We start from the raw sequence: 50,330 nt of genomic DNA, 5'->3' as shown, positions 1-50,330 counted from the left end.
CTCCAGTGCGTACCACATCGCCCAGCCGATCTGTCCGAGCTGGCGGAACATCTTGGGGTTCACGATGATATTGGCGTAGCTCATGTCCAGATACCATTGCCAGGGAATGGTGATGTTCTGAAAATCATTGCGCCCGACATAGCTGGCGCATTGCTTGGCCAGGTCGCGGCGCAGAATGATAACGGTGCTGCGGTCGGCGATGTCGCTGTTGGCCAGCGCCTCGATCAGCCCGCATTTGCCCAGCGTGTGATTGGATTCCGCATAGGGCGCCCTTAGTCCGGCCAGCTTGTTCTGCCAGAAGGCCTGCATCTTGCCGTCCATGCCCAGCATGTTGAACCGCCGCATGTGGCTGATTTCCGGCATCTTGGTGCCGAAGTCCAGAACCCCCAGCGGTTCATGCACCGAATTCACCGACAGGTTGTCGCCCAAAAACTGCGCCAGCCAGGCGGTACCGGTGCGCCCGGCGGACAGGGTAAATATGAAATCGCTTTGCCCCCTGCCGGACACGGCCGCTTTTGCCGGTGTGATTTCCGGCTTCTGGTAGCCGAACTTCCGGATTTCCGCGGCGCAATGTTTGGCCACGATCTCCGCAGCGGCGGGAAAACGGGAGTAGAGCGTTTCCGGATCGGCACCCTCACGCGGGCGCAGCGCACCCTTGGCCCGCAAGCTGGAGAACCGTTCCCACAGCCCCTCGATCCCGAGTGCCGCGACGTCCTCTTCCAGATGTTCGTAGCGCAGGTAGACATCCAGTGCGGCATCCCCCTCCAGCGGGGCGATGCCGCAGTTTTCCATGAGCAGATTGGGGTATTTCTGCACAAATTGGCCAAAGCTGGTTTTTGCGGCAATCGCCTTCTCCCAGAAATAGCGCGAGATGGCGGCATCAAAGGGATCGCGCCAGATCGTGACCTTGGTGTAGCTGTCCCAAATCTCCTGCGGGATCAGGCCTTTGGCCTGTTTTGCCGGGATATGGTTGAAAAACTGCGACTCGGTCTCTGTACCGTCGGGCCAGACCTGCATTTGATGGTTCTGCGCACCGGGATAGCCCAGGTCAGCGCGGGTTTGCTCGTCCTCGCCGGAAATCGGAGTGATGACGCTGCTGTCATCGCAGAAGCTGGACAGGGCAATTTCGAAAGACGTGCCGCCGACCTTCTTGGTCTTGATGAAGATCAGCTTCAACGGGTGGCAAATAATCATTGGGTTCTCCAAACCGGCCGTGTTTGGGGAACTATCTCAAAAACACCTGATGGATTGGTTAACTAAGGCCGCAACAGAAAACCCCGGCCGCTGGGGCCGGGGCGATAGGGTCTGGGTCATTCCCACTCGATTGTGCCAGGAGGCTTCGAGGTGATATCATAGGTGCAACGGTTGATGCCTTTAACCTCATTGATGATCCGGGTGGCGGTCTCCCCCAGGAATTCATGGCTGAATGGGTAATAGTCGGCGGTCATGCCATCGACCGAGGTCACCGCGCGCAGGGCACAGGCATAGTCATATGTCCGCCCATCCCCCATCACGCCAACGGTGCGGACCGGCAGAATCGCGACAAATGCCTGCCAGATATCATCGTACAGACCATGCTTGCGGATCTGGTCGATATAGACCGCATCCGCTTCGCGCAGGATCTCCAGCTTTTCGCGGGTGATCTCGCCGGGGCAGCGGATCGCCAGGCCCGGTCCGGGGAAGGGGTGGCGGCCGATGAACGACTGCGGCAGGCCCAGTTCGCGGCCCAATGCGCGGACTTCGTCCTTGAACAGCTCGCGCAGGGGTTCGACCAGTTTCAGCCCCATCTTCTCCGGCAGGCCGCCGACGTTGTGGTGCGACTTGATGGTGACTGAAGGCCCGCCTGAGAAGGACACCGATTCAATCACATCCGGGTACAGCGTGCCCTGCGCCAGGAACTCGGCGCCGTCGATGGTGTCGGCATGTTTCTGGAACACATCGATGAACAGCTTGCCGATGATCTTGCGTTTGGTTTCCGGGTCGGACTGGCCGTCCAGTTCGCCCAGGAACAGATCGCTCTCGTCCGCGTGGATCAGCTTGATGTTATAATTGTCGCGGAACATTGCGACAACTTCTTCCGCCTCGTTCTTGCGCAACAGCCCGTGGTCGACAAAGACGCAGGTCAGCTGATCGCCGATCGCCTCATGGATCAGGATCGCCGCGACCGAGCTGTCGACACCGCCGGACAAGCCGCAGATCACCTGCTTGTCGCCAACTTGTTCGCGGATTTTCTCGATCATCTGCTCGCGGTAGGCCCCCATGGTCCAGTCGCCGGAGAAACCTGCCAGCTTGACAAAGTTCTCATACAGTTTGGCGCCATTGGGAGTGTGATGCACCTCCGGGTGGAATTGCACCGCATAGAAATTGCGGCTGACATCGGCGGTGATGGCAAAGGGCGCATTGGGGGAAGTGCCGTAGACCTCGAACCCCGGGGCGATCTTGCTCACGTGGTCGCCGTGCGACATCCAGACCTGTTCGCGGTCGCTGTCATTGGCAAACCAGCCTTCCAGCAGCGGCGGTGTCTCCACAGTGGGGGTGACAAAGGCGCGGCCGAATTCGGCGGTGCCATGGCCGCTTACGACGGAGCCGCCCAGCTGGTGCATCATGACCTGCTGGCCATAGCAGATGCCCAGGATCGGCACGCCATAGTCGAAAATCTCCTGCGGCGCACGCGGGCTGCCCTCGCGGGTCACGCTGTCCGGCCCGCCAGAGAAGATCACCGCTTTGGGCGCCAGCTCGCGCACAAACTCCATCGTGACTTTCTGATAAGGGTGGATTTCGCAATAGACGTTCAGCTCGCGCAGGCGGCGAGCAATCAGCTGCGTGACCTGGCTGCCAAAGTCGATGATGAGAAGGCGGTCATGGGATGTCTCTGTCATGCACGCGCCATAGGGCAGGAACAGGATTTCCGCAAGAGGGTTTGAGCTTGCGCCCGCCTGCAGGCCTGATTTTCACGGCAGAACGGTCCTGAACCCGGTAAAGGTATGCAAAAGTTCACAGCCGCGGTGGAAAATGCCCTGCCAATGTCGCTTTTCAACTTGAATGGCCGCAATCCTGCGGCGGCGCGGTGTGAGGGGGCTATAATACCCATCGCAATGAAATGCCTGTGGTGAGGATAAACCATGACAGAAGCAGCACCGCGCCGTCGCGCACGGGGTGGCGGCGGCGCCGCCCGCCGCGCCGAACGCACCAGCGTCAAGATCGAGACCGCGAAGTACATCGAGCGCAACATTCCGAACTTCGAGATCCTGAACCAAGAAGCGCTGGAGATCATCGAATACAACGCCGACACGATCCTGGAAGAGGTCGGTGTCAACTTCGTTGACAATCCGGCGGCGCTGCAGCGCTGGCGCGAAGCCGGTGCAGATGTCAACGGAGAGCGCGTGCGCATCCCCCGCGGCCTGGCCCGCAAACTGTGCGAAACCGCTCCGTCCGAGTTTACCCAGCACGCCCGCAACCCGGAGAAATCCGTTGTCGTCGGCGGCCGCAACATGGTGCTGGCACCCGTCTACGGCCCGCCCTTCGTGCGTGACCGCAACGGCGGCCGCCGCTATGCAACCATGGACGACTTCAATAAATTCGTGAAGCTCGCCTATATGTCCAAGTGGCTGCACCACTCCGGCGGCACCGTCTGCGAGCCGACCGACATCCCCGTGAACAAGCGCCATCTGGACATGCTGATGGCCCACATGACTCTCAGCGACAAGCCGTTCATGGGATCGGTCACCGAACCCAGCCGGGCTCAGGACTCGGTCGACATGGCCGGCATCCTGTTCGGCCAGGAGTTCGTGCAGAACAACACCGTGATGACCTCGCTGACCAACATCAACTCGCCGATGACCTTCGACGATGTGATGATGGGCTCGCTGGAAGTCTATGCTCAGAACATGCAGGCCTGCATCATCTCGCCGTTCATCGTCGGCGGCGCCATGGCGCCGGTTTCGGTTGCAGGCACCCTGACGCAGGTTCTGGCCGAAGTTCTGGCCGGCATCGCCTACCGCCAGCTGTGCCGCGCCGGCGCGCCGGCGATCTTCGGCGCCTTCGTGTCCTCGATCGACATGAACTCCGGCGCGCCGACCTTCGGCACCCCCGAGGCGTCTCTGGTCACCTATGGCGCAGGCCAGCTGGCCCGCCGCCTGGGCGTGCCGTTCCGTTCGGCCGGGTCGTTCTGCGGCTCCAAACTGCCCGACGCGCAGGCCGCTTATGAAACCGCCAACTCGCTCAACATGGGCCTGATGTCCGGCGTCAACTTCATGCTGCACTCCTGCGGCTGGCTCGAAGGCGGCCTGGTTGCCGATTTCGAGAAGTTCGTGATGGACGCCGACCAGCTGGGCGTGCTGCACGGCCTTGCCAAGGGCATCTCGGTCGACGAAAACGGCCAGGCGATGGAAGCCATCCGCGAGGTTGGCCCCGGCGGCCACTACCTGGGTTGCGCCCACACACAAGCGAACTTCAAATCCGCCTTCTGGAAGTCCGAGCTGCTGGACTACAAGCCGTTTGAGACCTGGGAAGAAGAAGGCGCGCGCGATACCTATGCGCTGGCGACCAACCGTGTCGAGAAACTGCTGGCCACTTACGAGCAGCCGGCCATGGATCCGGCCATCAAGCAGGCGCTTGAGGAATACGTGGCCGAGAAAAAGGCCTCGATGCCCGACGCGTTCATGTAATCGCAAAGCTCTAGCTCTAGCTCAGGGGCAGGGGGCAGCAGCCTCTGCTGCAGCAGAACGGCGGTCCTGAAGGGCCGCCGTTTCCGTTCTCGGAGGGGCGGCAGTATTGCGCAGGAAGGCGGATTCGCCTGCCAGCGCAATCAGCACATCAACATGCCGGATCAGCGAATATCCCGCTTCACCCGCCTTGCGTGCGGTGTCCTGCGTGCTTTCCAGCTCCAAGAGCTGCATTACGGCAGCGGCCGGTTTGGGCAGGGTCCCGTACCCCAGAATCCGGTGCAGATCCCGCTGCCGGCAATAGGTCTGTGCCCCTAGCCGGGCAGCACGTGCCAAAACCCGGGGGCGCCGCAGCAGCGTCAGGCGGGTGTATACGTCCTGCATGGTCCTCTCCTTTCAAATCTCTGTACCGGACGTTCTATAACACAACCTATTGTGGTGTTGCGGGGAGAGGGCTACCGGCGAACGGTGTGTTTTGTGATGATTATGGTTTCTTTGGAAACAATGGGGCCTGATCCGCGCATTTGTTCAACTACAGTCAGGCGTACGTGGAAAAGCTTCAGGCGCTATTGATCGCGGCTGGCAGGCTGGCCTGGCTAACGACCGGGGCTTGATATATGCAAAACACACCGCGCACTTCTCTGCCTGGCTGGGTGCCGCTTGAGACATGCCGTTACCTTCTGCACACAGAAGCAGGCCGCCCGATCCGGCAGTTGGCCCGCAAGGCGGGGTGCCATCCCTCGACCATTTTGCGGCAGGTCAGGCGGGTGGAGACCTTGCGGGACGATCCGCTGATCGATGAAGTTCTGACATACCTGGCCGGGTGTTACCAATCTGCCTCCGGAAAAAGCTGCAACGCTGGCACTGGCCCGGACAAACCTGCTGGACGTGCATTGACCGCCGGGTTTGAACAGGAGGCGGCCAGTGTTCTGACCCTGCTCAGCCGCGGCGGTGCGGTTTTGGCTGCAGCCGAGGGCATGGAAATGGCAGTGGTCGTGCGCGAAGGTGCCGAGGCGGACGGGCAGAAAGTTGCGGTCTCCCGTCCCCTTGCCGGTGCGTTGGCCTTGTCCGGCTGGATTTCCTGTGCCCGCCGGGGCCGGATCAGCCGCTATACCATCACACCTGCCGGGCGCAGTGCGTTGAACCGGATCATTGCCGATCAGGAAAACCGGGCGCGGGCCCGTCTGGAGGGCGGCTTTGCCGAGGCCCAGACGCCGTTTCTGGCACCCGCAGACAGCGATAATTCCGGCTATGGCCGCAAGACGCGCTACAGCGGTTCGGAAACGCCGCTGGAGATGCTGGCCCGGCTGTCCGACAAGGACGGGAATTCCTTTTTGACCCCGGGCATGATCAGCGCCGGCAAGCGCCTGCGGGAAGATTTCGAGCTGGCCCAGATCAGCAGCCATCTGATGCAAGAGAAGCTGTATTTCAGCCAAGGCAGCCAAGGCAGCCAAGCGCTGCGCAGCAGCAGCCTGGAGGCCGGTGCCGCTGCCCGCAAACGCATGACCGAGGCGCTGCAGGCGCTGGGCATGGGGCTGAGCGATATCGCATTGCGCTGCTGCTGCCATCTGGAAGGGCTGGAAACAGCGGAGCGCAATCTGGGCTGGCCGGCCCGGTCTGGCAAAGTTGTTCTGCGCATCGCCCTTCAGCATCTGACGGACTATTACGGAGAGGCCAGTGCGCAGGAGTCTGAGATGATCGGCTGACCGACGGCAAGACCTCAAAACGAAAACGGGCCCGCGCTTGGCGGACCCGTAGATTTCGCAGAAGCGGCGGCGCCTTAGGCGGCGACTTCAGCCTTGGCTTCTTTCAGGTGCTTCAGCACGGTTTCCGGGGAGGACACGCCATAGGGGTCTTCGCCGTGGTTGTCGGACAGGCCCGGCTCTTCGAACCATGCTTCAACAACACCATCGTTGATGATGGCGGCATAACGCCAGGAGCGGTTGCCGAAGCCCAGGTTGTCCTTGGCGACCAGCATGCCCATCTTGCGGGTGAACTCGCCGGAGCCGTCCGGGATTACGCCGACGTTTTTCAGGTTCTGCGCTTCGGCCCATTTGTTCATCACAAAGCTGTCGTTTACCGACATGCAGTAGATCGCATCGATGCCTTCGGCCTGGAAATCGGCAAAGCCGTTTTCAAAGCCCGGCAACTGGTAGGTGGAGCAGGTGGGAGTGAAGGCGCCGGGCAGCGAGAACAGCACAACACGCTTGCCTGCAAAGTAGTCAGCGGTGGTTTTGTCTTCCCAGCGGAAGGGGTTCGGGCCTTCGACCGCTTCGTCACGGACGCGGGTGTGGAAGGTCACGTCGGGCAGCTTAACGCCAGCTTTCATTTCGGATGCTCCTGAAGGTGGGTGTTCGTTCGGCGGGCAGACTTAAAATGATTCTAAGCCGGTATCAATAAGGCCATGAGCAAGATATGAAGGTTCCGGACAAGACGCCGCAGTTGTACGATCCGGAAGCCGAATGGCGGCAAACCGGGTGCGGGTTTCGCGACCTTCGGAAGAAAGTCTGCCGGTCAGACTGCCGCCTTCTTGATTGTCACCCTGGTGCCGCGCAATTTACGCTCGGCTGCCGTGGTGATGTCATTGAATTTCTTCAATGTGGCCAGAAGCTTCTTCTTGTCCTTGGAATCGTTGATTTTGCCGGGAAACTTCTTTTTCACCGTCTGGTACTGGTCGTTGATTTTCTTCAGATCCTTGTACTTTGCCTCCGCCGCCTTCAGATCTGGCGCTGCTGCCTTCAGGTCCTGCCCGGATTTTTCGATCGCCGACACGCAATGCGCATTGATCGCCTTTGCCAGCACCCCGACCCGGTTGGTGTATTTCTTCAGTTTCCGGTCCACCAGCAGCTGCGGCAGCTCGGTGGCATCCAGATTCTTATCCTGGGACTCATCGCTTTCCTTCAGAATTCTGGCCACGGTTTTCTGGAAATTCGCAGCATAGAATTTCTGTGCTGCGTTCAGCTTGCCCTCATACTGCGCCGCTTTCTTCACTTCGGCGGTTTCCTTGGCCAGCTTGTCTTGCAGCGCCTCGATATCCTTTTTTGAGGCAGACGTTTTGGATCGCTTTTTCAGATCCTTGCCGATGTCCGCCAGCAGTTTGTCCATCTTGGCCAGATGCGCCTTGGCATTGCTGCAAAAGCCCAGCATCGCATCAAGCTCTTTCTGATGAATATCCACCGCCTTGTTCCAGGTGGTCAGCCCGTCCTTGAAGTTCTTGTTCTTTTGAAGGTCCGCCAGTTTCTTGGACACAACACCGTCCTTGCGCGCCTTGGCCAGGCTTTCCCGGAAGTAATCTTCGCCCTCCCAGGCGTTGCCCAACGAAATCCCGACCCGTTTTTTGAGCTTGCCGCCCTCGTCTGCGGTGTATGTCTTGGTGCCTGCTGCCAGTTTCTTATGCTCTGCTTTGAATTTCTCCAGCTCCTTGGCCATGGGCTCCTCCCTGAACGTTTTAACGGCGCATCCTTTTTTTGACAGCTGAATTATGTGGGCCTGGGCGGCGCTTTGGCAAAAGAAAACGGCATTTGCGCCTGTGTTTGGCCAGTCGTAGAGCCATGACAAGACAGCAAGGCAGGGTTGAAGATATGACCGTGCCAAGGCTGATCAGCTATGTTAAACCCGCTATGAAGCCAGAGGCCGGAAGGGAAACCCACGTGAGAGACCTAAAGATCCCGGAGCAGCGCCACCCTGAAAAGGCGCATCGTCCCGATAATGCTCAGCCAAAAAAGCCAAGCTGGATCCGGGTCAAGGCGCCGGGCGGCAAGGGCTATGCCGAAACGCATAAGATCATGCGCGACAACAAGCTGACCACCGTTTGCGAGGAAGCGGGCTGCCCCAATGTCGGCGAATGCTGGAGCCAGGGCCACGCCACCATGATGATCATGGGGGAGGTCTGCACCCGGGCCTGTTCGTTCTGCAACATCGCCACCGGCAAGCCGCCGGAGGCGCTGGATGTGTTTGAACCGGGCCGGGTGGCGGATGCGGTGCAGAAGCTGGGGCTGAACCACGTGGTGATCACCTCGGTCGACCGCGATGATATCAAGGATGGCGGCGCCGAGCATTTTGCCCAGACCATCCGCGCCGTGCGTCACCGCTCGCCGAATACAACCATCGAAATCCTTACCCCGGATTTCCTGAAGTGCGATCCGTCGGTGCTGGAAACCGTGGTCGAGGCCCGCCCCGATGTGTTCAACCACAATCTGGAAACCGTCCCCGGCCTGTACCCCGAAGTCCGCGCCGGTGCGCGCTATTTCCACTCCCTGCGCCTGCTGCAGCGGGTCAAGGAACTGGACCCGTCCATGTTCACCAAATCCGGCATCATGGTCGGCCTGGGTGAGGATGCCCAGGCGGTGAAACAGGTGATGGACGACATGCGCGCGGCCGATGTCGATTTCCTGACCATTGGCCAGTATCTGCAGCCGACGCCCAAACACCATGCGGTGGACCGGTTTGTGACGCCCGAAGAATTCAAGACTTATGAGAAAGCCGCCTATGGCAAGGGATTCCTGATGGTCTCGGCGACGCCGCTGACGCGCTCCTCCTACCACGCGGGCGATGACTTTGCGCGGCTGCGCGAGGCCCGCAACAAGAAACTGGGCCTTGCATGACGCCCGAGCGTTTGGCGCGGCTGACAAGGCTGCGCCATGCCCTGCATCGAATCCCCGAGGTTTCAGGCGCCGAGGAGAAAACCGCTGCCATGGTGGCGGACTATCTGCGCCGTTACGAACCGGATCAGCTGCTGACGGGACTGGGAGGGCATGGAATTGCAGCGGTCTATGAGGGCCGGTCAGATGGCCCCACAGTCCTGATCCGCAGCGAGCTGGACGGGCTGCCGATCGAAGAGCTGTCGGATCAGCCCTATCGTTCCATCCATGCGGGCCGCGGCCATCTTTGTGGTCATGACGGTCATATGGCGATGGTTGCCGCACTGGCGGAGGATCTCTCAGCCAACCGTCCCGCAAGGGGCCGTGCCGTGCTGCTGTTCCAGCCGGCCGAGGAAACCGGCCGGGGCGCCGCAGCAGTGATTGCCGATCCCGCTTTTGCGCAGATCGCGCCCGACTATGCGTTTTCGCTGCACAACCTTCCGGGGCTGCCGGTGGGGCAGGTGGCGTTGTGTTCCGGTCCTGCCAATTGCGCGTCGCGCGGGATGCGGATCAAGCTGAACGGCAAGACATCACATGCCGCCGCGCCGCAGGACGGGGTGTCGCCGGCCGGCGCCATCGCGCAGCTTTTGCCCGCCCTTGCAGGTTTGAGCAGCAGCGCTGAGCTGGGGGCGGAGTTTGCCCTGGTCACCGTGACACATGCCCGGCTGGGCGAGGCCACGTTCGGCATCGCGCCGGGATACGGTGAAGTTTGGGCCACATTGCGCACAGTCACGGATGCCCGCATGGAGCGGCTGATATCTGATGCCTCGGCGCTAGTGGCACTGGCCTGCGCTGCAGAAGGGCTGGCATTCTCAACCGGGTTCGATGACGTATTTGACGCCTGTGCCAACCATCCCGACGCGGTCGCCGTTCTGCGCGCTGCTGCCACAGCGGCGGGGTGTCCGGCACAAATGCAGGACGTGCCCCGGCGCTGGTCCGAAGATTTCGGCAAGTTTGCCAAGCAGGCAAAAACCGCGATGTTCTGGCTCGGCTCCGGCACGGATCAGCCGCAGTTGCACAATCCGGATTACAACTTCCCGGATGCGGCGATCCCGGCTGGGGCCGGGATCTTTCTTCAAACAGTCAGAAACCTGCTGGGCTGAGGGCTACTTCAGCAGCGCGTCGACAACGGCAACCGCACCGATGATCGCGAGGGTGTCCTTGACGACTTCGAAGATTTGGTTGTCCTTTCGCACATAGCGGTGCCCCTCGCGCGGTGGCTCCAGCCCCCAGCGGCTGTAGTCGTCAACATAGACCCAATCGTCACCGCGGATGCGGCCGCCATACCGGTCATGATCATGATCATCGTCATGGTCGTGGCCGTGCTTGGCGTGATGGCGTTTCTTCACCTGGCCGGGGGCATAGTGAGCGGCGCTGTTCTTGTGGCCCGGTGCCCATTTCGGCGGCCCGGCATGGGAGGCGGCGGGGGCAAAGGCGAGGCTCGTGGCCGCCGCAGCGGCTGCCATCAGAAACTTCTGCATTGCGGATCTCCTGTGATCTCTGCGTTTGGAGTCCAGATGAGCGAGCCGGCCGGAAAAGGCAAATCGGCTGCGCCGGAATGCGCCGGCTCCGGGTAAAAACCGGCGGACCAGCGCCGGCTCCCGGTCGCGCGCAGGTTCCTGCAATCTGTGGCTTTTTCGCACGAAACCCGCAGCAGGCTGCAGGGACGGTGTACAGGGGGTGCACAGGCGGTGCACGCAGGGTGCTGCCCCTTTCAGACGGGATCAGCCCTCGTCTGTGAACCGCACCTTGCCAATGTGCGGCAGGTTCCGGTTGCGCTGCGCGTAGTCGATCCCGTAGCCCACGACAAATTCGTCCGGGATTTCAAACCCCACCCAATCCGAGCGGAAATCCACCTCGCGCCGGGATGGCTTGTCCAACAGCGCAATGGATTTCAGCCGCGCAGGATTGCGGCTTTGCAGCAGATGGGTCACGTGGTTCAGCGTGTGGCCGGTGTCGACGATATCCTCGACCACTAGCACATCGCGCCCTTCAATGGCGCCGCGCAAGTCTTTGAGAATGCGCACTTCCCGGCTGCTTTCCAACGCGTCGCCGTAGGAAGACGCCTCCAGGAAATCAACCTCGATCGGCAGGTCCAGCTCACGCACCAGATCGGCGATGAACACAAAGCTGCCGCGCAGCAGGCCAACCACGACCAGCTTGTCGGTATCGCCGAATTCGGCCTGAATTTCTCCGCAAAGCTCTTCGATCCGTGCTGCAATGGCCTTGGCCGAGATCATCACATCAATGACATATGGACGCTGTGACATGGCTGCCCCCTTGAATTTTCCGCGCGTACATAGGACATGACGCGGCACAATTGTAGCAGAAAAACAGCAGGCCGATGCCCACACACTCGGAAACCCGCCAGATGCCGTATTCCGCGCAGCAGATGTACAATCTGGTGGCCGATGTCGCGCAATACCCGAATTTCCTGCCCTGGTGCGCTGCAGCCCGTATCCGCAGCCGCGCACCGCTGGGGGAGGCCGAGGTGATGGAGGCGGATCTGGTGATCTCCTTCAAAGTGTTCCGTGAACGCTTCGGCAGCCGGGTGACGCTGTATCCGGGCGAGCGCAGGATCGATACCGAGTATCTGGACGGCCCGTTCCGCTATATGAAATCCCACTGGATATTCGCGCCGCGGGAAGACGGCACCTGCGATGTGTCCTTCTATGTCGATTTCGAGTTCAAAAACGCGGTGCTGCAGGGGATCATAGGCGTAGTGTTCAATGAGGCGATGCAGCGGATCGTGCGCGCCTTTGAGCGCCGCGCGGCGGAACTGTACAGGTAAGGCCGGGCAGGCCGGCCCCCTATTGACCTAAAGCCGGCTTCAAGCTGTATCACCGCAGGACATGCAACTATCCAACGGAAGGAACGGCTCGTAATGGATCAGGATTTCTGGCAGGCACGGTGGCGCGATAACCGCATCGGTTTTCATGAAGCGGCACCTAACTCCCTTTTGGCACGACATTTTACCCGGCTTGGTCTGCAGGCCGGGCAGTCGGTCTTTGTGCCGCTTTGCGGCAAGGCACTGGATCTGGACTGGCTGGTTGGCACAGGTTTGCGCGTGACAGGCGTCGAGTTCAATCAGGGAGCGGTGGAAGAGGTGTTTGAGCGCCAGGGGCTGGTACCGCAGGTGGCGAAGACGGGCGCCCTCACACGGTATCAGGCCGGACCGCTGACCCTGTACGCCGGGGACTTTTTTACTCTGACAGGGGAGCATCTTGCGCCGGTGGATGCAGTTTACGACAGGGCGGCGCTGGTTGCGGTTAAACCTGAAGATCGAAAGACATATGCGGCGCATCTCAACCGGATTTCAGGCACAGAAAAACAGCTGTTGATCGGGTTCGATTATGACCAGTCCCTGATGGAAGGGCCGCCGTTTTCGGTGCCGGGGCCAACCGTGCAGGCGCTTTATCAGGGCAGCCATGACATCACCCTGATCGAGGAACGTGCCGCGGACGGCCATATCGGCGAACGCTGCAACGCGCTGGAGCAAGCCTGGCTGCTGAAACCCCGGCGCTGAAGCCGCCGATTGAAACAGAAAACGGGCCCCCCAAGGGACCCGTCTGGTGCCAATATTGCACCGTCTGCCGTGAGTGGTGGCATTCGTCATCGCCGGGGTCAGCTGTTCATGTCATATGCGCGCTCACCGTGAACTGAAAGATCGAGGCCATTGGTCTCACTTTCAAGATCGACGCGCAGGGATGTGATCGCAGCGGAGACTTTCACCAGCACGATGGTCACAACAATCGTGAAAATACCGACAATCACCAGCCCGCCCAGCTGCGCAGCCCAGCTGCCGGCGCCGAAGACCGCAATCATCAGGGTGCCGAAGATGCCGCCGACGCCATGCACGGCAAACACATCCAGCGTGTCGTCGATCTGCATCTTGTTGCGCACCAAGTTGACCATCTCTTGGCACAGCACGCCGGCAATGGCCCCGATGATCAGTGCTTCCACCGGGCCGACAAAGCCGGAAGCCGGGGTGATCGAGGCAAGGCCGGCAATGGTGCCGGTGACCAGACCCACCAGCGACGCCTTGCCGTATTTGATCTTTTCCCACAGCGCCCAGCTGAGCGAGGCGGTGGCGGCTGAAAGATGTGTTGCGGTCAGTGCCATCGCAGCACCTCCGTCCGCGGCCAGTTGCGAGCCGCCATTGAAGCCGAACCAGCCGACCCAGAGCATCGCGGCGCCGATCATCACATAGCCGGGGTTGTGCGGCGGAATGCTGCGGTTTTTGCGCGGGCCAAGGTAAAAGGCGATGATCAGTGCCGCGATACCTGCGGTCTCATGCACTACGATGCCGCCGGCAAAGTCCTTGACGCCGATCGCGCCGAAAATGCCGCCATCCGCCAGGAAGCCGCCGCCCCAGATCCAATGCACCACAGGCGCGTAGCACAGCAGCATCCAAAGGCCCGAGAAGACGAGGATAAAACCAAAGCCCACGCGTTCCACATAGGCGCCTACAATCAGCGCGGGCGTGATAATGGCAAATGTCATCTGAAAGGCAAAGAACAGAACCTCGGGCAAAGTGTCGGACAGGCTGTCGGCGGTCACGCCGTTCAGGAACAGCTTGTCCAGCCCGCCCCAGAGGCCCGATGTGCCGCTGCCAAAGGCAATTGTATAGCCGAATGCGAGCCACAGGACGCTCATCAAACAGGCAATGGCATAGCAGTGCATGAACACGCTGAGCACATTGCGGGCACGCACCAGCCCGCCGTAAAACAGGGCCAGCCCTGGCAATGTCATGAAGAGGACCAGGGCCGTGGCCACAATGATCCATGCGGTATCCGCTCCGTTCATCCGAGTGTTCCTTCCCCTCAAAAACCGTTGGCCACAGGAGAAAGCCGTTCAAATGCGCAGAAAAAAGAAGCAGAGGTGCGGAAGCCGCCCAAATCGGGGGCTTTTTTGCAAGTGCTGATTTTTTGGGCGGGCATTTGCCGCTGCTGCCCGGAATGCGGCCGGTTTACGAAATCGCCTGGCGTAGCAGAGCCAGCGCATGTTCGCGCGTGGCGCTGCGCACATTGGCGCGACCGATGGCGCCGAACTCCAGCGTTTCGGTGACTGGTGGCTGGCCTGCTCGGCACAGGCCAAAGCATACGCGGCCTTCGGGTTTGAACTCGGAACCGCCGGGGCCGGCAATGCCGGTGACGGACACCGCCAGGGTAACCCCAGCATGTGCCAGCGCGCCTGCCGCCATTTCGGCCGCGACCTGTTCGCTGACTGCGCCATGCGCCTCGAGCGTTTCTGCGCGCACCCCCAGCATCCGCATTTTTGCGGTATTGGAGTAGGTGACAAAGCCGCAGTCCACCACGGCAGAGGACCCCGGCACCTCGGTCAGGGCGGCGGCAATCATGCCGCCTGTGCAGCTTTCGGCGGTGGCTATGGTGATGCCTGCGGCGCTGGCGTGGGCGATCAGTTCTGCGGTGTCGATGGTCATAGTCCAAGCACCCCATGCGAAATTCCGGCCAGCAGGGCCACACCGATGGCGGCCATGATACCGGCAATGACATCATCCATCATGACACCAAACGGCCCCTCCTGACGGTCGGCCCAACCAACCGGGCCGGGTTTAAGAATGTCGAACAGGCGAAACAGCAGGAAGGCGGCAACCCAGCCGGGCCAGAGAGCGGTGACAGGCAACCCGTGCAGCCAGGCGGGCAGCGAAACTGCCCAGATTGCGATCCATTGGCCTGCAACTTCATCCACTACAATTTCCGAGGGGTCATGATCGGTGCTTCCCTTGGTCATACAGGCGGTGGCCCAGATGCCTGCCGGGTTGCAGACCAGTGTTGCCAGTGCCAGCAGGGGAAAGCCGCCCAGCTGGTGCAGCCCATAGGCCAGCGGCAGCGCCGCCAGCGAACCCCAGGTGCCGGGCGCGGGCCGCAAATAGCCCACACCGCAGACCGTGCCGATCAGCTGCGCCGCGGTCATGGTTTCACCAGCGCTGCGGTGGCCAGTGCGGCGATGCCCTCACCCCGGCCGGTGAAGCCCAGCCGTTCGGAGGTGGTGGCCTTGATCGACACGCGGTCTGGGGTGACGCCCAAAATCCCGGCCATCACCGCCTGCATTCTATCGGCACGCGGGCCTATCTTGGGGTATTCGCAGACCAGGGTGCAGTCGACATTGGAGAGCGTATATCCCATTTTGCGGGCCAGATTGACCGCATGGCGCAGGAAAATATCGCTGGCGGCACCTTTCCATTGCGGGTCCGAAGGTGGGAAGTGTCGCCCAATGTCACCCTGCGCAAGAGCGCCATAGATAGCATCCGTCACCGCGTGCATGCCCACATCGGCGTCGGAGCGGCCCTGCAGAGTCTTCTCGTGCGGGATCTCTACCCCGCAGAGGATCACACCGTCGCCGGGGCCGAACCGGTGCACGTCGTAGCCGTTGCCAAGCCTGATATCCATCTGTGCCCCCAGAATGCGTTCCGCCCGGGCAAAATCCTCGGGGCGGGTGATTTTGATATTGTCCGGCTCGCCTGGAATGATGCGGACGTCAAGCCCTGCCGCGCGCGCGACCTCAACGTCATCCGCAGCGCCGCCGGGGTGGGCGTCGTGGGCAGCGAGGATCGCGCCGTACCGGAACCCTTGCGGGGTCTGCGCCGCAAACAAGCCGCTGCGGTCCTGGCTGCCGGTCACGCTGCCCTCTGCGCCGGTCCACAGCGCGTCAGTCACCGGAAGGGCCGGAGCTGCGGCCGGGCATTTATCCAAGGCGCTGATAATGCTGTGGATCAGGTCGCTGCTGACACAAGGGCGGGCAGCGTCGTGGATCAGCACCTTGTCTACGCTGTTCTGTTGCAGCGCCCTTAGCCCGTTGACCACCGACGCCGCACGTTCGGTCCCGCCTTCGGCAAGGATCAGGCCGGGTTTTTGCGAAAACTCATCCCAAGCCTGATGATCGTCTGCCGAAAGCACAAGCACGGTGAGATCCACACCTGCTTTTTCGAAGGCGTCCAGTGTCCAATCGATCACCCGCCGGGTTTTCAGCGGACGCCATTGTTTCGGCGTGCCGCCGCCTGCACGGGTGCCGCGGCCGGCGGCGACGATCAGGGCTGCTGTGGTCATGCGGGCCTCTTGATAAGTTCGGCATTTGTTTATGAGGTGGCGCCGGGATAGGCAATCACCCCGCGGAATGCGCCTAAAAAATAGGCAAATGATGATTTGCTGTGTCTTGCAAGGGGCAGTTTCATTGCTGCATAGCAAAAGCTTCGGGTAAATACCTCTCAATTGCACAAGGATTAGGCAGTTGTCCTTCACGCTTGGAACCACTTCCATGTCGCCGCCGATCGCCCTGGCACCGATGGCTGGAATCACCGACCGGCCGTTCAGGGATCTGGTCCGCTCTTTCGGGGCCGGGCTGATGGTGAGCGAGATGGTGGCAAGTCAGGAGATGGTGCAGGCCAAGCCAGGTGTGCGCGAGCGGGCGGAACTGAGCGCGGATGTGGAAAACACAGCGGTGCAGCTTGCAGGGCGCGATGAATACTGGATCGCCGAGGCCGCCCGGCAGGTCGCAGGGCAGGGCGCGCGGATCATCGACATCAACATGGGCTGCCCGGCGAAAAAGGTGACCAATGGCTATTCCGGGTCAGCCCTGTTGAAGACGCCGGACCATGCACTGCGGCTGATCGAGGCTGTTGTTGGAGCCGTGGATGTGCCGGTGACGCTGAAGACCCGGCTGGGTTGGGACGGCAATTGCTTGAATGCGCCGGATGTGGCGCGCCGGGCCTGCGCGGCAGGCGTGCAGATGGTCACGATCCATGGCCGGACCCGCTGCCAGTTCTACAAGGGGGCGGCGGATTGGACGGCGATCCGGGCGGTGAAGGATGCAGTCAGCGTTCCGCTGCTGGCCAACGGGGATATTGTGGACACGGCATCCGCACGCCGGGCGCTGGAACTGTCCGGCGCTGACGGTGTGATGATCGGGCGCGGTGCGGGAGGCAAGCCCTGGCTGCTGGCCGAAGTGGCGCATGAACTGTGGGGAACGCCGGCGCCGAAAGTGCCGGAAGGCGATGCGCTGATCGCAATGGTTTCAGAGCATTATCGGGCGATGCTCGATTTTTACGGGCTGGATCTGGGCATACGCGTCGCGCGCAAGCATCTGGGCTGGTACATGGATGAGGCCGGAACCGGTCCTGCAATGCGCCGTGCTGTGCTGACAGAAAAGGACCCGGAACACGTGCTTGCGCTGCTTCCCGAGGCGCTGACCGCGCAACAGCCGGAGGCCGCCGCATGATGGACAGCGCTGCCCTTTGGGCCTCTTTGCCGGTGCCTGCGTTTCTGATCGATGCCCGGGACAAGATCGCCGATGTGAATGCGGCTGGCGAGGGGTTCCTGAATACCTCGCGCAAGGCGCTGGTAGGGCAACCGGTTTGGGATGCGCTGGCCATTGATGCACCCATTGAGGTGGCCTTTGCCCGTGCGCGGATGCAGGGCACGCCGCTGTTCGTGAATGACATCGACGTCGGATCTGGCAGCCGGGCGCCGCTGCAATGCGGGGTTCAGATTGCGCCGCTGCATGGGCAGGAGGGGGTGATGCTGCTGATGGTCACTCCGCGGGAGCTGGCCGGGCGGATGATCCAGACCCATTCCGCCAAATCCGCTGCCGCCTCGGCCATTGGCATGGCAGAGATGCTGGCGCATGAGATCAAAAACCCGTTGGCCGGCATCACCGGGGCGGCGCAGCTTTTGAGCATGAACCTGAGTTCTGATGATTTGGAGCTGACCGAACTGATTGTCAGCGAAAGCCGCCGGATTGTGAAATTGCTGGATCAGGTTGAGCAATTCGGCAACCTGACCGGGCCGGCGTTCAAGCCGGTGAACCTGCACGATGTGCTGGACCGGGCGCGGCGCTCGGCGCTGCTGGGGTTCGGCGCCCGCATGACCATTTCGGAAAACTATGATCCCTCGCTGCCATTGGCCTGGGGGGATGCGGACCAACTGCTGCAAGTGGTGCTGAATTTACTCAAGAACGCCTCGGAAGCCGCTGGTTTGAAGGGGGGAAGTATTTCTATTCGCACTTTCTATGAACATTCCTTCCGGCTGCGCCGAAGTGATGGAACCGGCAAGCTGCTGCCGTTGCAGATTGAAATTTGCGATGATGGGCCGGGGTTGCCGGAGAAGATCAAGGATGACATTTTCGACCCGTTTGTGTCGGGCCGGGAGAATGGCACCGGGCTGGGCCTTGCATTGGTGAGCAAGATCATTTCGGAGCATAATGGCTGGATATCCGTAAGCTCGGTTCCCGGGCGCACGGTGTTCCGGCTGTCGCTGTCGCGCGTTCCGCGTGACAGAAAACCGCAGGAGAGCTGATCCATGGACGGCACCGTACTGGTCGCAGATGACGACCGCACCATCCGCACCGTTCTGACCCAGGCGCTGACGCGCGCGGGCTGCAAGGTGCATGCGACCTCTTCGCTTACCACGCTGATGCGATGGGTGGCAGAGGGCAAGGGTGATGCAGTTATTTCGGATGTCATGATGCCGGACGGGAACGGGTTGGAAATGCTGCCCAAAATCCGGGCGGACCGGCCGGGTCTGCCGGTGATTGTGATTTCGGCGCAGAATACCATCATGACTGCGATCAAGGCGGAGGAGGCCGATGCCTACGACTATCTTCCGAAACCGTTTGATCTTCCGGAGCTGATGAAGCGCACGGCCAAAGCATTGGCGTCCAGGCGGGTGGCGCCTGTAGCGGCAAAGGCCGAGTCGCAAGATCATCCGGAAGAGCTGCCGCTGATTGGCCGCAGCGAGGTGATGCAGACGCTGTACCGGCTGATCGCGCGGGTGATGAATACGGAACTGCCGCTGTTGATCACTGGTGAAAGCGGCACTGGTAAATCACTGATCGCGCAGGCCATTCACGACTTTTCCGACAGACGGACTTTGCCCTTCGTTCATGCTGATGCCGCGGCATTGATCGAGCTGGAAGGGCCGGCGCGGCTGCTGGCTCAGGCCAAGGGCGGCTCGCTGGTGATAGATGAACTGGCCGACCTGCCGGAAGAGGCCCAGGCGCGACTGGTGCGGATGATGGACACACCGGGCGACCACGCGCCGCGGTTCATCGCCTCCAGTCAGAAAGATCTGGCCGCGGCGATGGAGGCCGGGGAGCTGCGCCAGGATCTCTACTACAGGATTTGCGGCACTGCGCTGCATGTGCCCGCGCTGCGCGAGCGGGTGGAAGACATACCGCTGCTGGCGGAGCATTTTTTGATCCGGGCCGAAAACGAAGGCGCGCCGCACCGCGAGCTGAGTGAAGGCGCGCGGGACGTGCTGCGCCATTTCGGCTGGCCTGGCAACGTGCGCCAGCTGGAAAACACCGTCAGGCGGCTGGCGCTGACAGCCCGCGGCGAGGAAATCAGCCAGGCAGATGCGGCAGCGGTGCTGGGGCCGCAGAACGGGCCGGAGCCTGCGACGGCGGGGCTTGCCAATGAAAAACTGTCGGAGTCGGTGGCCCGCCACCTGCAGCGCTATTTCGATCTGCATGGCGATTTGCTGCCGCCGCCGGGGCTCTACATGCGGCTGCTGCGCGAGGTGGAAACGCCGCTTATCGAAATCGCGCTGGCGGCGACCGGCGGCAATCAGGCGAAATGCGCCGAATTGCTGGGGATCAACCGGAATACTTTGCGAAAGAAGATCACGGATCTGGATATTGAGGTGACACGCCGCCGTAAGCTGATGTAATATCGCCACAGAAATGTGGCCTTGCTGTGAATTTCCTAGGCAGGGCCACGAGATATGGCGGTGACTCGCAAAGAGTCACACATCAGGATGAGGGCAGTCAGTGGCGCATAAGTCACATCTGAGGGCGGCATACGGGCCTTTTGCGGCCTTGGACCGGTGGCGGAGAACCCGCCGGGCGCGCAATATCGGTACCATTGGCCTGGTTCTGCTGGGACCGGTGCTGGCCTTGGCGACTTTTTTCATCATCGGCCCGTTGGGGCAGGGGGCATCCTCCAGACCGCTGCGGCTGATTCTGTTGGCAGATCTGGTTTACATCCTGACCATTGCGGCGTTGGTGATGGCGCAGATCGTCCGGCTGTTTGCGGCCCGGCGCTCCAAATCGGCGGGTTCCCGGCTGCACTTGCGGCTGATCGGGGCCTTTGGATTTCTGGCGCTGATCCCCACCGTCATCGTTGCCGTATTCGCCGTGCTGACGGTAAATGTCGGGCTTGAGGGCTGGTTTTCCCAGCGGGTGCGGCAGGTGATCGGCAGTTCACTGGCTGCGGCGGAAGCGTATCAGGCGCAGCAGAAAAACGACCTGACCGAAGATGCCCGCGCGCTGGCGCGCTACTTGGACAACAGCCGTGCCCGGAGTTTTTTCATCAATGACGCTGAGCTGCGTCTGGTGCTGTCACAAGGCCAGCTGCAGATCCAGCGCGGGCTGCGCGAGGCGTATATCGTCGACAGTGCTGGCCTGATCCGGGCGCGCGGCGAGCGGTCTTACGAGTTCGACTTTGAGAAGCCGAACGACCGCCAGATCAGTGCCGCCCGCGAGGATGGCTTCCTGCTAATCGAGGACTGGAGAGATAGTGAGTTCCGCGCGCTGGTGCGGCTGGAGGCGTTTGTCGACCGGTTTCTCTACATCAGCCGTGATGTGGACGGGGAGCTTCTGAATCTTCTGGATGACACCCAGGAAACCGCGCATCTGTATCAGCAGCTGGAAAGTGAGCGCGGAAGGGTGCTGTTTGAATTTGCGCTGCTCTATATCGGTTTTGCTGTGATCCTGATCCTCGCGGCGATGTGGCTGGGCATGTGGTTTGCCGAGCGTTTGTCGCGCCCGGTCGGGCGTCTGACAGTGGCGGCGCAACGGGTTGGATCCGGCAACCTGGATGTGCAGGTGCCGATTGATGACGGTGGCGATGAAATCTCGCAATTAGGCCAGTATTTCAATCAGATGACGCGCGAACTTAAGGCGCAGCACGGCCGCCTTCTCGACAATACCCGGCAAATCGAACGCCGCCGCCGCCTGTTTGATTCCGTGTTGTCATCGGTGACGTCCGGAGTTGTTGGGCTGGACGCCGCCGGGCGTGTCACCTTTGTGAACCGGTCGGCTGAGCGGCTTTTGGACTGGCAGGAGGATCAGCAATCCCTGGCCTTGTCGGTGGCGGTGCCGGAGTTCGGGCCGCTGTTTGTCGAATTGGTGGAAACCAGCGCCGAGGTGGTACAGGAGGAAATCAAAGTCTCCCGTCAGGGCCGGCTGGAAAACCTGCTGGTGCGGATGTCGCTGCGCCGGTCGGAACAGGGGCGGCTGGAAGGCTATGTGGTGGCGTTTGACGATGTGACCGATCTTGTCAGCGCTCAGCGGATGGCGGCCTGGGGCGATGTGGCGCGCCGGATTGCCCACGAGATCAAAAACCCGCTGACTCCGATCCAGCTGAGCGCGGAGCGGATCAAACGCAAATTTGCGCCCAAGCTGGGAGAAGAAAACAGCGACCAGCTGCAATCAATGACCGATGTGATTGTGCGCCAGACCAATGATCTGCGCAGGATCGTTGATGAATTCTCGAAATTCGCCCGCATGCCGGAACCGGAGCGGCGCGAAGAAGATCTGGTTCAGTTGCTGCGGGATGCGGTCATCCTGCAGCAGCAGGGCCAGCCAGGTGTCCGGATCAAGGCAGAACTGCCAGCAGCAGCCATGCCTTCCGATCTGGATGCCACCATGATTGGCCAAGCGTTGACCAATCTAATCAAAAACGCAGGCGAAGCCATTGAAAGCCTGAAGATAAAGAAAAAACCGCAAGGGCTGGTGCCGGAGATCCGGGTGATGGCAGCCAAGGCGGGCAATTTCTACGAAATCCGTATTGCCGACAACGGCATCGGCTTGCCCGAAGACCGGGCCCGGCTGTTCGAGCCTTATGTGACTACGCGGGATGCGGGCACCGGGCTGGGGCTGTCGATCGTTAAGAAAATCATCGAAGAGCACGGGGGCACGCTGACGCTGGAAGATGCCCCGGTATTCGAGGGGCACGCGCATTACGGCGCCATGGCGGTAATCCGCCTGCCTGCCGTGAACCGGACGGCGGCGCCAAACAAGAGCACAGTGAAAGCAGGTCTGACATGAGTGACATTCTGATTGTAGACGACGAGCGCGACATCCGCGAACTGGTCTCGGACATTCTGGAGGATGAAGGCTACGCCACCCGCAAGGCGGCCAATTCCGACGAATGCATGGCCCGTTTGGACGAATCCGAGCCGGCCCTGATGATTTTGGACATCTGGCTGAAGGACAGCCAGATGGACGGTATCGATATCCTAAAGGCGGTTAAACGCGACAACCCGGAGATCCCGGTGGTGATCATTTCCGGCCATGGCAACATCGAAATTGCTGTCGCGGCGATCAAGCAGGGGGCCTATGACTTTATCGAGAAGCCCTTTAACATCGACCAGCTGATGGTGGTGATCCGCCGTGCGATGGAAACCTCGCGCCTGCGCCGGGAGAATTCGGATCTCAAGCGCAGGGATACCGGTCCGGCGGAAATGATCGGAACCTCTGCGTCGTTCCGGACACTGATAAGCCAGCTGGACAAGGTGACCAAGTCAAACGGCCGGGTGATGCTTACAGGCCCGGCCGGCTGCGGCAAGGAAATTGCCGCGCGCTACATCCATGCCAATTCAAACCGGGCCTCCGCCCCCTTTATCACGGTGAATTGTGCCAGTATCGAACCCGACCGGATGGAAGAGGTTCTGTTCGGCCGCGAGTCGTCCGAGCGCGGGGTGGAACCCGGGCTGCTGGAACAGGCCCATGGCGGTGTGGTGTTCTTTGACGAAGTTGCCGATATGCCGCTCGGCACCCAATCCAAGATTCTTCGGGTGCTGGTGGATCAGCAATTCCAACGGGTCGGCGGCTCGGACAAGGTCCGGGTCGATCTGCGGGTGGTGTCGGCAACCAACATGAACCTCGATGCTGAAATTGAGGACGGCCGCTTCCGTCAGGAGCTGTATCACCGGCTGAATGTGGTGCCGGTTGCGGTGCCCTCGCTGGCGGATCGGCGCGAGGATATTCCGCTGCTGGCCGGCTATTTTATCGCCCAGTTCAACGAGGCCCAGGGGCTGCCGCTGCGGGAGCTGACTGAAGAGGCAGTGGCGCTGATGCAGACCATGCTGTGGCCTGGCAATGTTCGCCAGCTCAAGAACCTGGTGGAGCGGGTGCTGATTCTCGGCGATGGCAGCGGTCCGATCGAGGCCAAGGATTTGCCGCGCGAAGAAGACAAGCCGCAGGAAGAAGGCCGGGTGGTCCTGTCCGGGGCGCTGGCGACATTGCCACTGCGCGAGGCGCGGGAGGCGTTTGAACGTGAATACCTGCTGACCCAGATCAACCGTTTTGGCGGCAATATCAGCCGCACGGCGTCTTTTGTCGGCATGGAGCGTTCAGCACTGCACCGTAAGTTGAAGTCGCTGGGGGTTGTGACCTCCAACAAGGCGGGCGCCCGTGTGGCGCATGTGGAGGCCGAGGAGGAGCAGGCTTGACCAAGCCGCCATTGCGCCCGGAACTTCCGGGCGCGGGCGGTTTTGCATCGCCGGTTTAGAACAGGTCCTGGCGGACCGGATTCAGCGCGAAATGGACCTGTGCGGCCAGTTGCAACTGGCTGATGGCATCACTGGGAACAGTTGCGGGCAGACCTGATTGGCGCGCCCAATTCGCCAGCTGCTTGCGCGATGCCGGACCGAACTGGCCGTCAATGGCGATTCCCGACCCCAGCTGGCGCAGGATGTATTGGGTGCCTGCGGCGACGTCTGTTTCGGCCATGCCGGACAACAGCTCCCGCGCTGCGGCGCTTGCATCGGGGTTATTCAACGCCATCGCCTTGCCCGCCCGCGCGGCGGCGGCATGGGCGGGGATCCGGTCCGGCAGGCTGTTGAGGGCAACCCAGGCACCATTGGCGCCGCCCCAGGCGTCGCCACGCGACAGCCCCATGTCATACCATTCCAGCGCTTCGGCTGCGTCGCTGCCTGGCAGGTCGCCGTTCATGATCATCCGGCCGATTTCAGCCGGCGCATGGGGGTGGCCCAGCTGTGCTGCTTCGGCAAACAGCGCGCGCGCCTGTTCCTTGTCTACTGTCTGGCCCGCGCCGCCATCGCGGTACACATAGCCAAGGTTGGCAGTGCCATAGATATCGCCGCGCCCGGCAGAGGCCTGCAGGTAGGAAAAGCCGCGTTCCGGCTGCGCCAGTTCATCCCCGCTCCACAGAAAGAAAACCCCCAGCTCATTCATTGAATAAGTATGGCCCAGCTCCACTGCCCGGCTGAGCAGGTCAAAGCCGCGCTGCTTTTCTTCCGGCGTGCCGCTTTTGCGCAAAAGCCGCTTGCCGCGGGCGTGCATCGAGAAGGGGTCGCCCGCCTCGATCCCCTTTTCCCACAAAGCAAAGGCCTTGTCCGGGTTATAGGGAATGGGCACAGTTTCGCGGTCGACATTCGGGGTGACATGCAGATAAGCGACCGCGTTGTAGGCGCGGACATGGTTCAGTTCCGCTGCCTTTTCAAAGGCCTCATAGGCTTCGATCAAGCGCCCTTGGCCCTGCAGAGCGCGGCCAAGCTGATAGTGCAGTCGGCCGATTTCCGGCGCGGCCCCGACGGCGTCACGGCAGGCAGCCTCGGCCTCCTTGAGGTTGATTTCATTGGGGTAACGGTACAGGCCAACCCCCTGCAAATCCAGTAAATCACCGGCTTCTAGGTCGCATTGCCGGGCGATCATTTCCAGATTCACGGTCACGTCGCGCACCGCGCCGGCTTGGGCCAGGCGCAGCACCATCCGGTCTTTACGGACCTGACCGCCGTCTTTGCGGGCAGGAAGTTCGGTCAGTTTCGGCGCGTAGCTGAGGCTGAGACCGGTACTGTCCCCGGTTTGCAGCGACGTCACCCCGGAGGAGGGCGATTCAACAATCGACACCGTGGTTCCGGCGCGGACATAGGGGCTGATTTCCGGCGCCAATTCCAGCGCGCGGCCCAAGGGGATTTTCACCGACAGTTCGGCGGGCATCCGGTCAAGGCTGGCCACTTCGGTTTCGGATTCAGCCTTGGCAATGTTCAATGACCGCTCTGCCGGGCGCAGGTAGACCTTCTGCATCAGCGTCGAGCTTTCCCAAGGCACCTGGGTGTTGCCGGTCGCCGCATAGACGTCGCCGCGTATTGCGGAAAGAACGGTCATCGCATCTTCGTCAGGCCGGTCCGGAAAATGCCGCACGACTGAGGCGGTATAGGGGCTGTTGCCGCCAGGCTCGCCATCCAGCGCCGTGGCGCCGGGCGACGTGGAAAATGCCACCAAAGTGTTGAGCGGCGGGCGGAACACGTCGAACCCTTCGCGCGCTTCATAAAGCTGGGCGCCGACCTCGGCGTTGAGCTTGGCGTCTGGCACCGGGTTGTCGCGGCAGGAATCCAGCATCAGGATCTGGCTGCCCGCCTTGCCGCCGAGAATGGCAGAGACACGGTCAAGGGTGACCGACTGAAAGGGCAGATCGTGAATGCCTGTAAGCTCCGCATCGCTGGTCAGCAGGTAATTGCGCCGCCCCAGCTGGATACCGTGGCCTGCATAATAGAAGAACACCTGGCTGCCGTCGCGGATGTTCAGAGCGGCCTGGCGCAGCAGCGCTTCAAACCCGCGCTTGTCCAGGTCATAGCCCTCGTAAACCGTGTAGCCGAAGGAGCTGAGCATTTCTGCCATTGCCTTGGCGTCCTGGCGGGTGTTGGTCAGGTCGGTGACGTGGTCATAATCCTGAATGCCGATCACGATGGCGGTTTCTGAAGCCTTGCCCCGTTCGCTGGTTTCATAGGCCGCCTGGGCAGCCGAGGACAGCAGCAGTGCTGTACCGGTCAAAAGGGCTGCTGCAAGGGAGGGGAATCTAGACAGATGGGGGATCATGGCAGCGCCCGGGATTAACCCCAGCCTCCGCCGCCGCCGGACCCGCCGCCGCCGCCGCCGGAGCCACCACCGCCGGAGCCACCACCGCCGCCAGCTCCGCTGCCCGACCCGGGGTCACTGCCTCGATAGGCGGGTTCAGGCGCTTCTTCTGCCGGGATGACCGGGGCCCTGGTGGCCGCCGCAGGTGCCGGCCGCGCTGACGGTGTGATATAAGTTGCAGGTGCAGACGCCGGGGCTGCCGTTGGAGGCGGGGCAATCGGAGCCACTGGCTCACAGGCTGCTGTCACAGCTGCAAGAGGGAGCGCGGCAAACAGGAAATGTATCCGCATCGGGTACCTTTCTCTATGAAATACTGGTCACAAACAATCCGGGACCAGCTTAGGTGATCTGGTGGCGCAAATCAAAGTTAGCCTGCCGCGCACCGCCGGCAAGGGAGTGAGCCTAACCGTCTGTGCGGATGCTGGTGCTGCCATCCTTGTTGCGCTGCGCGCAGGATGCGTCGCTCAGCGGGGCCAGCTGCGGTCCGGCCACCGCGGCCGGGCTATGGCGGGTGCAGCGTTTCAGCGCGATCTGCTGGTAGCCCTTGGTTGCCATGCAGGATTTCTCCAGACGCTGGCGCAGGGGCTTGTTCACATCCACCGAGTAGATGCCGGCGTCCGCCCAATAACCGGGCCGGTAATAGCAGCTGCCGCCGGAACAGACTGTGCGGCCAGGGTAGAAAACCGGGGGATGCTGGCGGATTTCATTTGCAACGGGCGCCTCCCGCAGTGCCTGTGCCGCACAGCCAAGCTCATCACTTTGCAGGCGGGATACATCCGCCCCCTGCCTGTAGTAAACGGGAACCGGGCCGCAAGCCGCTGTGCCAAGCAGCAGAACCAGGGCCGCCATGATCGACCGATCGTTGCACATACGCAAAGAATGGCTGCAATCAGAGCAAGTTACAATTAAATTGACCGTGAAAGCGGCTTCTGTCATTCACATCGGGCGAAACTCCGCCCGAAATTCCGCCAAGGGACACGCAAATGAAGGTCATTATATGCGGTGCGGGCCAGGTCGGCTGGCAGATCGCCCGCCATCTGTCCGGCGAGCACAATGATGTGACAGTTGTCGACAACAACCCGGACCTGGTGCGGCGGGCGACAGATACATTGGACGTGCAGGGCATTCATGGTTTTGCCTCTTATCCGGATGTGCTGGACCGGGCCGGGGCGCGGGATGCCGACATGATCATCGCGGCCACCCATTCGGACGAGGTCAACATGGTGACCTGCCAGGTGGCGCATTCGGTCTTCAAGGTCCAGCGCAAGATCGCGCGTCTGCGGGCCAAAAGCTATCTGACGGCTATCTATTCCGACCTTTACCAGCGCGAGCATCTGCCGATCGACGTGGTAATCAGCCCCGAGCGGGAGGTGGCGGCAGCGGCAATGCAGCGGCTGTCGGCTCCGGCGGCGTTTGACACCGAGACCTTCATGGGCGGCAAGGCGCAGCTTTTGGGGATTCATATCGACGCCGATTGCCCGGTTGTGAATACGCCGTTGCGGCAGCTGACCGATTTGTTTTCGACGCTGCGCGCGATCGTGGTCGGGGTGCGGCGCGACGGCACTTTGTTTGCGCCGGAACCTGGCGACCAGCTGTTTGTGGGCGACAGCTGCTATGTGTTCAGCCACGCCGATGACGTGCCCCGCACCATCGAAGTGTTCGGCAAGCACGAAAAGCGCCAGGACCGGGTGGTTGTGGTCGGCGGCGGCAACGTCGGCCTGGAAGTGGCCAAGGCGCTGGAGGCCAGCACAACACGGATCCGGGCCAAGATGATCGAACGCGACCGCGCCTGTGCCGAGCGGGCGGCGGAAACCCTGGAGCGCACCATCGTGCTGAACGGCGACGGGCTGGACCGGGCGCTGATGATCGAAGCGGGCATCGAAAAGGCGGACGCGATGCTGGCGGTAACTGATGACGACAAGACCAACATGCTGGCCGCTGTGCGTGCCAAGGCCGAGGGCTGCCCGCTGGCGATTGCGCTGATCAACGACCCGACGCTGGTGCCGCTGCTGCCGCATCTGGGTATCGATGCCTATATCAACCCGCGCTCCACCACCGTCAGTTCAATCCTGCGCCATATCCGCTATGGCCGGGTGCGCCAGGTCTACTCATTGGGCGATGCCGAGGCAGAGATGATCGAAGCCGAGGTGCTGTCGACCTCGCCGATTGCAGGTCAGATGATCCGGGAAACGGATTTCCCCGAAGGCGTGCTGGTCGGCGGGGTGCTGAAAAACGGCGAGATGCTGCGACCCTCGGGACAGATGCGGATCGAGGAGGGCGATGTGATTGCACTCTTTGCGGTGGCGGCCGATGTGCCCGAGGTCGAGCGCCTGCTGCAGGTTTCGATCGACTATTTCTAAGATGCGCCGCCCTGTCAAAGCTCCCATTGGCGTGCTGCGCCTGCCTCTGTTTCTGCTGATCTGGGGCATTGCCTCGCTGGCGATGTGGCTGCCGGCCGTTCATGCGCTGGTGCTGGACGACCATCATACTTCGCGCAGTTTTTTCTATGCCGGTATTGCCGGGCTTATTCTGGTGGTGCTGATCGGCCTGTCGATGGGCAACCGGGTCCCGCGCTACGGGATGCCTGGGCAATTGCTTTCGCTGCTGGCAACCTTCACCGTGCTGCCGTTGTTTCTGGCGGTGCCGGTTCAGGATGCGCTGGTCAGCACCAGGTTTTTGAACGCCTATTTCGATATGGTCAGCGCCATCACCACCACCGGCGCCGACGTTTGGGGCGACCCGGGGCGGCTGCCGCCCAGCGTGCATCTGTGGCGGGCGCTTGTCGGCTGGCTTGGCGGGCTTTTGATGTGGGTGGCCGCGTCAGCGGTGCTGGCGCCAATGTCATTGGGCGGGTTTGAAGTCACGGCCAAAGGGGAACCCGGCGGCGGCATGGCCGGTCCATTGCATATGGAACGGGCAGACCCCCGCCGTCAGCTGGTACTGGTCACCCGCACCTTGGCGCCGGTTTATGCCGGTTTGACGCTTGTACTGTGGCTTTTGCTGATGATCACCGGCGAGCAGGCACTGGCCGGTCTCAGCCATGCGATGTCTGTCATGGCGACCTCGGGGATATCTGCGACTGGTGGCGTCGAGAACGCCGCCAGCGGTCTGGCGGGCGAAATGGTGATGTTCCTGTTCATGCTGTTCGCGTTGTCGCGGCTGACCTTTTCCAGTGACACAGTCACCGCAGGGGAGGGGCGGCTGGACAAAGACCCTGAGTTCCGAACCGGGCTGTTGATCGTCTTTGGAGTGCCGCTGCTGCTGTTCCTGCGCCACTGGGTGGCCGCCTACGAAGTGGACGCCGGTCAAGATCTGCTGCAAGCCTTGCGGGCGCTATGGGGCACCGTGTTTACGGTGCTGTCGTTCCTGTCGACAACCGGTTTTGAAAGCGCTCATTGGGAAGCCGCCCAGGCCTGGTCGGGGCTGGAAACGCCGGGGATGATCCTTCTGGGGCTGGCGGTGTTCGGCGGCGGCGTCGCCACCACTGCGGGCGGGGTCAAACTGCTGCGGGTCTATGCGCTTTACCTCAACGGGCTGCGCGAAATGGAGCGTCTGGTGCATCCCAGCTCGGTGAGCGGTGAAGGCAACCGCACGAAACGGCTGCAAAAGAACGGGGCGTTTGTGGCTTGGGTGTTTTTCATGCTTTTTGCCCTGTCGCTGGCCGTGGTCAGCACTGCACTGGCCGCGGTCGGCTCGGATTTTGAGCAATCTCTGGTGCTTGCGGTTGCCGCGCTGTCGACCACCGGCCCGCTGGCCGAAGCGGCCGGCAGCACGCCGATTGTTCTGAACCTGCTGACAGCGCCGGCCAAGCTAATCTTGTGCATTGCGATGGTGCTGGGACGTCTGGAGACGCTGGCGTTCATCGCGCTGTTGTCGCCCAACCTCTGGCGCAGCTGATCGCTGTTCAGGGGGAATGGTGTTTTTCGGGTGGAAACTTGCAATTTCTCCGTTCATAGTGAACTTAATGTGCGCGCTGGTCCGCGGCGCGCGGCAAGAACAAAGGCGAGATAATAAAAATGGCTTCGGACAGACAGAATCTTCAGGATGCCTTCCTGAATCACGTTCGCAAAACCAAGGTTCCGGTTACAATCTTTCTGATCAACGGGGTCAAACTGCAGGGTGTGATCACCTGGTTCGACAATTTCTGCGTGCTGCTGCGCCGCGACGGACAGTCGCAGCTGGTCTACAAACACGCGATTTCGACTATCATGCCTGCCCAGCCGATCAGTCTCTATGAGGGTGAAGACTCCAATTGATGGAGCATGAATGGACGCGCACCCGTGCCTGGGTGCTGCATCCGGAAATCAAATCCGACAGCGGGCGCCGCGAGGCGGCTCCTGCGCTTGAGGAGGCCATTGCGCTGGCAGCGGCCTTGCCCGATCTTGATGTGATCGGTTCCAATGTGGTGCGCCTGCCCAAGGCGCACGCGGGGATGCTGTTCGGCTCTGGCAAGATCGAAGAGCTGGCAGGAATCCTGAAGGCGAATGAGGTGGAACTGGTCCTGATTGACGGGTCGGTGTCGCCGGTGCAGCAGCGCAATCTGGAGAAAGCCTGGAAGGTCAAGATCCTCGACCGGACCGGGTTGATCCTCGAGATATTCTCGGACCGTGCGGCCACCCGAGAAGGTGTATTGCAGGTCGAAATGGCGGCGCTCAGCTATCAGCGGACCCGGCTGGTGCGGGCCTGGACCCACCTGGAGCGCCAGCGCGGCGGATTGGGATTTGTCGGCGGACCCGGCGAAACCCAGATCGAGGCCGACCGCCGTGCCATCGACGACCAGTTGGTGCGCCTGCGGCGGCAGCTCGATAAGGTGGTGAAGACCCGGACGCTGCACCGTGCCTCGCGGGCCAAGGTGCCCTATCCGATTGTGGCTTTGGTGGGCTATACCAACGCTGGAAAATCGACGCTCTTCAACCGTCTGACCGGGGCCGAAGTGATGGCCAAGGACATGCTCTTTGCCACGCTTGATCCGACCATGCGACGGGTGCAGATCCCGGACGGACCCGAAGTGATCCTGTCCGATACAGTGGGGTTTATCTCGGACCTGCCGACCGAACTGGTGGCTGCCTTCCGTGCGACGCTGGAGGAGGTTCTGGCTGCGGATGTGATTCTGCATGTGCGCGACATCAGCCATGATGAAAGCAAGCAGCAGGCTGCGGATGTCGAGGCAATCCTGGCCTCATTGGGGGTGGATGAGAACCGCGCCCGGATCGAGGTCTGGAACAAGCTGGACCAGTTGCCCGCAGAAGACGCCGAAGCCCGCCGCCAGCGTGCGGAACGTGAGGATGGCATCCACGCAATCTCGGCCCTGACGGGTGAGGGGCTGGATGGCTTGCTGGCCGATATCGCAGAGCAGCTTCAGGGCGTGCGGCACGAGGAGTTGTTGAACCTCACCTTTGCCGAGGGCAAGCAGCGGGCCTGGTTGTTCAGCGAGGATCTGGTTCAGAGCGAAGAACAGACCGAAACCGGTTTTGACATCACCGTGCTGTGGACCGACCGGCAAAAGGCCAAATTCGAAAGACTGTGAACCATTGGGTCATGCGAGAACGGAAAAGGGCGCCGCAGCGCCCTTTTTTATTGCCTTGGAGTGATCCGGGTGATGCCGCCGGCTGCGGCGCGGGCCAGATCCTCGTCCAGCGACATCGGGATGTATTCGCCGCGGCGCCACAGCTGGGCCATGTCATCATAGTATCGCGACAGGGGATGGCCGGACTGGCCGGTTGAAACGATAAAGACGGAACTGTCGGGGTCGGCGAAATCATAGACCCCGCGGTAGCCGGCGGAATGGGTGTTCTGAAAAGGACCGGGGTCCCTGCCTGAACTTTTACCGCGCTGCAGGGTGTTGCCGCTGCCGCTGGTGGACTGGCGGATGTTCACGAAATAGCGCAGCATCGGGACCTCGCCTAGAACCGGGTGGTCCTGTGCAGCCTGATGGGCATCGCCCCAGCGCAGCGATTCCAGCGCGTCACCATAGCGTTCCTCGATCCAGGTCAGTGCATCATCCAGTGCCAGCCGGGCCATTTCGGTGCAGTTTTCCTGCGGTGCGCTATGGCGCACATTGCACCAAACGGCAGCGCCCTCAACGTCGCGGTAGACCCGTTCAATAAACAACGGCTCAACATGGCGAAAGGATTTAGCCACCGGTCCCAGCTCGTCGGTAATCAGACGGGTCTGCAGCGCCCGCAGCCAGGCGGCATATATCAGCGGTTCCGGCAGATGCTCGTTCATCTCGCCGTTCCATTCCGACAGCAGGGTCAGGGCAATCTGGCGCTGGCGCTCGCGGGTGCCGGAGGGCGCGGCCTCGCCGGTGAACCACAGGTCGGCTCCGACCAGCGGCAAAAGTGTGCGGGCGGTGTAGGAAACAGTGTCCAGCTGCGCCTCGATGAAACTGTCGCGGGTATGCACCTCGCGGTTCTGCATCAGCTTTTGCCAACGGTGAATGCGCTGGGTGTCGCCCCAGTCAAAGGAGACATGGTTCGGGAAAGGCCGGTCCAGGATCTTGTTGTTGGTATTGCCCAGAATACCGCCTGCGGGGCTGATGAATTCCGGGTTATCCGCATAAGGCGCGCGGCCCTGCCAGCGGTTCTCCGGGCGCCAGCCCTGGCTTGGCATCCGGCCTTTGCTTTGGTGCGCGGCGTCTCGCACCGGAAAGGCGCCGACGGTCTTCAGCGCAATTGTATCCTGATCCGCCAGTGTCAGGTTTTGCGAAGGGGCGACAAAGCCTTCTCCGGCTATGATTGCGTCCTGCACTGTGGTGCTGCGCATCAAGCCGATGGCGGCGCTCATCGAGGTATCCTTGGGGCTGAGCACAGTCCAGCTGAGCGACACCACATGGCCGGGCGGGGTGATCTCGGCCAGTTTGAACATCGAACCGGGAAGCACCGGCCCGTTGTCGGTCCAGCGCAGGGTCAGGGTGACCGGGGCCTTGTCCTTGATCTTGATGATCGAGGGGCGGGAGATGAACTTCTTGTAGCCGTCAACGCCGAGATATTCCTGGGGGTTTTCCGGGTTCAACCGCTCAATGAAAAGATCCTGGTCGTCGAGGTAAGAGGAGGTAACACCCCAGCCCAAAGCGTCCGACCGCCCGGTGATCACAGCCGGTATTCCGGGGATGGTGCCGCCAATCACTCCGCCGCTGCCCAGCTCCAGCCGGGCCAGATACCAGACCCCGGGAGCGGTTAGTTGCAGATGCGGGTCATTGGCCAGCAATGTGCCGCCCGCCGCTGAACGGCCAGGGGCAGCCGCCCAGGCATTCGAGGCCCCTGCCAGTCCGCGCGGCGCCACCGGGAACAACAGTTTGCCTTCCTCAGCAGGTGCGGCCAAGGCGGACTGCCGGACGCCGGGAACCAGAGCGGCATATTCCGGCAGTGCGGTCAGTCCCTTGCCGGGCGCATCCGGCAGGATGTCCTTGATCCGGGCGGTGTCATTCAGCGCCAGCGAGGTGCGGGCACGCAGGATCTCCTCCTTCATATGGCCGGAGAGCTGCAGCGCCATCAGCTTCATGACCGCGATACTGTCGGCAGGCTGCCAGGGAGCCACCGGCATGTTGAACAGGAACATTTCCGGTGCACCGCGGCCAAGCGCGTCTTCGTTGATTTCCAAAAGGCGGGCGTTGACCCCGGCGGCATATGCGCTCAGCGCGGCCATTGCTTCGGGGGATTGCACCGCCACAGATTGCTGCGCCAGGCGGTAGATATCCAGGCGGCGCAAGTAGGTATCGGTTTCCAGCGTGCGGGTGCCGAAGATTTCCGACAGGCGGCCCTGGGCGGTGCGCCGCATCACCGTCATCTGCCACAGGCGGTCCTGCGCATGGGCATAGCCAAGGCCAAAGTATACATCCTCGTCGCTGGCACCGAAACTGCCGAAAATATGCGGCACATTGGCGTTGTCGCGGACAATCTCGACGGGCGAGGAGAGGCCGGGCAGGGCAAGCTCCTTGTTATAATCTGGCAGCGATTGCGAAGCGAGGTAGTAGACCAGTGCTATGGCCAGAACGCTTACCAGAATCAGCCCCGCAGCAAGTCGCAGAAGCCAGCGGAAAAGATGTCCCATCAGCGTTTGTTTTCCCTTAGTTTTGTTGTGTCCAGCCACATGCCAGATTGCGCCCGGCGGCGGCGGTGTTAGGGTTGGCGCCAACATAAGCGAAGACAGATCAAGGGAAAAGCAGATGGCAAAAATCGCGTTTCTGGGGCTCGGCGTCATGGGCTATCCGATGGCCGGGCACCTGCAGGCCGCGGGCCATGAGGTTACCGTCTACAACCGCACCGAAGCCAAGGCCAAGGCTTGGGCCGCGGAGCATGGCGGCAAGTTCGGCGCCACACCGCGGGCGGCTGCGGTCGGGGCGGAATTTGTAATGGCCTGCGTTGGAAATGACGATGATCTGCGCTCGGTCTGCCTGGGGTCGGATGGCGCCTTTGCCGGAATGGGCGAAGATGCGGTGTTTGTTGATCACACGACGGTGTCGGAAACCGTGACCCGGGAACTGCATGGCGCCGCAAAGGAGAAGGGCGTGTTTTTTGTTGATGCACCGATTTCCGGTGGTCAGGCTGGGGCGGAGAACGGCGGGCTGTCAGTGATGTGCGGCGGGGACGAGGCCGCTTACGCCCGGGTTGAGCCGGTGATTGATGCCTACTCCAAAATCTGCCGCCGGATCGGCGGCAGCGGTGCGGGGCAGCTGACTAAGATGTGCAATCAGATTGCCATTGCCGGGCTGGTCCAGGGATTGAGCGAGGCGCTGCATTTTGCCGAGAAGGCCGGGTTGGACGGCCGCGCGGTGGTCGAGGTGATCAGCCAGGGCGCGGCGGGAAGCTGGCAGATGGCCAACCGCTATGAAACCATGCTGGACGATCATTTCGAGCACGGCTTTGCAGTGGACTGGATGCGCAAGGATCTGGGCATCTGCCTGGACGCCGCTGATGCGACCGGTGCCAGCCTGCCGGTGACGGCCCTGGTGGATCAGTTTTACAAGGACGTGCAGAAGATGGGCGGCGGGCGCTGGGACACCTCATCGCTGTTCAAGCGGTTGCGCAAGCTGGACTGAGAAACAAAGAAAATGGCCTTTCCTGAAGGAAAGGCCATGCCTCTGGCGGGAGTGTATCCGGTCAGAAAGAAGCGAAGGCCGTGCGCCCCCGCCTTTCGGGCCGGTCAGGGGATGATGCGGGTGTATTTGGTGCCTTCCAGCGTCGCGCCGACGCGCAGGCCGGCCTGGCCGAAGACCACTGCCAGAACTGGGGAGGTCAGGGTGTTTGTGTCGGCAGTCAGCGCATTGCCTTCATCTTTGATCACGTATTCCACATCTGCCCCTGCCGCCCAGCCGGTTGAGCGGCGGAAGGAGGCCAGCGCGTCCTGTGTCATGAAAAACAGCACATGGGCGTATTGCTGGGCGCCGATCTGCAGGCCGGCGTTGCCCTTGACGGTGGAGTAGTAATCCACCGTCACACCGTTGATCAGCAGCGCGCCACGGCCATAGGCGCCGCCAAAGACAAAGCCTGCCTCGGTGACCAGCGGCATCACCAGCATGCCTGTTGCCTTCTCGGCCAGGGTGCGGGTGTTGGGATACTGGCTGTACATCTGGTTCAGTGTTGCATCGACGCGGGCGTCGATCTTGGCGCCGTTGCTGTTGCCAACACCGTTGCCGCAGGCGGCGGTGACGCCGGCGCCGGCCAGGGCCGTCAGGGCAAAACCGCGGCGGGTCATGCGGGAAGAGGAAAAACTGCTCATTTTTCAGATGCCTGTAATGATTTGCTCCAAGGCCGGTATGCTCCGGCTCTGATCAAATGTATACGCGGAAAACCGCTGCCTGTCATCCGCTGCAAAGCGGATGGCGGCGGCTTCCCGCTGAACTGATCGCCTGCCGAGGCAATCGGCAATGTCAGCCGTTCAGCAGCCGGGCCGCAGCGGGTGCGAAATAGGTCAGCATGCCGTTGCAGCCCGCCCGTTTGAAAGCCATCAGGTTTTCCATCATCACCTTTTCGCCGTCGATCCAGCCGTTTTGCGCCGCGGCCTGGATCATCGCGGATTCGCCGGAGACCTGATAGGCATAGGTCGGCACGCCAAAGGCGGATTTCACCCGGTGGCAAATGTCCAGATAGGCGATGCCGGGCTTTACCATGACCATGTCGGCGCCCTCCATCAGGTCGCGCTCAACCAGCCGCAGCGCCTCGTCGCTGTTGGCCGGATCCATCTGATAGGTTTTCTTGTCGCCCTTCAGCGCACCGGCTGCGCCGACTGCATCACGGAACGGCCCATAGTAGCCAGAGGCGTATTTGGCCGAGTAGGAGAGGATCGCCACATTTTGGTGGCCTGCCTTTTCCAGGGCGCCGCGCATTGCCCCGATACGCCCGTCCATCATATCGGAGGGGCCGATGATATCGGCACCGGCATCCGCTTGGGCGAGGGCCATCTTGACCAGTGCCTCGACGGTGGCGTCATTGACGATTTCGCCGTCCACCACATAGCCGTCGTGGCCGTTGGTGTTATAGGGGTCCAGCGCCACGTCGGTCATCACCGCGATATCCGGCGCGGCATCCTTAATCGCGCGGATCGCGCGATTGGTCAGGTTATCCGGATTCCAAGCTTCGGCGCAGTCCTCGGTCTTGAGCGAGGCATCGGTATAAGGAAACAGGCAGATTGCCGAAATCCCCAGCGCTTGCGCCTCAACTGCGGCTTCGGCAATCTTGTCCACCGATCGGCGCACCACGCCGGGCATCGCAGCGATCGGTTCCTCGATACCTTCGCCGTCGCGGACAAACACCGGCCAGATGAATTCAGCGGGGGTCAGAGTGTTTTCCCGGACCAGGTCACGGATGGCTTGGCTGGCACGGGTGCGGCGCAGGCGGGCGGCGGGAAAAGGCGCGACGGTAGGCTTCATGGCGGTCTCTCGTTTTGGCTTGCCCATGGGTGGCATGGAAGCGCCCCCGGGAACAAGAGGCACAATCGCCGCGCCGGAAAACTTGTGCAGCAGGCAGGGCTTGCCTGCGCGCGCTTCCCGGTTGATATAGGGCCGGTTGACAAATTCCAGCCCGAAGACCTGCGGGCAGAACAGGGGGCTGGCGTGGATCTGCTTCATATTATCTATGAGATGATTGAGCTGCGGTCATTCTCCAACCTGTGGTACTGGATTGCACTGGCGGTGCTGTGGTCGACTGCCAGCCATTGGATCCTTGGGGTTCCCTATGACATGGTCCAGCGGGCGCAGCGCAACGGCGGCCAGGCGGAGCGCGATCTGGAGGATGTCGTTCGGGTCTATGTGACCCGTCTGCTGTACATTGCCGAGGTTTCAGGTCCATGGATTGTGGCGCTGTCCTGTTTCGTGATGTCGGGTCTGGCTGTGCTGGGTTTTGTATTCCTGCTGGAGATCGCCCAAGCGGTTTTCCTGCTGGTATTCCCTATGGCCGTGGTCGGGCTGATCAGCTTATTGACCGCGCGCCGGATCTCGCAGGAAGGTACCAAAGGCGAGGCTCTGCGCAAGCGATTGGCGTTCTGCCGGCTTTATGTGCAGCTCGTGGGCGTCATCTCCATAGTGGTCACCGCGTTTTGGGGCATGTAACAAAACCTGACCATCGGGGCATTCTAACTGGCGGGTTGTGACCCATTGAGGACACCTGGAAAGGATAAGGCATGGCACAGCGTGCAATCACCATGGGCGGCGCGCCTGAAGGGTTCGATGCCCGGCTGATCCTGAAGGAAGTGCAGAAATCCGGTGCGCCGGTTCTGCATGTGGCCCGCGACGACAAGCGGATGGAGGCATTGCGGTCTGCACTTGCCTTTTTCGCACCGGAGATGCCGGTGTTTGCCTTTCCGGGCTGGGATTGCCTGCCGTACGACCGGGTATCGCCGAATGCCGATATCTCGGCTGCACGGATGGCGACTCTGGCCGCCCTGGTGCACCAGATGCCCAAGCAGTTTGTGCTGCTGACCACGTTGAATGCTGCCAGCCAGCGGGTGCCAGCGCGCGAGGTGCTGCGCGAGGCGGCCTTTACTGCCCGCGTCGATCACCGGATTGACGAAGGGGCGCTGCGCAGTTTCCTGGTGCGTATGGGGTTCACCCAAAGCCCGACGGTGATGGAGCCGGGCGACTATGCGGTGCGCGGCGGTATCATCGATATCTTCCCGCCGGGTGAAAGCGGCCCGGTGCGGCTGGATCTGTTCGGCGATGTGCTGGATGGCGCGCGCCGGTTCGATCCAGCCACGCAACGGACCACCGAGAAACTGGACGTGGTGGAACTGGCACCGGTATCCGAAGTGATCCTGGACGAGGCGGCGATCACCCGGTTCCGGCAGAACTACCGGATCGAATTCGGCGCTGCGGGCACCGATGATCCGCTGTATGAAGCGGTCAGCGCTGGCCGCAAGCATCAGGGGATCGAGCACTGGCTGCCATTCTTCCATGAGAAGCTGGAAACCCTTTTTGACTACCTGCCGCAGGCGACCGTGACGCTGGACGACCAGGTAACACCGGCGCGGCTGGCGCGCTGGGACACAATCGAAGACCAGTTTGAAACCCGCAAACACGCAATGGCGCAAAAGGGGCGGATTGATACGGTTTACAAACCTACGCCCCCAGGATTGCTGTATCTGGATGATGCCGCCTGGGAGGCTGCTTCGGCAGAACACCGTGTGGTGCAATTGCACCCGCTGCCACAGGCCTCGGGACCAGGGACTGTGGACGCAGGCGGGCGGATCGGGCGCAATTTCGCACCCGAGCGGCAGCAAGAAAGCATAAGTCTTTTTGGTGCCTTGGCGTCCCATATCAAAGCACGGATGCAGGATGGGCCGGTTGTTATTGCCTCCTACTCCGAAGGCGCGCGGGAGCGTTTGACCGGACTGATTGAAGATGAAGGCCTGGCAGAAGCCATCCCGGTGATGGATGGAACGCGGATCGGAAAAAGCGGGTTGCATCTGGCGGTTTGGGCGCTGGAGCATGGGTTCGAGGCGCCGGACATGACGGTGATCTCGGAGCAGGATGTGCTGGGCGACCGGCTGATCCGGGCGCCGAGGAAACGCCGCAAGGCCGAGAACTTCCTGACCGAGACGCAATCTCTCAGCCCTGGCGATCTGGTGGTGCATGTGGACCACGGCATCGGTCGTTACAAGGGGCTGGAAGTGGTGACAGCTGCAGGTGCCGCGCATGAGTGCATTCTGCTGGAATATGCCGAAGCGTCCAAGCTGTACCTGCCGGTCGAAAACATCGAGCTGCTGTCCAAATACGGCCATGACGAAGGCCTGCTGGACCGGCTTGGCGGCGGTGCCTGGCAGGCGAAGAAGGCCAAGCTGAAGGAACGCATCCGCGAGATGGCGGACAAGCTGATCCGCATCGCTGCCGAACGCGCCCTGCGCAAGGCGCCGGTGATGGACCCGCCGCCGCACGCCTGGGAAGAGTTCTCAGCGCGATTCCCGTATCAGGAAACCGACGATCAGCTGCGCGCAATCGAAGACGTGATGGAAGACCTGCACTCCGGCCAGCCGATGGACCGGCTGATCTGCGGCGATGTTGGTTTTGGCAAGACCGAGGTGGCGATGCGGGCGGCCTTTGTCGCGGCGATGACCGGGCTGCAGGTGGCTGTGGTGGCGCCGACCACGCTGCTGGCACGGCAGCATGCCGCGTCCTTTGCAGAGCGTTTCCGCGGGTTTCCTTTGCAGGTCAGGCAGTTATCGCGGTTTATTTCCGCCAAGGAAGCCGGCAAGACCCGCGAAGGACTGGCAAAGGGAACCGTCGATATCGTTGTCGGCACCCACGCAGTCCTGGCCAAGAACATCAAGTTCCAGAACCTTGGGCTGCTGATCATTGACGAAGAACAGCACTTTGGCGTCGGCCACAAGGAACGGTTGAAACAGCTGCGCAGCGACATTCACGTGCTGACCCTGACCGCAACGCCGATTCCGCGGACGCTTCAACTGTCGCTGACCGGTGTTCGGGACTTGTCTATCATCGGCACCCCGCCGGTGGATCGTCTGGCGATCCGCACCTACGTCAGCGAATTCGACACCGTCACCGTCCGCGAGGCATTGCTGCGCGAGCACTACCGCGGCGGGCAAAGCTTCTATGTGGTGCCTCGGATCACCGACCTGCCGGATGTCGAGGCTTTCCTGCAGGCACAGTTGCCGGAGCTGTCCTATGTGGTGGCGCATGGGCAGATGGCAGCGGGCGAACTTGATGACCGTATGAACGCCTTTTATGACGGCAAGTACGACGTGCTGCTGGCGACAACGATCGTGGAAAGCGGCCTGGATATTCCTACCGCCAACACCATGGTGGTGCACCGCGCCGACATGTTCGGCCTCTCGCAGCTCTACCAGATCCGCGGCCGGGTGGGGCGGTCGAAAACCCGTGCTTACGCCTATCTGACGACCAAGCCGCGCCAGCGGCTGACACCGGCGGCCGAGAAGCGGCTGCGGGTTCTGGGCTCTCTGGACACGCTGGGCGCCGGCTTTACCTTGGCCTCGCAAGACCTTGATATCCGGGGCGCCGGTAACCTGTTGGGAGAGGAGCAGTCCGGCCAGATGCGCGATGTTGGCTATGAACTGTACCAATCCATGTTGGAGGAGGCGATCGCTAAAATCAAAGCGGGCGAGATGGAAGGTCTTTCAGATGCTGATGAGCAATGGGCGCCGCAGATCAACTTGGGCGTTCCGGTGCTGATCCCCGAGGACTATGTGCCGGACCTGGACGTGCGCCTGGGCCTCTACCGCCGCTTGTCGTCGCTTTCGACCAAGGTGGAGCTGGAAGGTTTTGCCGCTGAGCTGATCGACCGTTTCGGTAAGTTGCCCAAGGAAGTGAACACGCTGATGCTGGTGGTTCGGATCAAGGGAATGTGCAAGCGCGCAGGCATTGCCAAGATGGACGGCGGGCCAAAAGGCGCGACGATCCAGTTCCACAATGACAAATTCGCCTCACCGCAGGGGCTGGTGGAGTTCATCCAGAGCCAGGATGGTCTGGCTAAGGTCAAGGACAACAAAATTGTCATAAGGCGGGACTGGAGGAAGGACAGCGACAAGATCAAAGGGGCCTTTGCCATTGCCCGCGACCTGGCGGAGAAAGTCGTGGCGGAGAAGAAGAAGGCCAAGGCAATCGCGAAGGTTTGATACTTGGAACCAAGGAAATTCAAAATTCCTTGGTAAATTTCTTCGAAGAAATTTTGCTCAGCTGCAGCTGCAGGTCGGCTTCATGGGGGCATGGGCGTGAAAACAGGCCGCAGCTACCACGTGATCGGCGCGGGCAGGCGCCCTATCGGGTTTCTGCTTTATGCTGCGGATTTCAACAGGTTCGCAGCGGACCATCTGGCAATCATGCAATTCTTTCAGGCTCCGGATTTTGACCGGATGGATCGACGCGCGCGGCAGAGTGCCATCAATGCCCAGGTCAGCCCCAGGACTCATCATAGCGCTGGCATTCGACTGGCAGAATGTCCTGCGCGTTCTTCTTGGGGCAATTTCCATCTGCGCCGGGAACATCGCGCCGAAGATGTCGAAATGGCAGTTATTTTTGCAGTAGCCGGTTTGTCGCGTTTGAGCCAAAGCGGTGCTTGCTGCGAAGGGGAGAAGAGCGGGCAGGATTAGCTGCCGAGGGTTTGATCGTGCCCCATGACTAAACCTCTCCCATCGTCTGGAAGGGTCAGGCAGGGGCGCTGATCCGGGCGAGTTGGTTATTCGGCGGGCAATTGCGCCTCCGCCCGTGCCATTCGCAGCATCAGCAGGAACGCAAGCCCGGCCATTGTCAGCAACCCGGCGGCCAGCGGCAGCAGCGAACCGTCGAACAACAGGCCCACGGGGGCGGCAATTGCGGCGGCAAGAATAGTGGAGATCGCACCGATCACCGAGGCCGCCATGCCGGCGATATGGCCCATCGGCTCCATCGCAATGGCGTTGAGATTGCCAAGCGTGGTGCCCGCAAGAAAGAACACGCTGGTTTGCCATGCGACAAACAGGCCAAACAGAAGCGTTTCCGGCAGAGCCTGGCCGCTGAGCATCAGCATGATGGCGGAAATGCAGACCTGCGCAGCCAAAGACCAGGTCACGATCCTGCGCATGCCAACGCGGACAACGATGGCTGCGTTCAGCAGGCTGGCGGTTCCTGCCATCAAGGCCACAAACCCAAACCAGAAGGGGAAGCTGCCGGCACGGTCAAAGATCACGTCATAGACTTGCTGCACCATTGTCAGCATAGTGAACAGCATTCCGAGGCAAAGGGTCTGCACCAGGATCGACAGGCGCACGGCAGGATGGGCGAACATCTCTTTCACCGCGCCCAGAAGCAGCGGCAGACGAAAGGGACGGCGGTTCGCCAGTGCCAGGGTTTCCGGGAGGCGCAGACCCATCCACATCACGATGAGGATGGCGAAAACAGCAAAGGCCAGAAAGATACCGCGCCAGCTGGAAAACGCGATGATTCCTGCACCCAGCAACGGCGCAAAGGCGGGAACCAGCGTGAAGATCATCATTGCAATCGACATCAGCCGCGCCATTTCCCGGCCCGAATAAAGGTCACGCACAATGGCAATGCCAACCACCCGCGGCCCGGCGGCACCCAGCCCCATGACGACGCGGGAGGCCAGCAGAAGTTCCAGCGATTGCGCCTGCCAGGCAACGGCTGCTGCGACAATATACAGCGCTGCGCCGCCGGCAATGACCTGCTTGCGGCCAAAGGCATCGGACAGCGGACCGGTAAAGAATGTGCCGATCCCCATGCCCAGCACAAAGGAGGTCAGCACCAGCTGGGCACGGTTGATGTCATCGGGGCTTAGCGTCTGGCCGATTTCGGGCAGCGCGGGCAGCATCGCATCGATTGAAAAAGCAATTGTGGCAAACATCATCGCAATAAGCGCAATGAATTCAGCCTTGGCCATGCCATGGGCCGGAGAGTGAACCTGGGACTGAGACATTTGAATCCTCTAACAGCTCTTCAGATGGTTCCGGGGAACAAGGCCGGTCCGGGAGCTGTCCGGTTCCGCTAGCACGAATCTGTTTGCCGGACCAGCGCCCGGCTGCACAGGAAACTGTGCATTGTTGCGATGCTAAGTAGTTTCCGCGCGGTTATTCGGCCTCTGCGGCCTTCTGCTGCTGCAGGATGTCCTCAATTACCTGTTTCCACAGTTCCGGCGGCTGGGCGCCGGGCACGGCGTGCTGGCTTGCAACAATAAACGTCGGCACCGAACTTACCCCCATTTTACGGGAGTGGGCGTCGCGGTTCTGGATGGCCTGCACATCGCTGTCGCCTTGAAGCAGCCGCGCGGTGACGCCAGCCTCCATTCCAACCCCGCTTGCGATTTCCGTCAGAACCGCGTGGTCTCCAATGTCCTTGGCGTCAATGAAATAAGCTCTGAACAGGGCGTCTACCACTTGCGTCTGCTTGCCCTCAATCCCGGCCCAATGGATCAGCCGGTGCGCATCCAGTGTGTTGGGGGTGCGTGTCATCGCCTCTAAATTGATGGCGAGGCCGGCCTTTTCGGCGTGTTCCACCACTGGCGCATAAGCCTTCACCGCGCCGTCCTTGCCGCCGAATTTACGCTCCAGGTAGTCGCGCCGTGCCATGCCTTCACGCGGCATATCAGGGTTCAGCTGGAAAGGATGCCATTCGATGACAAAGGGATGATCGGGCACTTCGGCCAGTGCCTTGTCCAGATGGGTCTTACCGATATAGCACCAAGGGCAGATCGGGTCCGACAGGATGTCGAGCTTGACGTCGGGCATTGGGGTCATCCTTTGAACAGGGCGGGCAGGGCGCGGCGCAGCAGCTTGCCATTGGCACCCATAGGCAGGGCGTCCAAGTGAACGTAAGCGCGGGGCTGCTTGTAACGGGCCAGGCGCTGGGATGCAAAGGCCTGCAGCTGTTCCGGGATCAACTCTTCGGGACCGGTATAGAAGGCCGCGATGACATAGGTATCCGGCTTTACCTCAACTGCCGCGGCACCGGCCTGGGTGATGCCGGGATGGGCGGCAAGCGCGGTTTCAACTTCGATCGGCGAAACCCGGTAGCCGCCGGCGTTCATCATGTCGTCGGCACGGCCCAGATAGCGGATCTGGCCGTTCTCAGACATTGTGCCCTGATCACCGGTCAGGAACCAATCCCCCTGATAGCGGGCAGCGGTTTCTTCAGGCGCATTCAGATAGCCAAGCATCAGCCCCGGGTCCGAGCGGTGGATTGCGATGGTGCCTTCCTCCCCCATCGGAACCGGTCCGTCGCTGCCCAGTATGGCGGTTCTGCGGCCGGCTTGCGGCTGCCCGAGCGCGCCGTCCTGTGCAGGGCAGGACGGCGAAGAGGAAATGAAAGTGGAACATTCCGACATGCCGAAAGCCTCGAACAAGCCGCAGCCTGTTGCGGTCTCCCAAGCTGCGTGAAGATGGCGTGAAAGCTTTTCACCAGCGCAAAGCCCATGCCGCAAGTCCGGCAGATCGAGCGGGCCGGCGTGCAGGAATTTCCGGTAGACGCCGGGGGCGGCGGCAAAGAGGGTTGCCCGGTGGCGGTGCAACAGTGCGGGCAGGGCGGCTGGCGGGGTCCCAGGCTGCGGGATCAGCGCCGTTGCGCCTGCCGCCCAGGGGTCCAGCAGGCCGGTGCCCAGCGTGTAAGTCCAGTTGAAAGCGCCAGCATGCAGCAGCCGGTCGTCTGCTTTCAGACCGTACCAGCCCTCCACCATCATCTGCCGCGCCCAAACAGCCCGGTGTGCGTGGGCGACGGCGCGCGGATTTCCGCTGGTGCCGGAAGTGTAGACCACATAGGCGAGCCGCTCCGGGTCCACAAAAGCGTATTCACAGGGAGGCAGCCGGTGCATTTCCAGCAAGCTGGCGCTGCTGATTTGCAGCGGGTGACTCGCACAAGCCACAGCAGGGTCGCGCAGAACTGCAGCCGGGTTCAGATCGGCGATCATCCGGGCGGTTTCGGGCGCTGTCAGCTGGGCTGAGGTCGGAACCGGCACCAGCCCGGCCGCAATGGCGCCGAGATAGGCAATCGGAAACTCCACCGTGTTCCCCAGCCGCATCAGCACGATGTCTCCGGGTTTCAGCCCTGCCTTGAGCAGCCCGGTCCCGGTGCCGCGTACGGCGGATTCAAGCCGGGCGTATGTCCAAACTTCGCTGCCATCGCCTTGCAGAACCGACAACGCGGGTTTATCCGCCAGCCGCCGGGCATGGCGCAGCACATGGGCCGCGAGATTGAAGGGTGCGGGGCAGGGCGCAAAGGGTCCCTGATCAAAAACAGACAGCATGGCAATTGGGTACCCTGCACCGTCCTGCGTTGCAAGCTGCGCCGGTGCGGCTTATAGAGTGGCTATGACTGACCGTGACCCGAAATCCCTGATTACCATCGCCCGTGCAAACGGCGGAGATGACGAAGCAGAGCCATTGGACTTGGGGGCACGCGTGCGCGAACTGCGCAAGGCGAGGGATTGGACACTGGAGCATGCAGCCAATCAGGCCGGGCTGGCGCGTTCGACCCTGTCCAAGATCGAAAATGGCCAGATGTCACCGACATATGAGGCGCTTAAGAAGCTGGCTGTGGGCTTGCAGATCTCGGTGCCCCAGCTGTTTACCCAGCCGCAGCGCGATCAGGTGAATGGGCGGATGACGGTGACCAAATCGGGGGACGGTTCGGCCCATGCCACCGCGACATATGAACACGAGCTGCTGGCGGACGGTCTGTCGCGCAAGCAGATGCTGCCTTACAGGGCGCGGGTGCGGGCACGGTCGCTGGATGAATTTGACGGCTGGGTGCGCCATGATGGCGAGGAATTCCTGTATGTGCTGACCGGGGTGGTCAAGCTTTATACGGAGTTTTATGAGCCGATCGAAATGCGCCGCGGGGACAGCGCCTATTACGACGCGGCCATGGGGCACAATGTCATATCCGTCAGCCCTGAAGACGCAATGATCCTTTGGGTGACGTCGCTGGTTTGATTCCGGGACCTGAAACAGGGGCTGTGCTGCTAATGCGGCCGCCCGTCCAGTTCTCTCAGCAGACTTTCGATATAGAGAAAATCGTCCACTTCCTCCCTGGCTTCGTTCAGGGTGAGGTGATGGGTGCGGGCCAGATAAGCAACAAATCTTTCCCGGTCATCCACAAGTGACGGCGCGTTGCTGGCTTTCAGATGCGGAAAGCGCTGTTTGATGCGGGGCATCCTGTCAATCCAGCTGGCAGCTGCTGTCTGTACAGGCATTGGGGGGGCCTCCCTGACAAACGGATTTGGGTTGTTGGACCCTCATGCTAGCATTTTTCAAGCTTTGTGTAACGGCGGCCGCGGGGCATCAGCCCGGGGCCGCCGCATTCAGCGGAATTCCGCCAATGATCAACCCCGTGTAAACAGCCGAGGCAGAGTGATGTGGCCAATGCCCATCACGTACACCTGTATGGCAATGAACATCGGGATATCGCCCGGATAGATGCCTGCAAAGGTATCGCTGAAGCCGCGCGCGATGGTCACCGCCGGGCTGGCAAAGCTGGTGGAAGAGGTGAACCAGTAAGCCCCGGTGATATAGAGGCCGACCAGCGCGGACACCGCCTTGAGACGTGACCGCAGCCCGCCGAAAATCACGAACAGCAGGCCGAAAGCGGCCAGGATTTCGGAAAACCACTGAGCTGTTCTGCTGCGGAGCATGGTTGCGGATCTTTGCAAAATTGCAAGATCAAACATGATGTGGCAGGCCCAGCCCCCAGGATGCCACCAATGATCTGCACTCCGATATAGGGTGTTGCCGCGCTCCAGGATGGTCGCCACGCTACGCAAAGGCGAGCGTCACCGCCGGATCCCGGAAACCGGCCCCAGCGTGGTGATGATTGCATAGAGCATGCAGCCGGTGGCCATTAGATTGGCCAGCAGTTTCTGCCCGGTCACACGATCTCTCCTATCCGTTTGAACTGCTGTGTCAATTCGGCTGCGCCCGGCCGTGTTGTTCCAGCAGGAGGGAGCGGGCAGAGTTGCCCGCGCAGAGGAACAGGATGTTCAACGGGCGCTCACCCGATGGCATGGTCGGTCCTTTACTCGTTACAGAACTGCAGAAATCGGGTTGGTTCTGGCAGCACCCGGACAGCAGGTCATCAGCAAACGGAACAGGACCAGGCGGTTTGGATGCGCCAGAGCACTGAGTTTATCCGTGATATTAAGTTACATATTTCGCAAAATGTGGAATTAGTTGCCGTAAGTCAATTGCTCTGGCCGCAAGCTGCCGCTGGCCGGCGCGTCAGTCTGTCTGATACCACCAGACATCCGGCATGAACTCTGTCCGGTCGCCGTAAATCGGCAGATATTCCGGGAACCGCATTTCCTTGACATGGGCGATCCGCCCCGCATCGAACCGCCAGAAAGGAATGACATAGCGGCCTGCGGTTAAAACCCGGTCCAGCGCCCGCACCGCGGCTGTGAAGTCGTCCGGCTCCGACGCGGTTAGCATGGCATCGATCATCGCTTCAGCCGCCGGGCTGTCCATGCCCATCAGATTGCGGCTGCCGGGCTGGCTGACACCGTCGCTGCCCCAGTAATAGCGCTGCTCGTTTCCGGGGCTCAGCGACAACTCCAGGCGGTAGCGGGTTAGGTCGAAATCATAGGCATTCTGGCGTTCGACATATTGTGCATTGTCGACGGTTTCCGCCGTCAGCGAGATTCCCAGTCGCTCAAGTGCGCGGGCATAGATTTCAGTGATGGTTTTCATCTCACCGTCGCCCTGGCGGATTAAAACCGTGAAGTTTAATGCCGCACCATCGTTATTGCGCAGCACGCCATCGGTGACGCTCCAACCCGCGTCGGCCAGCAGTTTCATTGCTTTGCGCAGGTTTTTGCGGTTTCGCTTGGTGCCGTCTCCCTGTGGCAATGCGTAGCCATCCAGTGTGCCGGGCAGCAGCGTGTCTGCAAAGGGTTCCAACAGTGTTTGAACTTTGCTGGCAGCTGGGCCGGGCTGCATGCCAAGTTCGGACCCCGAGAAATATGAGGTGATCCGCGGTTGCACGCCGCCTGTCACTGTGCCGTTGATATATTCGAAATTGAACGCCAGTAGCAGCGCCTCGCGCACGCGCCAATCGTTCAGCGGGGCACGGCGGCTGTTCATCACCAACCCGGTCATGCCCGAAGGGCGCTGATGCGGTATTTCGCTTTTGACCACATCGCCGCGGGTCACGGCAGGAAAGTTGTAGACGCTGTCCCATTTGTCGGCGTTGAATTCCCGCACCGCACTCAGCTCGCCTGCCTTGAAGGCTTCAAACAGCACGGTTGCGTCGCCAAAGAAATCCAGGCGCATTTCGTCAAAGTTCCGGGTGCCGCGGTGCAGTGGCAAATCCTTGCCCCAGTAATCCGGATCCCGGGCCAGGGTTATAAAGCGGCCGGGTTCAAAATTCTTGACCACATAGGCGCCGGTGCCGATCGGCGCGCCGGGCAGTGCATCCGTGCCGAAGTCCTTGTCCTGCCACTGCGCCTTCTTGAGGATCGGACGCATTCCTGCGATCAGCGCCAGCTCGCGGTCTATCGTGTTGAACGTCAGCCGCAGGCTGCGCGGCCCGGTCTGTTCCATCCGCTCGACCTTGGTCCAGAAACCTCGGTAGCGCGGGTGGCCTTTGGTGCCCAAAGTTTCATACGACCAGAGCACATCTTCGACGGTCACCGGACTGCCATCGGAGAATCGCGCCTTCTCCCGCAGGGTGAATTCGACCCAGGAGCGGTCCTCGGGCACCTCAATCGATTCGGCTAAAAGACCATAAAGCGTGAACGGCTCATCCCAGGAGCGGCCCATCAGGCTCTCGTATCCCCAGAACCTCAGCTGCCACGGCGCGGTCCCTTTAAGGGTGAACGGGTTCAGCGTGTCAAAGCCGCCGGTGTTGCCGAAAACCACCTTGCCGCCTTTGGGGGCATTCGGGTTGGCATAGGGTAAAGACACAAAATCCGGTGGCAGGGCGGGTGCGCCATACATAGCTATGCCATGACCCGATTCTGCCTGCGCAAAGTTCGCAGCAAAAGCCAAGGTGATTCCGGTCAGTGCCGTACGGAGCTTGACGAAATTTTCTATACACAGTTTCACAACAATCCCGCTCTGCCCTTATTTTCTTGCTTCCGCACGCTACGTGCGCTTTTTCGTCTTTTCAAACTTTTAGCTTGGACGAAAGCCGGAAATTGCTTATAAAGGGGTCACTGCTCGATAGGTTTCTTGCCTGTATGAAACCTGCCTCAATAACTAACGCCCGCCTTGTGCGGGCGTTTTTTTTCGGACAGTTCCACACCACCTCTGAAGGGAAATGCCCCCGCGTTGCAAGGGACGATCCGTAGTCTTACGCGTTTCTTTTGCATCTGCAGCATGGCACAGTGGCGGCAGTTTCATTCAGCCGAGGGAAAGATGCCGATGTCCTTGCAAGGGAAGACCGCCGTTATCACCGGATCGAATTCAGGTATTGGCCTGGGGGTTGCACGCGAACTGGCGCGGGCTGGGGCTGATGTGGTGCTGAATTCATTCACCGACCGGGAAGAGGATCACGCCCTGGCGGCAGACATCGCCCGTGAATTCAGCGTCAACGCCCGGTACATCCAGGCCGATATGTCCAAAGGGGCCGATTGCCGGGCGCTGATTGAGAAGGCCGGCGTTTGCGATATTCTGGTGAACAACGCCGGCATCCAGCACGTGGCGCCGATCGATGCGTTCCCGCAGGACAAATGGGACGCGATCATCGCGATCAACATGAACTCGAATTTCCATACCATGGCGGCGGCCTTGCCCGGAATGCGCGCGGCGGGCTGGGGGCGGATCGTCAATATCGCCTCAGCGCACGGGCTGACTGCCTCGCCGTTTAAGGCGGCCTATGTGGCAGCCAAGCACGGGGTCGTCGGCATGACCAAGACAGTGGCGCTGGAAACAGCGGAGGAGCCAATTACATGCAATGCGATTTGCCCGGGCTATGTGCTGACGCCGCTGGTGGAGGCGCAAATTCCGGACACCATGGAAAAATACAACATGGGCCGGGACGAGGTGATCAAGAAGGTGATGCTCGAACGCCAGCCGAGCCGCGAGTTTGCGACTGTGGAGCAATTGGGTGGCACCACGGTGTTCTTGTGTTCCGATGCCGCAGCGCAAATTACCGGCACGACGCTGAGTGTCGATGGCGGCTGGACGGCGCTGTAGGCGTCGCCTGGAAGCGGCGGGAGGGGCCGGCCCCCAATGCCGC

General features: G+C 61.4%; 42 protein-coding genes and 1 pseudogene. 21 read left to right on the top strand and 22 right to left on the bottom strand.

Annotated elements, in window-relative coordinates; all coding sequences use genetic code 11:
- Positions 1-1,194: hypothetical protein (locus VOI29_RS01315; RefSeq protein ID WP_323775657.1), on the bottom strand; the 1,194-nt coding region annotated here is incomplete at its 3' end.
- Between the two features lie 116 nt (positions 1,195-1,310).
- The gene (gene guaA, locus VOI29_RS01310) at positions 1,311-2,879 is read right to left on the bottom strand and encodes a glutamine-hydrolyzing GMP synthase (protein ID WP_323775656.1); all 1,569 of its coding nucleotides are present in this window, start codon (positions 2,877-2,879) and stop codon (positions 1,311-1,313) included.
- 243 nt (positions 2,880-3,122) lie between these two features.
- Here guaA and VOI29_RS01305 point away from each other — a divergent pair, with 243 nt between their 5' ends.
- On the top strand, positions 3,123-4,667 hold the full coding sequence (locus tag VOI29_RS01305) for a trimethylamine methyltransferase family protein (protein ID WP_323775655.1): 1,545 nt from the start codon (positions 3,123-3,125) through the stop codon (positions 4,665-4,667).
- Positions 4,668-4,688: 21 nt separating this feature from the next.
- Here the strand turns inward: VOI29_RS01305 and VOI29_RS01300 are convergent, their stop codons facing one another.
- Positions 4,689-5,048: a DUF6477 family protein gene (locus tag VOI29_RS01300; protein WP_323775654.1), complete on the bottom strand. Its 360-nt coding sequence runs from the start codon at positions 5,046-5,048 to the stop codon at positions 4,689-4,691.
- Positions 5,049-5,317: 269 nt separating this feature from the next.
- Here VOI29_RS01300 and VOI29_RS01295 point away from each other — a divergent pair, with 269 nt between their 5' ends.
- Positions 5,318-6,370, top strand: coding sequence for a DUF6456 domain-containing protein (locus VOI29_RS01295; protein ID WP_323775653.1), 1,053 nt, complete (start codon positions 5,318-5,320; stop codon positions 6,368-6,370).
- A gap of 74 nt (positions 6,371-6,444) precedes the next feature.
- On the opposite strand, the gene VOI29_RS01290 is transcribed toward VOI29_RS01295, so the two are convergent.
- Together VOI29_RS01290 and VOI29_RS01285 are read right to left on the bottom strand one after the other, a co-directional pair.
- The gene (locus tag VOI29_RS01290) at positions 6,445-6,993 is read right to left on the bottom strand and encodes a peroxiredoxin (RefSeq protein WP_323775652.1); all 549 of its coding nucleotides are present in this window, start codon (positions 6,991-6,993) and stop codon (positions 6,445-6,447) included.
- Between the two features lie 185 nt (positions 6,994-7,178).
- Positions 7,179-8,093 carry a hypothetical protein gene (locus VOI29_RS01285; RefSeq protein WP_323775651.1) on the bottom strand — a complete coding sequence of 305 codons (915 nt, stop codon included), beginning with the start codon at positions 8,091-8,093 and terminating at the stop codon, positions 7,179-7,181.
- A 221-nt stretch (positions 8,094-8,314) separates the two neighbouring features.
- On the opposite strand from VOI29_RS01285, the gene lipA reads away from it, so the two are divergent.
- Both lipA and VOI29_RS01275 read left to right on the top strand, forming a co-directional pair.
- Positions 8,315-9,268: a lipoyl synthase gene (lipA, locus tag VOI29_RS01280; protein ID WP_323775650.1), complete on the top strand. Its 954-nt coding sequence runs from the start codon at positions 8,315-8,317 to the stop codon at positions 9,266-9,268.
- On the top strand, positions 9,265-10,407 hold the full coding sequence (locus VOI29_RS01275; RefSeq protein ID WP_323775649.1) for an amidohydrolase: 1,143 nt from the start codon (positions 9,265-9,267) through the stop codon (positions 10,405-10,407). Before lipA ends, VOI29_RS01275 begins: the two co-directional genes overlap by 4 nt.
- A 3-nt stretch (positions 10,408-10,410) precedes the next feature.
- Here the strand turns inward: VOI29_RS01275 and VOI29_RS01270 are convergent, their stop codons facing one another.
- Both VOI29_RS01270 and hpt read right to left on the bottom strand, forming a co-directional pair.
- Complete coding sequence (locus VOI29_RS01270; protein ID WP_323775648.1) at positions 10,411-10,785, bottom strand: hypothetical protein; 375 nt, start codon at positions 10,783-10,785, stop codon at positions 10,411-10,413.
- A 243-nt stretch (positions 10,786-11,028) separates the two neighbouring features.
- Positions 11,029-11,574, bottom strand: coding sequence for a hypoxanthine phosphoribosyltransferase (gene hpt, locus VOI29_RS01265; protein WP_323775647.1), 546 nt, complete (start codon positions 11,572-11,574; stop codon positions 11,029-11,031).
- 74 nt (positions 11,575-11,648) lie between these two features.
- Here hpt and VOI29_RS01260 point away from each other — a divergent pair, with 74 nt between their 5' ends.
- Together VOI29_RS01260 and tmpT are read left to right on the top strand one after the other, a co-directional pair.
- Positions 11,649-12,095: a type II toxin-antitoxin system RatA family toxin gene (locus tag VOI29_RS01260; protein ID WP_323775646.1), complete on the top strand. Its 447-nt coding sequence runs from the start codon at positions 11,649-11,651 to the stop codon at positions 12,093-12,095.
- Between the two features lie 93 nt (positions 12,096-12,188).
- Positions 12,189-12,830, top strand: a complete 642-nt coding sequence (tmpT, locus tag VOI29_RS01255; protein WP_323775645.1) for a thiopurine S-methyltransferase — start codon at positions 12,189-12,191, stop codon at positions 12,828-12,830.
- Positions 12,831-12,928: 98 nt separating this feature from the next.
- On the opposite strand, the gene VOI29_RS01250 is transcribed toward tmpT, so the two are convergent.
- The 4 genes from VOI29_RS01250 to VOI29_RS01235 all read right to left on the bottom strand — a co-directional run bounded on the left by VOI29_RS01250 (position 12,929) and on the right by VOI29_RS01235 (position 16,374).
- The gene (locus tag VOI29_RS01250) at positions 12,929-14,110 is read right to left on the bottom strand and encodes an ammonium transporter (RefSeq protein WP_323775644.1); all 1,182 of its coding nucleotides are present in this window, start codon (positions 14,108-14,110) and stop codon (positions 12,929-12,931) included.
- 163 nt (positions 14,111-14,273) lie between these two features.
- Entirely contained in the window at positions 14,274-14,747 is a 474-nt protein-coding gene (locus tag VOI29_RS01245; RefSeq protein WP_323775643.1) for a nicotinamide-nucleotide amidohydrolase family protein, read from the bottom strand.
- Complete coding sequence (locus tag VOI29_RS01240) at positions 14,744-15,241, bottom strand: phosphatidylglycerophosphatase A (RefSeq protein ID WP_323775642.1); 498 nt, start codon at positions 15,239-15,241, stop codon at positions 14,744-14,746. The genes VOI29_RS01245 and VOI29_RS01240 overlap by 4 nt, the downstream gene beginning before the upstream one ends.
- Positions 15,238-16,374: a bifunctional 2-C-methyl-D-erythritol 4-phosphate cytidylyltransferase/2-C-methyl-D-erythritol 2,4-cyclodiphosphate synthase gene (locus VOI29_RS01235; RefSeq protein WP_323775641.1), complete on the bottom strand. Its 1,137-nt coding sequence runs from the start codon at positions 16,372-16,374 to the stop codon at positions 15,238-15,240. Before VOI29_RS01235 ends, VOI29_RS01240 begins: the two co-directional genes overlap by 4 nt.
- A 181-nt stretch (positions 16,375-16,555) precedes the next feature.
- On the opposite strand from VOI29_RS01235, the gene dusB reads away from it, so the two are divergent.
- From dusB to VOI29_RS01210, 5 genes are all read left to right on the top strand, one after another.
- Positions 16,556-17,542, top strand: a complete 987-nt coding sequence (gene dusB / locus VOI29_RS01230; protein ID WP_323775640.1) for a tRNA dihydrouridine synthase DusB — start codon at positions 16,556-16,558, stop codon at positions 17,540-17,542.
- Positions 17,539-18,618, top strand: a complete 1,080-nt coding sequence (locus VOI29_RS01225) for a two-component system sensor histidine kinase NtrB (protein ID WP_323775639.1) — start codon at positions 17,539-17,541, stop codon at positions 18,616-18,618. The genes dusB and VOI29_RS01225 overlap by 4 nt, the downstream gene beginning before the upstream one ends.
- Before the next feature lie 3 nt (positions 18,619-18,621).
- A complete protein-coding gene (locus VOI29_RS01220; RefSeq protein WP_323775638.1) occupies positions 18,622-19,989 on the top strand; it encodes a response regulator in 1,368 nt (455 codons plus the stop codon).
- Between the two features lie 100 nt (positions 19,990-20,089).
- The gene (locus VOI29_RS01215; RefSeq protein ID WP_323775637.1) at positions 20,090-22,369 is read left to right on the top strand and encodes a PAS domain-containing sensor histidine kinase; all 2,280 of its coding nucleotides are present in this window, start codon (positions 20,090-20,092) and stop codon (positions 22,367-22,369) included.
- The gene (locus tag VOI29_RS01210; protein ID WP_323775636.1) at positions 22,366-23,775 is read left to right on the top strand and encodes a sigma-54 dependent transcriptional regulator; all 1,410 of its coding nucleotides are present in this window, start codon (positions 22,366-22,368) and stop codon (positions 23,773-23,775) included. Before VOI29_RS01215 ends, VOI29_RS01210 begins: the two co-directional genes overlap by 4 nt.
- A gap of 55 nt (positions 23,776-23,830) precedes the next feature.
- Here VOI29_RS01210 and VOI29_RS01205 read toward each other — a convergent pair whose 3' ends face one another.
- Together VOI29_RS01205 and VOI29_RS01200 are read right to left on the bottom strand one after the other, a co-directional pair.
- On the bottom strand, positions 23,831-26,119 hold the full coding sequence (locus tag VOI29_RS01205) for a caspase family protein (protein WP_323775635.1): 2,289 nt from the start codon (positions 26,117-26,119) through the stop codon (positions 23,831-23,833).
- A 486-nt stretch (positions 26,120-26,605) separates the two neighbouring features.
- Entirely contained in the window at positions 26,606-27,073 is a 468-nt protein-coding gene (locus tag VOI29_RS01200; protein ID WP_323775634.1) for a hypothetical protein, read from the bottom strand.
- A 113-nt stretch (positions 27,074-27,186) separates the two neighbouring features.
- Between VOI29_RS01200 and trkA the strand changes: the two genes are divergently transcribed.
- The 4 genes from trkA (at position 27,187) to hflX (ending at position 31,730) form a co-directional block, all read left to right on the top strand.
- Positions 27,187-28,563, top strand: coding sequence for a Trk system potassium transporter TrkA (trkA, locus tag VOI29_RS01195; protein ID WP_323775633.1), 1,377 nt, complete (start codon positions 27,187-27,189; stop codon positions 28,561-28,563).
- Between the two features lies 1 nt (position 28,564).
- Complete coding sequence (locus VOI29_RS01190) at positions 28,565-30,100, top strand: TrkH family potassium uptake protein (protein ID WP_323775632.1); 1,536 nt, start codon at positions 28,565-28,567, stop codon at positions 30,098-30,100.
- 119 nt (positions 30,101-30,219) lie between these two features.
- The gene (gene hfq / locus VOI29_RS01185; RefSeq protein ID WP_005611588.1) at positions 30,220-30,459 is read left to right on the top strand and encodes an RNA chaperone Hfq; all 240 of its coding nucleotides are present in this window, start codon (positions 30,220-30,222) and stop codon (positions 30,457-30,459) included.
- Positions 30,459-31,730 (top strand): GTPase HflX, encoded by a 1,272-nt coding sequence (gene hflX, locus VOI29_RS01180; protein WP_323775631.1) that lies wholly within the window; start codon positions 30,459-30,461, stop codon positions 31,728-31,730. The genes hfq and hflX overlap by 1 nt, the downstream gene beginning before the upstream one ends.
- Positions 31,731-31,777: 47 nt before the next feature.
- Here the strand turns inward: hflX and VOI29_RS01175 are convergent, their stop codons facing one another.
- Entirely contained in the window at positions 31,778-34,255 is a 2,478-nt protein-coding gene (locus VOI29_RS01175) for a penicillin acylase family protein (protein ID WP_323775630.1), read from the bottom strand.
- Between the two features lie 115 nt (positions 34,256-34,370).
- Between VOI29_RS01175 and VOI29_RS01170 the strand changes: the two genes are divergently transcribed.
- Positions 34,371-35,243 carry an NAD(P)-dependent oxidoreductase gene (locus tag VOI29_RS01170; protein ID WP_323775629.1) on the top strand — a complete coding sequence of 291 codons (873 nt, stop codon included), beginning with the start codon at positions 34,371-34,373 and terminating at the stop codon, positions 35,241-35,243.
- A gap of 104 nt (positions 35,244-35,347) precedes the next feature.
- On the opposite strand, the gene VOI29_RS01165 is transcribed toward VOI29_RS01170, so the two are convergent.
- Positions 35,348-35,923 carry a YSC84-related protein gene (locus VOI29_RS01165; RefSeq protein WP_323775628.1) on the bottom strand — a complete coding sequence of 192 codons (576 nt, stop codon included), beginning with the start codon at positions 35,921-35,923 and terminating at the stop codon, positions 35,348-35,350.
- Between the two features lie 151 nt (positions 35,924-36,074).
- Positions 36,075-37,073, bottom strand: a complete 999-nt coding sequence (gene hemB / locus VOI29_RS01160; RefSeq protein ID WP_323775658.1) for a porphobilinogen synthase — start codon at positions 37,071-37,073, stop codon at positions 36,075-36,077.
- 183 nt (positions 37,074-37,256) lie between these two features.
- Between hemB and VOI29_RS01155 the strand changes: the two genes are divergently transcribed.
- From VOI29_RS01155 to VOI29_RS01145, 3 genes are all read left to right on the top strand, one after another.
- Positions 37,257-37,751 (top strand): component of SufBCD complex, encoded by a 495-nt coding sequence (locus tag VOI29_RS01155; protein ID WP_323775627.1) that lies wholly within the window; start codon positions 37,257-37,259, stop codon positions 37,749-37,751.
- Positions 37,752-37,822: 71 nt separating this feature from the next.
- The gene (gene mfd, locus VOI29_RS01150; RefSeq protein WP_323775626.1) at positions 37,823-41,287 is read left to right on the top strand and encodes a transcription-repair coupling factor; all 3,465 of its coding nucleotides are present in this window, start codon (positions 37,823-37,825) and stop codon (positions 41,285-41,287) included.
- Between the two features lie 90 nt (positions 41,288-41,377).
- Positions 41,378-41,761, top strand: coding sequence for a hypothetical protein (locus VOI29_RS01145; protein WP_323775625.1), 384 nt, complete (start codon positions 41,378-41,380; stop codon positions 41,759-41,761).
- A gap of 86 nt (positions 41,762-41,847) precedes the next feature.
- Here the strand turns inward: VOI29_RS01145 and VOI29_RS01140 are convergent, their stop codons facing one another.
- The 3 genes from VOI29_RS01140 to VOI29_RS01130 form a co-directional block, all read right to left on the bottom strand.
- Positions 41,848-43,083, bottom strand: coding sequence for an MFS transporter (locus VOI29_RS01140; protein ID WP_323775624.1), 1,236 nt, complete (start codon positions 43,081-43,083; stop codon positions 41,848-41,850).
- A 151-nt stretch (positions 43,084-43,234) separates the two neighbouring features.
- Positions 43,235-43,891, bottom strand: coding sequence for a DsbA family oxidoreductase (locus VOI29_RS01135; RefSeq protein ID WP_323775623.1), 657 nt, complete (start codon positions 43,889-43,891; stop codon positions 43,235-43,237).
- A 5-nt stretch (positions 43,892-43,896) separates the two neighbouring features.
- The gene (locus VOI29_RS01130) at positions 43,897-45,402 is read right to left on the bottom strand and encodes a class I adenylate-forming enzyme family protein (RefSeq protein ID WP_323775622.1); all 1,506 of its coding nucleotides are present in this window, start codon (positions 45,400-45,402) and stop codon (positions 43,897-43,899) included.
- A gap of 64 nt (positions 45,403-45,466) precedes the next feature.
- On the opposite strand from VOI29_RS01130, the gene VOI29_RS01125 reads away from it, so the two are divergent.
- Complete coding sequence (locus VOI29_RS01125) at positions 45,467-46,090, top strand: XRE family transcriptional regulator (protein ID WP_323775621.1); 624 nt, start codon at positions 45,467-45,469, stop codon at positions 46,088-46,090.
- A gap of 29 nt (positions 46,091-46,119) precedes the next feature.
- Here the strand turns inward: VOI29_RS01125 and VOI29_RS01120 are convergent, their stop codons facing one another.
- The 3 genes and pseudogenes from VOI29_RS01120 to VOI29_RS01110 form a co-directional block, all read right to left on the bottom strand.
- Positions 46,120-46,350 (bottom strand): hypothetical protein, encoded by a 231-nt coding sequence (locus VOI29_RS01120; RefSeq protein WP_323775620.1) that lies wholly within the window; start codon positions 46,348-46,350, stop codon positions 46,120-46,122.
- 129 nt (positions 46,351-46,479) lie between these two features.
- Positions 46,480-47,010: pseudogene (locus tag VOI29_RS01115) on the bottom strand (aquaporin); the annotation flags it as partial.
- A gap of 361 nt (positions 47,011-47,371) precedes the next feature.
- A complete protein-coding gene (locus tag VOI29_RS01110) occupies positions 47,372-49,087 on the bottom strand; it encodes an extracellular solute-binding protein (protein ID WP_323775619.1) in 1,716 nt (571 codons plus the stop codon).
- A gap of 426 nt (positions 49,088-49,513) precedes the next feature.
- Between VOI29_RS01110 and VOI29_RS01105 the strand changes: the two genes are divergently transcribed.
- A complete protein-coding gene (locus tag VOI29_RS01105; RefSeq protein ID WP_323775618.1) occupies positions 49,514-50,287 on the top strand; it encodes a 3-hydroxybutyrate dehydrogenase in 774 nt (257 codons plus the stop codon).
- The last annotated feature ends 43 nt before the right edge of the window (positions 50,288-50,330 follow it).

The sequence above is a fragment of the Leisingera sp. genome, from assembly GCF_034669605.1.
Classification (GTDB): Bacteria; Pseudomonadota; Alphaproteobacteria; order Rhodobacterales; family Rhodobacteraceae; genus Leisingera.
Note: the sequence above shows the minus strand (reverse complement) of the source record. Positions and strands in the feature narration are given on the sequence as shown.

Coding starts and splice junctions, on each gene's coding strand:
- VOI29_RS01125 (WP_323775621.1), top strand. CDS start 45,467: ATGACTGACCGTGACCCGAAATCCCTGATTACCATCGCCCGTGCAAAC.
- VOI29_RS01165 (WP_323775628.1), bottom strand. CDS start 35,923: ATGAGCAGTTTTTCCTCTTCCCGCATGACCCGCCGCGGTTTTGCCCTG.
- VOI29_RS01300 (WP_323775654.1), bottom strand. CDS start 5,048: ATGCAGGACGTATACACCCGCCTGACGCTGCTGCGGCGCCCCCGGGTT.
- VOI29_RS01270 (WP_323775648.1), bottom strand. CDS start 10,785: ATGCAGAAGTTTCTGATGGCAGCCGCTGCGGCGGCCACGAGCCTCGCC.
- VOI29_RS01225 (WP_323775639.1), top strand. CDS start 17,539: ATGATGGACAGCGCTGCCCTTTGGGCCTCTTTGCCGGTGCCTGCGTTT.
- tmpT (WP_323775645.1), top strand. CDS start 12,189: ATGGATCAGGATTTCTGGCAGGCACGGTGGCGCGATAACCGCATCGGT.
- VOI29_RS01135 (WP_323775623.1), bottom strand. CDS start 43,891: ATGCCCGACGTCAAGCTCGACATCCTGTCGGACCCGATCTGCCCTTGG.
- guaA (WP_323775656.1), bottom strand. CDS start 2,879: ATGACAGAGACATCCCATGACCGCCTTCTCATCATCGACTTTGGCAGC.
- VOI29_RS01120 (WP_323775620.1), bottom strand. CDS start 46,350: ATGCCTGTACAGACAGCAGCTGCCAGCTGGATTGACAGGATGCCCCGC.
- VOI29_RS01245 (WP_323775643.1), bottom strand. CDS start 14,747: ATGACCATCGACACCGCAGAACTGATCGCCCACGCCAGCGCCGCAGGC.
- hpt (WP_323775647.1), bottom strand. CDS start 11,574: ATGTCACAGCGTCCATATGTCATTGATGTGATGATCTCGGCCAAGGCC.
- VOI29_RS01220 (WP_323775638.1), top strand. CDS start 18,622: ATGGACGGCACCGTACTGGTCGCAGATGACGACCGCACCATCCGCACC.
- VOI29_RS01235 (WP_323775641.1), bottom strand. CDS start 16,374: ATGACCACAGCAGCCCTGATCGTCGCCGCCGGCCGCGGCACCCGTGCA.
- VOI29_RS01285 (WP_323775651.1), bottom strand. CDS start 8,093: ATGGCCAAGGAGCTGGAGAAATTCAAAGCAGAGCATAAGAAACTGGCA.
- VOI29_RS01190 (WP_323775632.1), top strand. CDS start 28,565: ATGCGCCGCCCTGTCAAAGCTCCCATTGGCGTGCTGCGCCTGCCTCTG.
- VOI29_RS01170 (WP_323775629.1), top strand. CDS start 34,371: ATGGCAAAAATCGCGTTTCTGGGGCTCGGCGTCATGGGCTATCCGATG.
- trkA (WP_323775633.1), top strand. CDS start 27,187: ATGAAGGTCATTATATGCGGTGCGGGCCAGGTCGGCTGGCAGATCGCC.
- VOI29_RS01140 (WP_323775624.1), bottom strand. CDS start 43,083: ATGTCTCAGTCCCAGGTTCACTCTCCGGCCCATGGCATGGCCAAGGCT.
- hflX (WP_323775631.1), top strand. CDS start 30,459: ATGGAGCATGAATGGACGCGCACCCGTGCCTGGGTGCTGCATCCGGAA.
- mfd (WP_323775626.1), top strand. CDS start 37,823: ATGGCACAGCGTGCAATCACCATGGGCGGCGCGCCTGAAGGGTTCGAT.
- VOI29_RS01130 (WP_323775622.1), bottom strand. CDS start 45,402: ATGCTGTCTGTTTTTGATCAGGGACCCTTTGCGCCCTGCCCCGCACCC.
- VOI29_RS01210 (WP_323775636.1), top strand. CDS start 22,366: ATGAGTGACATTCTGATTGTAGACGACGAGCGCGACATCCGCGAACTG.
- VOI29_RS01145 (WP_323775625.1), top strand. CDS start 41,378: ATGGGCGTGAAAACAGGCCGCAGCTACCACGTGATCGGCGCGGGCAGG.
- VOI29_RS01275 (WP_323775649.1), top strand. CDS start 9,265: ATGACGCCCGAGCGTTTGGCGCGGCTGACAAGGCTGCGCCATGCCCTG.
- VOI29_RS01260 (WP_323775646.1), top strand. CDS start 11,649: ATGCCCACACACTCGGAAACCCGCCAGATGCCGTATTCCGCGCAGCAG.
- VOI29_RS01175 (WP_323775630.1), bottom strand. CDS start 34,255: ATGGGACATCTTTTCCGCTGGCTTCTGCGACTTGCTGCGGGGCTGATT.
- hemB (WP_323775658.1), bottom strand. CDS start 37,073: ATGAAGCCTACCGTCGCGCCTTTTCCCGCCGCCCGCCTGCGCCGCACC.
- hfq (WP_005611588.1), top strand. CDS start 30,220: ATGGCTTCGGACAGACAGAATCTTCAGGATGCCTTCCTGAATCACGTT.
- VOI29_RS01290 (WP_323775652.1), bottom strand. CDS start 6,993: ATGAAAGCTGGCGTTAAGCTGCCCGACGTGACCTTCCACACCCGCGTC.
- VOI29_RS01105 (WP_323775618.1), top strand. CDS start 49,514: ATGTCCTTGCAAGGGAAGACCGCCGTTATCACCGGATCGAATTCAGGT.
- VOI29_RS01305 (WP_323775655.1), top strand. CDS start 3,123: ATGACAGAAGCAGCACCGCGCCGTCGCGCACGGGGTGGCGGCGGCGCC.
- VOI29_RS01200 (WP_323775634.1), bottom strand. CDS start 27,073: ATGTGCAACGATCGGTCGATCATGGCGGCCCTGGTTCTGCTGCTTGGC.
- VOI29_RS01250 (WP_323775644.1), bottom strand. CDS start 14,110: ATGAACGGAGCGGATACCGCATGGATCATTGTGGCCACGGCCCTGGTC.
- VOI29_RS01110 (WP_323775619.1), bottom strand. CDS start 49,087: ATGTATGGCGCACCCGCCCTGCCACCGGATTTTGTGTCTTTACCCTAT.
- VOI29_RS01240 (WP_323775642.1), bottom strand. CDS start 15,241: ATGACCGCGGCGCAGCTGATCGGCACGGTCTGCGGTGTGGGCTATTTG.